Here is a 55,376-nt window from a genome sequence, read left to right on the forward strand (position 1 = left end):
GGGGTGGTCGGGGGCGGAGTGGTGTCCCGGGGTGGGAAGCGCAGGATCCGGTCGTCGCTGCCCGCCGGGGTGCCCCGGCCGTCGCGGTTGCTGGTGGTGACCCAGAGCCAGCCGTCCGGGCCGTACTCGACGGTGCGCAGCCGGCCGTACGTGCCGACCAGTTCCGCGGTCGGGGTGCCCACCGATCCGGTTCCGGTCAGCGGCACGTTCCACAGGCGGTTGCCGCGCAGGGCAGCCACGAAGAGCCGGTCTCCGGCGATGGTGGCGCCGCTCGGTGACGCCTCGGCGGGCGTCCAGGTGATCAGCGGGTCCCGGAAGCGGGGGTCGCCGGCCCGGCCCTCGACGGTGGGCCAGCCGTAGTTGCCGCCCGCCACGATCAGGTTGACCTCGTCCCAGGTGTTCTGGCCGAACTCGGTGGCATACAGCCGACCCTGGGCGTCCCAGGCCAACCCCTGCACGTGCCGGTGGCCGAGGCTGTAGACGGGCGAGCCGGCGATCGGGTTGTCCGGCGGCACCGAGCCGTCCGGCCGGATCCGCAGGATCTTGCCGTTGCGGCTCTGCGGGTTCTGTGCGGTGGCGGTCTGTCCCGCGTCACCGACTCCGACGTAGAGCATGCCGTCGGGGCCGAAGGCGATCCGGCCGCCGTTGTGGATCGACGCTCGGGTCAGCCCGGTGAGGATCGGCTGCTGCGTCTGCGGGGCGGTGAGCCGGAAGCGGGAGATGCGGTTGTCGGTGGCGGTGGTGAAGTAGACGTAGATCCAGCCGTCCTGCGCGTATGTCGGGGAAACCGCGAGGCCGAGCAGGCCACCCTCACTTGTGGGGCTCACGTCGGAGATCTGCACGATCGACTCGGGTGGCTGGCCGGGCCGGACCCGGACGACCTGCCCGGTGGGACGCTGGGCCACCAGCGCACTGCCGTCGGGGAGGAAGTCCATCCCCCAGGGCACCTGCAGCCCGGTGGCGACCGTCTCCGGGCGGGTGAAGTCGAAGTCACCGACGGCGAGCGCTGCGGGTGCCGCATCCGCCACGGCACCGGACGGACGTTCCGCGCTCGGCACCGCGCCGGCCAGCCCGCCGAGGCCGACGCTGCCGGCGACCAGGCCGGCGGTGAGTGCGGTTCCGACTGCGAGTCGGATTCTCATGCCACCCCCTCTGATATCGACATTGATCAATGCATATTACGTGATGTCCAGGCACCCGGCGACCGGGGCGGCATGATCATCGGATTACGGGGCGACGCGGCGACCCCACTGCTGGTCGCCGGACAAGAGCCCAGGTCCGACAACCCGTCCGACACTGAACGTCACCATCGACCTCGCATTATGTTATTCTCCGGCGTCGATTTCTCAGCGCGTACCCGGATCGGGTCGTTTGTCGCGAAGGACGCTCTTACCCGATGCCGGCCCTGGCCACCCTGACCGCGCCACCCAGCGCAGTCGACTCACCGGCGACCGGGGCCTTCGCGTTCATCTTCACCCGCCTGCCGGCGCTGCTGCGGCTCTCCTGCGGCCTGGTCTGCGCGGCGGTGGCGCTCGCCGTGCGCACCCCGCCGGTCCGCACCGACCTGCTCGTGCCCGCCGTGGCCGTACTGGCCGTCTGGTCGATCTGGTACGCGACGCGGGCCTGGCACCACGGCATCGACGCACCCCTGGTCGTCGGCGACCTGACGCTCACCGTCGCCGCCTGCCTGGCGATCCCGGTGCTCGTCGCACCGGAGGTGCTGCCCGGCGAGGCGAGCTGGATCGCGGTGCTGGCCAGCACCACGGTGATCAACACGCAGGCCACCGCCCCGGCCCGCTGGTCCATCCCGGCGGGGTTGCTGGTCGCCGCCGCCTACGCGACCGGCGCGCACGCGGCCGGCAACACCACCGAGGCACGCGCCCACGCGGTCACCCTGCTGACCCAGGTCGCCTGCACGGCGATGCTGACCGCGGTGATGCGCCGCCGGGTGGCGCGGGCCGACGCCGACTTCGTGGCCGAGCAGCGCGCCTCCCGGGCGGCGCTTGTCGCCCGCACCGCGCGGGAGGCGGAACGCCAGCAGAACCGCGATCTGCACGACACCGTCCTGGCCACGTTGACCATGGTCGGGCAGGGCGTGGTCACCGGCTCGTCGGCGGCGCTGCGGGACCGGTGCGCCGCCGATCTGCGTACCCTCGCCACCCTGGCCGAGGCGCGGTCGGTTCCGGCGGACGCGACCCGGCGGCTGGACGAACGCCTGCGGGAGATGCTCGCCCGCCTGCCCGGCCTGCCGGTCAACGCGGACCTGCCGCCGTGCACGATCCCGGCCGCGGTGGCCGAGGTGATCGCGGAGAGCGCACACGCGGCACTGTCCAACGTGGCCCGCCACGCGCCCGGTGCCGCCACCATGCTGCGCCTGCGCACCCGTGCCGGCCGCGTCACGGTCGAGGTACGCGACGAAGGCCCCGGCTTCGACCCGGCCACCGTCCCCGCCCACCGGTACGGGCTACGCGAGTCCATCGTGGGACGGATGACCAGCATCGACGGCCGGGCCGAGGTGGACTCCGCGCCCGGGCAGGGCACCCGGATCCGGCTGGAGTGGTCGGATGTCAGCTGACCCGGAGGCGATCCGCCTGACCCCGGCGGTCATCCCCGTGACCGGCGGGTACGACGGCCGGGCGGCGACGACAGCGGTGAAGGTCGGCGTCGGCCAGGCGGCGGCTGCGGTGGCCCGGGTCTCCGACCGGGGAGCCCGGATCGTGGCGGTCACCATCGCGCTGGTCTGGCACCTGGCGATCGCGCTACCCGCCGTGCTCGCCGCCCGTACCCAACTGGCCGTGCCGCAGGTGGTGCTCGGCGCCTGGCTGCTGGTGGCGGCCGTCGGGCTGCTCGCCGGGGTCCGGCTGCTGCGGGACGCTCCGCTGCCCACGCCTCCGTTGGTCGGGCTCCTGCTCGCGGTCGACGTGGCGGTGTTCGCCTCGGTGGGACGCGCGCAGTTGTTCAGCCCGGCCAACTGGGTCTGGGGCACCCTCGCCTGGTTCTTCCTGGTGGTGCTCTGGGGCCGTCCGGTCCGGTGGCTGCTCGCCCTGCTGGCCGCACACGCGGCCACCGCGCTGACCGCCGTCACGCTCTACGACGCCACCGGGGCGGCCGACCTGGCCCGCGCCGCGATGGCCCTCTACGGCACCTCGTCGCTGCCGGTGGCGGTCTTCGCCGGGGCGCTGATGCTCGGGTTGCTCCTGCGCGACCGGGCGGCCAGCGCCGCCGCCAGCAACGTGATGCTCGCCGAACGCGAGGCCGCCGAGCGAGCCCGTGGCGAGCGGCGCGATCGGCTCGCCGTGGTCAGCGACGCCGCTACCGAGGTGTTGACCGAGTTGGCGCAGGGCCGGGCCGATCCGTCCGATCCGGACGTACAGCGCCGGTGCGTACGCGCTGCGGCACGGCTGCGGCGGCTGATCGCCGAATCCGACGACGTGCCCCATCCACTGCTGCACGAGTTGCGGGCGGCCGCCGATCTCGCCGAGCGGGACGGCCTCTCCATCGACCTTGTCACAATCGGTACACCACCACCACTGTCGGTGCAGGTCCGTCGCCAACTGGTCGAACCGCTCACCGCCACGCTCGCCGACGAGCGGGACTGGGCGCGGCTGACCATCGTCGCCAATCCGGACGAGGTGGTGGTCAGCCTGGTCGTCCCGGACCGGGCCGGACCGGACGCCACCGGCGGGCAGCCCGATCAGGGCGACGGACAGGTGGAGTACCTCTACGAGCGGGACGGTGAGATCAGATGGACGCAGACGCGCTGGCGTCGATGACGCCGGGGCGGCCTGTCGGGGTGGCGATCGTGGACGATCACCCGGTGGTCGTCGACGGGGTGCGCGCCTGGCTGGCGACCGAGCCACGGTTGACCGTGCTGGCCACCGGTGACGATCCCGACGAGGTGCTGCGCGCCGCGCCCGAGGCCGACGTCGTCCTGCTCGACCTGCGGCTGCACGGCCGGCTCGTGCTGGACAAGCTGGCCGAGTTGAGCGCGGCCGGCCGACGCGTGGTGGTCTACTCGGAACACTCGGATCCGCCGACGATCCTCGCCGCGCTGGACGCCGGGGCGGTGGCCTTCCTCGCCAAGCACGAGGGGCGGGAACACTGCGTGGCGACCGTACTGGACGCGGCGAGTGACCGCCCGTACGTGGCACCCGCGTTGGCCGGCGCGATGGTCGGTGACTCGCGGCCGGACCGCCCGATGCTGTCGGACAAGGAACGCGAGGCGCTGCTGCTGTGGTTCCAGTCGATGTCCAAGGCGTCGGTCGCGCGCCGGATGCGGATCAGCGAGCACACCGTCAAGCAGTACGTCGACCGAGCGCGAATCAAGTACAGCCGGGTGGGCAGGCCGGCCGCCACGAAAGCGGCTCTGCTGGCCCGGGCGATCGAGGACGGCCTCGTCCGACCGGAGGAGATCGGCATCTACCGGTCGCAGGCATCAGCCGAGTGGCCGACCCCCTAACAGGCGTCATGACACCGCAGCACGGGTTGGGCGAGGCTCATGCACAGATGCCGTCTGCACCGGAGGTTCGTCAGGATGCACGATGACGCGTCCCCATTCTTCATCGCTCCGCATCGCTTCGACGCGGCGGACGACACCGGCCCAACCCTGGATCGGCGCCACGAGCTGGTGCCGGCCAGCGACGAATGGATTCTCGGCCGGTGGCAGGTAAACGTGGCAGGCCATCTGCTCGGTCCCACCGAGTCCCGGCGCACCTGGGCGCTGCCGCACGCGGTCACGGTGACCGTCACCGACCACCGGCTGGTGTACGTCGGCACCGGCCCGCAACTCGCCGTGGTCGGCGGCCGGCACCGGCGGGGCAACTCGGGCCTGGTCAGCGGGCAGATCCGCTGGCAGTGGCCGTCCCGACTGGAGCTTCCGCCGTGCGGCCTGGACTCGCCTGCGCGCCTGCTGGTGGTCTGCGACGCACTGCGTACGATCCAGCAGCCGGCGCTCGCCCTGATCGGGCCGGACGCGCAGATCGCGCAGTTGAGCCAGGAGATCCGCCGCGCGGTGGCCACCTTCCGGCTGACCCGGCCCGAGCTGATGGACCTGTCCCCACCGGAACGGGACGCCCTGTCCCGGCTCGCCCTCGTCGCGCCCTGCCCCGGTCCGGCCCGGGTGATCCTGCCCGGGTCGCTGCCGGTCGAGTTCCGCTCCCGGGACGACTACTACCGCCCGCGCACCGCCGTGCAGATGCCGTACGGCGCGGCCTCGGGCCAACGGTAGGGCCCCGGTTCAGCCCCGGCTGGACCGCCGGTCGGCAGCGTCCAGCGCGACGGCCTGTTCCGGGGTCGGCGCGGTGCCGCCCAGGTGCGCCGGCAGCCACCACCTGTCGGCGTCGTCGGCGGGCTGGTCCGGGTACTCCCGCTGGGCCCGGTCGACCAGGTCCTGCAACCGCGTCTTCAGGTCGGCGCTCATCGCGACGGCGTCCGGATAGGCGGCCGGATGCAGGGGCTCGCCGACCAGGATGGTGATCGGGGTGTGTCGGCGGGTCAGCGTGCGGGGGCGACCCTTGGTCCACAGCCGCTGGGTGCCCCAGAGCGCCACCGGCAGCACCGGGACGGCGGCTTCGCAGGCCATCCGGGTGGCGCCGCTCTTGAGTTCCTTGACGGTGAAGGACCGGCTGATCGTCGCTTCCGGGAAGACGCCGACGACCTCGCCTGCGCGCAGGGCGGCGAGCGCGGCGGCGTACGATTCGGCGCCCGCCCCCCGGTCCACCGGGATGTGCCGCATGCCGCGCATCAGCGGGCCCGACACCCGGTGCCGGAACACCGACTCCTTCGCCATGAAACGGACCAGTCGCCTGGACTCCAGCGCACCGAGGCCGCAGAAGATGAAGTCCAGGTAGCTGACGTGGTTGCTGGCCATGACCGCCCCACCGGTACGCGGCACGTGGTGCGAGCCCTGCACGGTGAGCCGCAGGTCGAGCACCCGGAACATGGTCTTGGCGGCGGCGATCACGGGCGGGTACACGAGTTCCGGCATTCGCCAACTTTACCGTGAGTAGGTTACGCGTCGGTAGGGACGGTGGCCGGACGCACGCCGCGCCCGACCACCGGCACCGTCGGCCGACAGCGGGTCAGCCTGCAAGTTTGTGCAGGTCGAGACGGCCACGGGCGAAGGCGTCCACCCGCCCCCAGCGCCCCGGGATGTCCAGCACCTCGATCCGGCCCATGCCCACCGGCAGGCGCGGCTCCACCGCCAGGTGCCCCTCGTGCGGCTCCAGGCCGAGCATCGTCCGCAGCAACAGCAGCGGCGCCCCGGTCGACCAGGCCTGCGGGCTGCACGCCGTCGGGTACTCCACCGGGAACTTCGTCTGCTCGCGCCGGTAACCACCGAACGCCTCCGGCAACCGACCGTCGAAGTAGCGTGCGGCGTCCAGGATCCCGCTGGCGATGGTGGCGGCCTCCTCGGCGAACCCGTAGCGACGCAGACCCCAGGCACAGAACGAGGTGTCGAAGGGCCAGACCGTGCCGTTGTGGTAGCCGATGGGGTTGTAGCGCACCTCACCCTCGGCCAGCGTCCGCACCCCCCAGCCGGAGAAGAGCCGGTCGCCGACCAGGTGCGCGGCGACCTGCTCGGCCCGGTCCTCGGCGACGATGCCGCTCCACAGCAGGTGGCCGATGTTGGAGCTGAGCACGTCACACTGCCGCCCGTCCGGGTCGAGGGCGAGGGCGTAGTAACCGCCGTCGGCCACCCACCAGTCCCGGTTGAACCGCTCCTTGAGCTGCGCCGCCTCCCGCTCCAACTGCTCGGCGTACGCCGGGTCGTCCCAGAACCTGCGGGCCAGCCGGGCCGCGCGGATCTTCGCGTCGTACGCGTACCCCTGCACCTCGCAGGTGGCCCGGGGAAACGGTGGCAGGCTGCCGTCGGCGTACGAGATGGAGTCCCAGGAGTCCTTCCAGCACTGGTTCTCCAGGCCGTTGTCGGTGTTCCGCCGCTCGTACCAGATGTAGCCGTTGCCGACCAGGTCGGCACAGTCGTCGATCCAGTGCAACGCCCGACGGCACTCCTGCTCCAACTCCTTGACCAGCTCGGCGTCACCACTCCACCGCTCGTACTCGTCGAGCAGGATCACGAACAGCGGGGTGGCGTCCACCGAGCCGTAGTAGGGCGAGTGCGGCTGCTCCTCGAACGCGGCGCTCTCGCCGTAGCGCATCTCGTGCAGGATCCGGCCCGGGTCCTCCTCGCGGAAGTCGTCGAACCGGGTGCCCTGCAACGCGGCCAGGATGCGCAGGGTGGTCGCGCTCAGCTCCGGCGTGAACGGCAGCGTCTGCAGGCAGGTCAGGATGCTGTCCCGGCCGAACATGGTCATGAACCAGGGCAGGCCCGCGGCGGGCAGCGTCTGACCGCCGAGCGACAGCGGCGCGAACCGCAACGCGGCCAGGTCCACCAGGCAACGCCGGTACGTCGAGCAGAGCTCACCGTGCTCGCTGTTCACCTTGGGGGCCTTGGCGATCCACTCCTCCAGGTCGTGCTGAAGGGCGAGCCGTTCGGTGCCGTGCACCCGCAGCCCGATGCGCAGGTCCCGGCCGCCGGGGCCGAGCGCGTGTGTGCGTACGTGGATGTCGGTGTCCCACTGCTCGTTCGGTTCGAGGTGGACCTGGTAGGAGAAGCCGTTGCGGTCGTAGCTCGCCGGCTCGGAGGACGAGATGAGCGTCTCGCGCCGGAAGTTGCCCCGCCGGTAGCCCAGCCGCAGCTGGTCCGGCTCCGCCTCGGCGTACGACTCGCCCTTCTTGTTCAGGATCTCGTCCTTGACCTCGAACAGGTCGGCGAAGTCGGCGGCGGCGTCCATCCGGATCTCCAGATCGACGGCCTTCTCGTCGTGGTTGAGGATGGTGATGCTCTCCCGGAAGCTGCCGCCGACGGCCCGCTCCCGGATGATGGACAGCTTCGCGTCGACGTAGTGGGTGGCCAACCCCGGCACCAGGAAGAAGCGCGACTCGAAGTACTGCAGGTCGTCGTAGGAGAGGGCGTTGAGCCGCTCACCGTTGATGGTGAGCACCCACTTCGACAGGAAACGGGTGTCGATGGAGAACAGCCCGGTCGGCTCGGTCGGCGTCGCCTCGATGTCCCCGGTCGCCTCCGAGACGACGAAGGTGTTGCCATCCAGGATCCGTACGGTGTGGCTCGGCGCCATCAGCGCACCCCCTTGCGGTAGCGATGCGGTCCGACGCTGTGCGGCGGCCCAGGGAAGATCCGATCCAGTTGCACGATCAGGCGCGCGTCACCGGTGATGGTCATGTCGCCCCGCAACAGCGCAGCCAGCCCGTTCTCCCGGCCGGTGACCAGGTCCTCGAACAGCCCCGGGCTGGAACCCACGACCGCGTCCGCCTCCATGTCCTCCCGACTGACCCGGATCTGACCCCTGTCGATCCGGACCAGCCAGTGCATGGTCTGCGGCCCCTCGTGCAGGTCGAAGCGCAGAGTTCCGGAGAGCTTCGCCAGCAGCGGTTCGTACCCCTGCTGGTCGAGATCCTCGAAGAACCGCACGGTCGCTTCCGCCATCGCCGCCTCTCCTCCCCGTCGGTCGGTCCCGGCCGGATCGGGTATCCCTCCACGCTCCGACCCCGCCCTCGGCGTGCAGAGCAGGGTCCCCGGCCGGTACGCGGTCAACCTCGCCCGAATCGGGTGAGGCCACCGGAAGGCCGGCGCAGACCGGAACACCGACGCAGCACAGCCGAAAGCCGGCTCCCCGGAGATCGGGAAGCCGGCAGGCGGGGCGTACGGGTCAGTTGTTCGGGTCGTCGGCGCTGATGTCGGCAAGCACCGACTGCGGCTCCCGCTCGACAGCCAGGTCACCCATCGACACGAGACCGATCAACCGGCCGTCCTCGACCACCGGCAGCCGCCGTACGGCGTACGTGCGCATCAGGTCGGCGGCGGAGACCGCGTCGTCGTACTGGCTGACCGTGATCACGTCCTTGGTGGTGAGCTGGTTGAGCCGGGTGGTGTTCGGGTCCAGACTCTCGGCCACCCCGCGGACCGTTATGTCCCGGTCCGTGATGATGCCGACCACGTTGTCGCCATCGGTCACCACCACGTCGCCGATCGCGGAGTCCCGCATCTCCTGGGCTGCCGCGACGAGTGTGTCGTTGCCGTCCATGGTCACCAACCGGGTCGTCATGAACTCTCCGACGGTAGTCATGGCGCCTCCCTCTCGGTGTCGGCCAACCATGGGTCTACCCGCGGGCCCCGACCAGTAACGCCTGGTCGGGGCCGAGAGGTCAGCGCTCGGCGGCCACCAGTTCGGCGATCTGCACGGCGTTGAGGGCGGCACCCTTGCGCAGGTTGTCGTTGGAGCAGAACAGCGCCAACCCGTGCTCGACGGTCTCGTCGGCCCGGATCCGGCCCACGAACGTCGGATCCTGCCCGGCCGCCTGCAACGGGGTGGGCACCTCGCTGAGCGCCACACCGGGCGCGCCGTCGAGCAGCTCGGTGGCGCGCTGCGGACTGATCGGCCGGGCGAAGCGGGCGTTGATCTGCAGCGAGTGCCCGGTGAAGACCGGCACCCGGACGCAGGTGCCGGAGACCTTCAGGCCGGGGATCTCCAGGATCCGGCGGCTCTCGTTGCGCAGCTTCTGTTCCTCGTCGGTCTCCGCCGACCCGTCGTCGACGATCGAACCGGCCAGCGGCAGCACGTTGAACGCGATCGGTCGGGCGAACGAGCGGGGCGCCGGGAACTCCACCGCCGCACCGTCGTAGGCCAGGCCGGTGGCGCCCTCGGCCACCTTGCGGACCTGCTCGTCGAGCTCGGCGACGCCGGCCAGGCCGGCACCGGAAACCGCCTGGTACGTCGAGACGACCAGGCTGACCAGCTCCGCCTCCTCGTGCAGCGGCCGCAGCACCGGCATCGCGGCCATCGTGGTGCAGTTCGGGTTGGCGATGATGCCCTTGGGGCGTACGGCGGCGGCGTGCGGGTTGACCTCGGCGACGACCAGCGGCACCTGCGGGTCCGTCCGGAAGGCCGACGAGTTGTCGATGACCACGGCACCGGCGGCGGCGACCCGGGGAGCCAGCTCCTTGGCGGTGCCCTTCCCGGCGGAGAAGAGCACGATGTCCAGCCCCGAGTAATCGGCGGTGGCCGCGTCCTCGATCGTGACCTCCTCGCCGCGCCACGGCAGGGTGCGCCCCGCCGAGCGTGCCGAGGCGAAAAGCCGCACCTGCTCCGCCGGGAACTCCCGGTCCGCCAACACCTGCCGCATGACGCCACCGACCTGGCCGGTGGCCCCCACAATGCCGATCCTCATGCCCGCGAGGCTACCCAGCCCGGCCCGTCGACCGGGAACGCTTTCCCACCCCTCGGCGACCGACATCACACCGGGTCGGCCGGTACGTGGTCGATCACCTCCCCCAGACCGGCGGCGACCAGTTCGTCGCGGATGAGCGCGGCGTCCCCCTCCACCACCAGGGTCAGCGAATCCGGGTGGAGGTGGGTGGCGGCGGCGGCCGACACCTGCGCCACGTCGGCGGCGAGCAGCGCCTCCCGCAGCTGGGCGTGGTAGTCGTCGGGCAGGTCGTGCACCACGAGCGTGGTCAGCGCCGCAGCGATCGCCCGTGGGCTCTGCAGCTCCACCGAGAGCTGCCCGGCCCGCCAGGACCGGGCCACCGCCAGCTCGTCCTCGGTCACCCCGCCGGCCTGGGTACGGGCGATCTCCCCGACCGACTCGACAAGGGCCGGTGCGGTCACCGCCGTCTGCACCCCGGAGCTGACCGCGAACCGGCCGAAGCGGCGGGACGAGGCGAAGTCGCCCCGGATGCCGTACGTGTAGCCGCGCACCTCGCGGATCAGGTGGTTCAGCCGGGAGGTGAAGGCGCCGCCGAGCACCGTGCCGGCCAGCGCCAGCGGCACATGGTCCGGGTGGGCGCGGTGCGGCGCGATGTGACCGAGGCGCAGCGTCGACTGCACCGAGCCGGGCCGGTCCACCAGGATGACCCGGCGACCGGTACGCAGCGGGACGTCGATCGGCCCACCGCGGTCCACCGGCCCGCCGCCCGTACCGGCGAAGGCCGTTGCGGCGAGCGCGTCCAGGTCGATCCGCTCCAGGTCGCCGGCGACCACCAGGGTGCCCGGCCGGATGAACCACTCGGAGTGGAAGACGGTGACGTCCTCGGCGTCCAGCGCGGCCACCGAGTCCGGGTCGCCGTACAGCGGACGGCCCCACCGGTTGTCGGCACCGAACAGGTCGGCACGCAGCACCGCGTCGGCGCGCGGGCCGGGATTGGCCCAGTCCATCCGCAGCGCCGTCGCCTCGTCGTCGCGTACCCGGCGCACGTCGTCCGGGTCCAACTTCGGGGTACGCACCGCCTCGGCGAGCAGTTCCACGGCCGCGCCCAACCGCTCGACCGGCACCTGCACGCTGGCCTGGAAGGTGTCCCAGTCCAGCCCGGTCACCAGCTCGGTGCCGAGCGCCTCGATGGCCAGCGCGTACGCGGTCGCGTCCCGCTGGCTGGTGCCCTCCTCCAGGGCCTTGGCGAGCACCCCGCCGAGCCCCTCCTTGCCCACCGGCTCCCGGCCGGCTCCGGCGTCGAGCAGCAGCAGCGCCACGGCGAGGTTCTGGCCGGGCAGATGCGCGGCGACCACCTGGCCGCCCGCCACAGCCCGGCGCACCACCTGCGGGAACCGGTACGGACGAGCCGCACCCGGCCCCGGACGCTCGGCGATCAAAGTCACTGGGCCAACCTTTCGTTCGCGACTGCGGGGCTCGCTGCTGCCAGGTCGCGGCGCCCCACCGGGCCGCGCCGCTCACTCCTCGCGCTCACAGCTTCTCCTCGGGGCGGTAGGTCAGGGTCACCCGGTCGTCGGCACCGAGCACCTCGGCGGCCACCTCGGCGATCTGCTCGGCGGTCACCGCCTGCCAGGCCGGCAGCCGCTCGGCCACCGTGGCCGGGTCGCCGAACTGGGTGGCGTAGCGACCCAGCACGTCCGCCCGACCGTCTACCGTGGACATCTGTCGCCACCAGGCGGTGGTCAGCAGAGCCTTGGCGCGGTCCAGTTCGCTCGGGGTCACCGGCACCGTGGCCAACTCGTCGACCACTTCGGACAGCCCTTCGGCCAGCCGCTCGCCGCTGACTCCGGGACGGGCGGTGGCGGTGGCGATGAGCGGCGCGGGGGCGTGCGCCAGATCCACCCCGTACGCCCCGACGAGGTCGGGCTGGGCGATCCGTTCGCCGTCGGCGAGGCGCTGGTAGAGCCGGCTGCCTCGGCCGCTGCCGAGCACGGTGGCCAGCACGGTCACCACGTCGTAGCCCGGGGTGCCGAAGGGGTAGGTCCGGTGTGCCACGTACACCCGGGGTGCTGGCACGTCGGTGACCACCGTCTCCACGGCCGGTACGCCGGTGGCCGGCACGGTGCGCCCGTCGGGTGCCGACGGGATCTCCGCCCGGGGCTCGATGCCCCCGAAGTACTTCTCGGCCAGCGTGACGACCTCGTCGACGGTGGTGTCACCGACCACGGTGAGCACCGCGTTGTTCGGTGCGTAGTAGGTCTGGTGGAACGCCTGGAAGGTGGCCAGGTCGGCGGCGTTCAGGTCGGCCATCGAGCCGATGGTGGCGTGGTGGTACGGATGCCCCGGTGGGTAGAGCAGCGGCAGCAGCCGCAGCCACGCGTCGCCGTACGGCACGTTCTCGTAGCGTTGCCGCCGCTCGTTCTTGACCACGTCGCGCTGGTTGTCAAGCGTCTCCTGGGTCAGCGCCGGCACCAGGCCGCCCATCCGGTCGGCCTCCAGCCAGAGCGCCAACTCCAGGTGCTCGGCCGGGACCGTCTCGAAGTAGTTCGTCCGATCCGGATTCGTGGTGGCGTTGAGCGACCCGCCCGCCCCCTGCACCAGTTTCATGTGCTCGGTCTTCGCGACGTTCACCGAGCCTTCGAACATCAGGTGCTCGAACAGGTGCGCGAAGCCGGTCTGTCCGGCCGGCTCGTGGCGGGAGCCGACGTCGTACCAGAGGTTGACCGCGACCGCCGGGGCGGTGCGGTCCTCGCTGACCACCACGCGCAGGCCGTTGTCGAGTCGAGTCGTGGAGATGGGCCAGGGGTAACCGCTGTCGGGCATGACTCCGACGCTATCCGATCTCCGCTGCCCGACGCGGTCGGGACGCGGGCGTGCCGCGTCCCACCCCGCCGGGGACGCGGCCCGCCGCACCCGTCGCTCAGTCAGGCGGCTCGATCGGGGTAACCGTCTGTTCCGAGGTACGCCGCTCCAGGATCGTGTCCGGCGCGGCGTTGGGGTTGTCCTCCCGGATGTCGGACTCGGTCAGGATCGCCTCGGCCTGGGCCTCGGGGTCCTCGCTGCCGGCCGCGGCCTCCTCGGGCAGCAGGTGGGCTCGGGACTCGACCCGCTCCTGGTCGCTCTTCGCGTCACTCATGACTGCCCCCATACCCCCCAGCCCCACCCCGCACTCGTGAAAGGAAGGGCACCTTCTTAACGCCTCAGGTAGTAGCCGGGCCCCTTATTAACAGTTCGATGCGGCGACTAACAGTTCGATGCGGCGACCTGGTCAGGAGCGGAACGGGCCGCGTACCTCGTAGGTGATGCCACCGGAGGACGATCCCGAGGTGCCCCGCTGTGAGGAGAAGTAGAAGCGGGTGCCGTCCGGTGAGAAGGCCGGCCCGCAGATCTCCGACGACGACTGACCGGTGATCCGCAGGAACGGCGCCACGATCTCGTCCGGCGTGATCACGCAGATCTCCATGTTGCCGCCGTCCTCGGCCACGAACAGATCGCCGGAGCGGGCGCCGGTGATGTTGTCCACGCCGGTCAGCGGCGCGCTGCCGGAGACCCGGGCGGCGTCGTACGCCAGGTCGATGCGCTGGTTGACCGCGTCGTACGCCCAGACCCGGTTGTCGCCCTTGGTGGTGAACCAGCAGGTGCCGTCGGCGTACCAGCAGCCCTCGCCACCGTTGAAGCGCTTGGCCCCGGACACCTGGTTGCGGGTCAGCGTGTCGACCCCCGACGGGTCGGGCACCCGCGCCCAGGTCACCGGGCCGCTGGTGGCGCTGCCGGCGACCAGCACCTCCAGCGTGCCGCCGGCCAGGCTGCCCCAGTTCGTCGGACGGAACCGGTACAGGCAGCCGTTGCTCTCGTCCTCGGTGAGGTAGATGACCCGGCGGTCCGGATCACAGGCGGCGGCCTCGTGCTTGAACCGCCCCATCGCGTCCCGGCGCACCGCGGCGGTGCCACCCTGCGGGTACGTCTCGTAGACGTACCCGCGGCTGACCTCCTCGCAGGAGAGCCAGGTGCCCCAGGGCGTGGCACCGCCGGCGCAGTTCTGGTTGGTGCCGGAGAGGATCCGGTACGCCGAGGCAATAGTGCCGTCGGCGTTGAAGCGGACCGCCGAGGCGCCACCGCCCGGGGTGATCTCGGAGTTCGAGACGTAGATCCATCCGGTTCCGGCGGTGAAGCAGGCACCACCGTCGGGCGCGTCGTGCCAGACGTACGAGGTGCCGGTGACCGTCCGGCGGGACCGGGCGATCACCCGGCTGGTGAAGCCGGCAGGCAGCTGGATCCCGTTGGCATCTGCGCTGCGCAGCGCCCCGTACGGGCTGGGACCGGGTTGCGCCGGTGCGGCCACTGCGGCTCCCGCCCACAGGCTGCCGGAGAAGGCGGCAGCGCCGCCGGCGACGGTGGCGCGCAGGACGGTACGACGATCCATCGAATACCTCCGGTACTCACAGCGTTCGGTGTCGCTGAAATTACCGACCGATTCATCGATGAGGGTGAACGCAAGGAGAGGCTTTGCCGACCACGGGGTGAGCAGTTGCCCACCGTCGGGTACTCTTGGCGCCGTGACGCGGTCGTATCGATGGTTTAGGCAGCCGGCTCGTAAGCCGGTGACCTCACCATGATCTGACGTCACCGTTTTCGAGCCGGCCGGGCAGGAATGAATTTCCTGCCCTTTTGCCTACGAGCAGCCGGCTCGTCCCGGGCACCGGCCCCGGGGTGCGGTCGGCGAAAGGATGCCCACCGTGACGACCCCGGACAACCGTCGCGTCATCGATCAGCGGATCGACCGTGTCGTACCGCTGACCACCCCGGCGCTGCTGCACCACGAGCTACCCCTGGACGACGACCTGGCCTCGGCCGTGGTCGCCGGGCGGCGCGCCGCCGCGCAGGTCCTCGACCGCGTCGACGACCGCCTGCTGGTGGTGGTCGGCCCGTGCTCGGTGCACGACCCCGCCGCCGCCCTGGAATACGCCCACCGGCTGCGCGAGGCCGCCGACCGGGTCGCCGACGACCTGCTGGTGGTGATGCGGGTCTACTTCGAGAAGCCGCGCTCCACCGTCGGGTGGAAGGGTCTGATCAACGATCCCCGGCTGGACGGTTCCGGTGACGTCAACGCCGGTCTCCGGCTGGCCCGGGCGCTGCTGCTCGACGTGTTACGCCTCGGGCTGCCGGTCGGCTGCGAGTTCCTCGACCCGATCACCCCGCAGTACATCGCGGACACGGTGGCCTGGGGGGCCATCGGCGCCCGTACGGTGGAGAGCCAGGTGCACCGCCAGCTCGCCTCCGGCCTGTCCATGCCGATCGGCATGAAGAACCGCCCGGACGGCAGCATCGCCACCGCCGTGGACGCGATCCGGGCGGCCGGCGTACCGCACGTCTTCCCCGGCATCGACGTCTCCGGCACCCCGGCGATCATGCACACCCGGGGCAACGCCGACGGCCACCTGGTGCTGCGTGGTGGCGGCGGCCTGCCGAACTACGACGCCGCGTCGGTGGCGGGTGCGCTGGAACTGCTGCGCGCCGCCGGGCTGCCGGAGCGGCTGGTGGTGGACGCCAGCCACGCCAACAGCGGCAAGGACCACCGCAACCAGCCCGCCGTGGTCGCCGACGTGGCCGGGCAGATCGCCGCCGGTCAGCGCGGCATCGTCGGGATCATGCTGGAGAGCTTCCTCGTCCCCGGTCGTCAGGACCTCGACCCGACCCGGGAGCTGACCTACGGCCAGTCGATCACCGACGCCTGCATCGGCTGGGACACCACCGACGAGGTGCTCACCGAACTGGCCACCGCTGTACGCGCCCGCCGGGCCACCCGCTCCAGCGCAGACCCGCACTCGCTGCCCGCCCCCGCCTGAGCGACGACCTCCGCCGGCCCGTCCCCGCTCGGTCGGTCAGGAAGTTGTCCGCTCACGACAACTTCCTGACCGACGGAGCTGGGGCGGGGCCGGACGGGGTGGGTGTTTGGGTGCAGAGGGCGCGGGTAGCTGACGGGCGTGACCGACGACGTACCCGTGACCGGGGCACCCGCGCCGACGACGCAGGCCCGCCTGCCGGAAGCCGTGCTGGCCGACGTGCCGGTGGTCGACACCGCCGCGATCGACCCACCCGTGACCGACCTGCCCGGCACTGTCGCCGCCGTACCGGACGAGATCGAGGTCGAGGCGGTGGACACCCGGCCGTTGGACGAGCTGCTCGACGATCTCTACCGCGGCCAGGAGCGGATCAGCCAGGTCGACATCTACCGCCGCGCGGTCGCGGCGGAGCTGCCCGCGCAGCTGCTCGCCCGGCTGAACGCGCTGCCCCAGGGCGAGTACGCGGTCGACGAGGTGACCGACCTGCTGGGCGGCTCGGTGGGCTGACCCCCTCACCAGCCGATCCAGCGGCGACCAGGAGAGGACCGTGATGTCGCAGCCCACCGAGGACCACGACCAGACGCCCGCGCTCGCCCAACCCCCGGAGGGCAGGGACACCCTGCCCGAGCCGGACTTCGCGAACGAACACGAGACCACCGCCGTCGACGACGACATCCTTACCGGCGCCGACCAGGACGAGCGGGAGCCGGAGTCACCACGCGGCTGGTCGGGCATGCAGCGCTGAACCCGCATCCGTCGTACGCGCAAACCGCCGGCCCGGAACACCGGGCCGGCGGTTTCCCCTGCTCGTACGCTCGCTCAGTCCTCGGAGCGGTGGTCTCCTTCCGCGCCCTGCTGGGCCATCGCGTACGCCATCTGGAGGAAGTCGGAGGCGGCCACCGCGGTCAGGGCGGTGGCGACCAGGCGGGTCAGCCGTGGTGCCAGCACCAGTCCCCCGGTCATGCCGGTGGCCACCCAGACCGCCAGGCAGAACGGGCAGCTGAGCAGTTCACCTATCGCGTGCCGGGTGGGGCTGCCGGAGTCGCGTACCTGCTCCATCACCTCGCCGCTGCCGATCGGCCGGTCGTAGCGGGTGAACGGCGCGCGCAGCGGGCTGGTCACCGCATCCTTGGACAGCAGCCGGCTGAGCTTGTGGGTCGCGATCGACAGCAGCACCACGTCGGCGGTGGCCGGCCGCTGCGGCACGGTACGTCCGGTCGCCTTGACCAGGGCGGCGATGGCACCCGCCACCCCGGCGTAGGTGCCCATGGCCACCAGGTAACCGCCGAGGGGGCGGTGCTCGTGCGGGGCGTACGCCTGGCGCAGCCTGGTCACCTTCTGCTTCAGCAAGCTCACCCGGGACTCCTTCTGATCACGCTTTCCCGGCCGGGCGGTCAGCCGGCCTGGAGGTTGTCGGCCACTTCGCGGGCCAGGTTGGTCAGCGCCTCGTCGGCCAGCCGGTCGGGTTGACCGTCGCCGACCAGGTCGAGCCGCGCCCGGGTGCCACCCGAGTCCTCCGCTGCCACCCGCAGCTCGGCCGTCCAGTCCGTGTCCCGCGCACGCCAGCGGGCCCACAGTGCGTCGGAGTCCCCGTCGGGGATGGCGGACAGCAGCGGCTCGGGCAGCCAGGCGGAGTTCCGGTCGGGGTCGGTCGCGGTGTTGAAGACGACCTCGGGCGGTGCGGAGATGCCCCGTTCCGCGTACGCCATCACGCGTCCCGCAGCCGGCTCGGGTCGACCTCCCGACCGGGGTGGCGGGCCAGGTACTCGGTCTCCAGTTCGGCGGTACGCCGCAGGTGGGTGGCGAGCGCGGAGTCGGTCGCGTGCCGCAACGTGTCCAGCCGGGTCCGGTGCAGGCTCTCCATCTCGCGGATGAGGTCCTCCTCGGCCAACTCCGCCGGGTCGATGCCGGGCAGGTCGGCGTCGAGGATCGGCGCGGCCACCCGGTCGTCACCCCATTCCGGGATCCGCTGCTCGGGGCTCACCTCGGTGCCGCCGGGAGGAAATCCGTCCTGTGCCCTCATCTCGCGCCCCCTAGTCGGTCGTGGGCCTGGCGTCTGTACGGTTGCCCACCGCCCGCACAGCCAAACCACCGCCGCCACTACGACACGGTGTCGGAGAGCAGCGGCGTTCCCGGTACCCTCGGTGCCATGAAGCGGCTCTGGACCCCGGCGTGGATCGCCCGCCACGTGGCCATGGTCGTACTGGTGACGGCCTTCCTGGCGCTGGGCTGGTGGCAGGTCAGCCGCGCCGCCGCCGGCAACGCCATCAGCTGGGGCTACGCGGTGGAGTGGCCGATCTTCGCCGGGTTCGTGGTCTTCGTCTGGTGGCGTGAGGTCCGCCACGCGCTGCGGGACGCCGAGGCAGGCAAGACCGCAGCCGTCGGCGAGACACCCGCGGCCGGTGACCCCACGGTCGTCGAGAGGGCCGAGGCCGTCGAGGCGGCGGGCGTACGGCCGCGGCCCGGCATCGGCCGGCCGGTACGCGTCACCCGTACCGTCGGCGGTCACGGCGAGGAGGACGCCGAACTGGCCGCGTACAACCGCTACCTGTCATGGTTGAACGCCAATCCGGGCGCGAAGCCCGGCGACTATCCCGGCTGAGCCGGCCCGGAAGGACACGAGAAGTGCGCGCTGCCCTCACCCGTTACCGCGTGATCGCCTGGATCGTCGGTGTGGTGCTGATCCTGCTGGTCGTCATCGGCATGCCGTTGAAGTACGGCTTCGACGAGCCGATCGTGGTGGAGACCGTCGGCCAGGCGCACGGCTTCCTCTACATGCTCTACCTGGTCGCCACGTTCGACCTGTCCCGCCGGGTCGACTGGCCGCTCAAGCGGATGATCCTGGTGATGCTGGCCGGGACGGTGCCGTTCCTCTCCTTCTGGGCCGAGCGCCGGGTGAGCACCCTCGTCCTCGCCGCGCACACTGAGCCGGCCCCGCAGCCGGTCGCCGGCTGATCCGACCCCTTCGTATCCGACCCCTTCGTCGCCGGCGGGCTCAGCGCCGGGGGCGCCACAGGTCGGCGTTCGCGAGCGGATCCTCCCAGCCGCCGTGGCGGTGTATCTCGAAGGCTCGGCGCAGCGCCCGGGTCACCTGCCCGAACTGGCGCTCGTCGTCGCTGCTGAACAGCAACTCCGGCACCCCACCGCGCTGCCCCCACAGCTCGTACGCCCGCGGCCGCCACCGGTCACCGGCCGCCGCGACCAGGATCGGCACCAGGAACACCACCCCGAGCAGGAGGTACGCCCCGGCGGTGAGCCGGTGCAGCCCTCCGGTGAAGCCGAGCGCCAGCCCGATCCCACCGATCACCGCGGCGGAGACCAGGGCGGCTCGCACGGCCACCCGGTCGTGTGGCCCCCGGGTGGTGTGCAGGTGGGTCAGTTCGGCGACCCGCCAACTGGTGCTGCCGACGGTGAACCGGTCGGCCGTGACGATGATCCCGGGTCGGGCGTAGAGCAAGGTCGGTCTTCCACCTGCGGTACCGCCCTGCGACCAGGGCGGTCGTGTCGTCGCACCTTCGCGCTCCACGGCCCCTCCTCCACTGCCGGTGTGGGGGCGGCCCGCTTGCCGGCCCCATCGATGCAGATGTGCGGGAATCCCGGCTGTGGGCTTCATTGTGTGCCCGTCTCGCCACCCTGGCCTGCTGGTTTGCGGTGCTCAGCGGGGTTCGGACGGACCGGCGCCGCCGGAAACACCACCCCGAGTCCGGCTTGTCGGATATACCGCTGAGTCATCCGACGTCATGTGCCGAGAGCGACCCCTTTCGCATCTCCGGTATAACGGACTATTGCCACGAAGCAAGAATGTGATTCAAGCTCAGCATCCTCATTGGTCCCGGCTTTCACTGTCACCGACTCCTGTCGCGTACTACCTTGAGCGAGTCGGCCCGGTCGGCCGCCGTCCAGCCGGACGGCAACGGGCTGATGCCGCCGCGGAGCTTCAGCAGGCCCGCGCCGGCCATGGGAGAGGAGCATCGAGCTCTTGTCGCCCCTGTTACACACGCTGCGCGCCCTGACCGTCACCGCGTTCGCACTGGTGCTCATCGCACCCGCGACGGTGGCCCGGGCCGAACCGTCCCCCGCCGAACTGACCCGGCGGATCGACAAGGCGTCCACCGAGTTGGAAAACGTGGTGGAGGCGCACAACGAGTTACGCGAGAAGATCAAGAAGAATCAGGCCGCCGTAGCCCGGCTCCAGGAACGGATCGGTCCACTGGAGCAGCAGGCCGCACAGAGCCGCGCGGATGTCAGCGAGTTGGCCGCCACCGCGTACAAGACCGGCAACCTCGGCGCGGTCGACGCGTTGCTGCACGGTGGCGACTCGGCGTCGGTGCTGGACCGGCTCGGCACGCTGGACCACCTGACCCGGCAACGCCAGGCGACAATCGCCGGCTACACCGCCGACCAGCGGCGACTGCTCGACGAGAAAACCCGACTGGACGTGACGCTGACCCAGCAGGCGGCCCGCTCGCGGGAGCTGAGCACCGCGAAGCGCCGGATCGAACGGGATCTGGCCAAGCTGTACGAACTGCGCCGGCAGGCGTACGGCCGAGCCGCCGAGCGTCCGAACAACCGGCCGGACAGCGCCAAGGACGCGCCGGCCGTCTCCGGCCAGGCCGGCGTGGCCGTCCGGTACGCCTACGGCGCGCTCGGCAAGCCGTACGCCTGGGGCCAGGACGGGCCGAACGGCTACGACTGTTCGGGTCTGACCTCTGCCGCCTGGCGGGCGGCGGGCAGGTCGCTGCCGCACAACACCCGGATGCAGTGGGGGGTGGTCGCCCACATCAGCCGCAGCGAACTGCGCCCGGGCGACCTGGTCTTCTACCGCAGCCTCGGGCACGTGGCGATCTACGTAGGCGGCGGGCAGGTCATCCACGCACCCACCTTCGGGCGGAACGTGGAGAAGCGTGCCGTCGATCTGATGACGCCGTACGGCTACGGCCGGGTGCGCTGAGTTCGCCGCCACCAGCGCGACGAGACGGCCGGGCGAGAGGCGGCAGGCACGACGAAGGGCCGGCGTCCCCCTATCGGACGCCGGCCCTTCGTCGTCATTACTACCAGGTCAGGCCGCCTGCAGACCCTCCGCGCGAGCCAGCTCACGGAGCCGGCCGAGCGCCTGGATCTCCAGCTGCCGGATCCGCTCCCGCGACAACGAGAACCGCGAGGCGACCTCGGTCAACGAGTGCTCCCGGCCGTCCTCGAGCCCGTAGCGAGCCCGCATGATGCCGGCGGAGCGGTCGTCCAGGTGGTTGAGCAGGCCCTCGATGCGCTGCCGCTCCAGGCCGGTGAGCACGATCTCCTCCGGCGAGGGCGCGTCGCTGTCGGCGACCAGATCACCGAGGTTGGTGTCGCCGTCGTCACCGACCGGCGTGTCCAACGACACGGTGTCCTGCGACCAGCGGACCAGCTCGTTGACCCGCTCGACGGTCACGCCCAGCGCCGCCGCGATCTGCTCCGGCTCCGGGTCGCTGCCCAGCTCACGGGTGAGCTGCCGGGCCACGTTGCGCATCCGGTTGACGTCCTCCACCAGGTGCACCGGCAGCCGCACGGTGCGCTCCTGCTGGGCGATCGCCCGGCTGATCGCCTGGCGGATCCACCACGTCGCGTAGGTGGAGAACTTGTAGCCGCGCTCGTAGTCGAACTTCTCGACCGCCCGGACCAGACCGGTGTTGCCCTCCTGGATGAGATCCAGCATGGGCATCCCGGAACGGACGTAACGTCGGGCGATCGACACGACCAGGCGCAGGTTGGCGCGGATGAACAGGTCCTTGGCCCGCTCACCCTCGGCGACCAGCCGCGTCAGCTCATCCCGGGTGACACCGTCGGGTACGCGGTCCTCGCCGAGCAGGTGCTCGGCGTACAGGCCCGCCTCGATGGCCTTGGAGAGATCGACCTCCTTGGCGGCGTCCAGCAGTGGCGTCCGGGAGATCTCGTGCAGGTAGACTCCGACCAGGTCGCGCTCCTCGGCAACCTCGTCGGTTCGCATCCCGATGTTCTTGTCCACGTTGCCCACGGTCCCCTCAATCGCGCCGGTTACCCGGTTGCTTGCCATCCCCACGCCCATCAGCCCCTCCCCCGTAACCTCCGCTGTGCCCATCGGTGCTGACATCTACACAACAGATGAGACGTGTCGGGGAATTCCATGTCGTGGGTCGAAAGTGTCACGAATGCCTGATAATCAGCTGAGAGCACGGTCCATGTTTGCTGTCAGCACCCTGTCGGTGGTTGAGTCGACAGGGACCTGCTGAGGTCGACGGATCGACGAATCACTGACCGTACCGGCCTATGGCAACACCGCCTGGCCGTCGTACACAGCGACCCGGGTCACCACCGTGCTGCGATCCTGGTCACTGCCAAACACGCGTACGCGGACCGATTGGTTCATCCACGCCGGTGGTATTACCCCACGCCCTGATGAACAATCCGCACCCCGGTTCTATGCCCGGGTTTGCCCTGCTGCTGGCGCTGATGGCTCGTCCGATGCCATCGCGCCGACGATCATGCCCGCCGCCGGCCGGATTCGACCCGGCGGGAGCGGACCGCCTCGGTGCCGGCCTCCAGTGCTTTTCGCGCCCGGGGGCGGTTACGGGCAGCAACGCCGACGTAAAGGCAATCGACCACGGTGAGCTGAGCAATTCGGCTCGCCATCGCCCCCGAACGATAGGTGGTTTCGCGGGCCGCGGTGGTGAGCACGTGGTCGGCGAGTGCGGCGAGCGGTGACCGCGGGAAATTGGTGAGTGCCACGGTCGTCGCTGCTCTCGACCGTGCCTGCGCCAGCACCTCGATCACGTCGGAGGTGGCACCGGTGTGCGACACACCGACGGCGACGTCACCGCGCCCCAGCAGGGCCGCCGAGGTCAGGGCGGTGTGTACGTCGGGGAAGCAGAAGGCGGCGCGGCCGATGCGGTGCAGCTTCTGTTGGAAGTCCATCGCCACGAGGCCGCTGGCACTCACGCCGAAGATGACGATCCGGCCGGCGCCCACGATCGCCTCCACCACCTGATCGCAGACCGCCGGGTCGAGTTGCTCGGTGGTCTGTTCGACGGCGCGCGCGTCGTTGAAGCCGATCGTCGCGATGATCTGGGCCAGGTCGGCGCCGGGTGGGATGTTCCCGCCGGCGATTCGCCCGTCGGACGGTTCGATGCGCCGGGCCGCCTCGGCGGCGAGCCGGATCCGCAACTGCGGGTAGCCTTCGACGCCCACGGACCGACAGAACCGGATCACCGTCGCCTCGGAGGTCTCGGCGGCGGTGGCGAGGTCGGTGATGGTCCGTCGGGCCGCCTCGGCGGGGTCGGCGACCACCAGCCGGGCCACCCGCTGCTCCGCCGGCGACAGGGACGGGAGCATGCCACCGATGTGGACGATCAATCCGCTCGGCTCGTCGCTAGCAGAAATTTTCAGATCCTTCGCCACCAATGAAACTTACTTTCATCATGCCCGGGGTGCAATCGCACCGCCGGGCTCGGGACGGGCGCACCGGCGAGACCGGCGAGACCGGCGACCATGCCGGACAGCCTGGCATCCGCGGCGCGTACGGCGCTTCCCCCGCAGGGCCGGGCACCGCCGGTCGGGTGGGCCCGGTGCACCCGCCGACCGGTCGGCGGCAGTAGCGTGAGGACCATGGCGGGACGCAGCGTGTTGATCACCGGAGGCACCGGCGGGCTCGGCACCGCGGTGACCGCGACTTTCGTCGACGCGGGCTGGCGGGTGGTAGCTCCACAACGGAACCAACCGACGCCGCACCCCGAGCCGGACGCCAACGCGCCGGTGCGACTGGTCGCGGACCTGACCGACGCGGCCGACGCGGCGCGGGTCGCGGAGGTGGCCGCCGGGGACCCCGAGGCACCGCTGCGGGCGGTGATCAACCTCGTCGGCGGGTACGCCGGCACCGGCCTGGTGCACGAGACTCCGGTCGAGGAGTTCGACCGGATGCTCACCCTCAACCTGCGCCCGACTCATCTGGTCACCCGGGCGGCGCTGCCGCACCTGATCAGGGCGGGCGGCGGCGCGGTGGTGTGCGTGGCGTCCCGCGCGGCGGTCGCTCCCTTCCCCGGCGTGGCAGGTTACGTGACCGCCAAGGCCGCCGTGCTCGCCTTCGCCTCGGCCGTCGCGGTGGAGTACAAGACCGCCGGGGTGCGCTGCAACACGGTACTGCCGAGCGTCATCGACACGCCGAGCAACCGGGCGTCCATGCCGGACGCGGATCACTCCCGGTGGGTGGCACCAGCCGAGATCGCCTCGGTGATCCATTTCCTGGCCTCCGACGAGTCCGCGCCGACAAGTGGGGCGACCGTGCCGGTCTACGGCCGGGCCTGAACCGGCACCACGGCAGCGGTGCCCGCGGCGCGTACGCCACACCAGAGTGGGTCGGTTCCGGTCGGAGAGTTCTCCTCCGCCAACCATCCGGCCAGGTGTCCCCGGATCTCCCGGGCCACCTCCTGGGCGGGCCGGGCCGCGTCGATGACGACGAACGTCGGGTACTCCGGCAGGGTGCGGTAGGCGTGGTCGGCGGCGGCCAGGTAGGTCGGGCTCTCCTGGTCGGTGCCACGTCGCTCGATCCGCCGGTACGCCTCGGCCGGGTCGATCGCCATCAGGAACGTCACCTGCGGTTGCGGGAAGATCCGGTAGGCGGCTCGGACGAGAGGCTCCCAGCGTCGCCCACCGTGCGCCCGGAGGCTGGCGTACTGGCAGACGGCGTAGCGGTCCATGATCGCCGTCCGGCGCGTCGCCCAGCAGGCGAGCAGAGCCGCCGCGATGGCCAGCCAGCGCAGGACGGACTCCACCAGGAGCATCCCGTCGCGCCCGACGAGCCGTTGCGCGTCCGGCCGGCCCAGCCGGTGGGCCGCCCGACCCAACCATCGTCGACCGCCCGCATTGCGGTGATATGTGGCATAGTGACCGACTTCGGTGAGTGTGTCGGCGAGTAACTGCGCCTGAGTGGTTTTACCGGAACCGTCGATGCCGACCAGCGCCACGGCACGCAGCCGCGCCGCGCGTCTGCTGCTGGATGTCGGTGCCGAACAGGCCGGCCGAGAAGCTCGCGTCGAACTCACCACTCTCGACAGATTATCCGACCGGCGCCCACGGCCTGCGTGGTACCTCCCGGTTAGGGCAGGTTCACGGTGTTCCGCAAGCAGGACAGGTGTGGGCGGGCGGAATGCCGGGTACGGACCCTGAACCCCCCAGGGTGCACCCCCAACGAGTCGACGGGAGAGTCGAAATGGCCGAGCGCGACGACGAAACTCTTCTCCACACTCTGAAGAAGGTCGCCGCCGTGCTCAAGCAGGCCGACATTCCGTTCGCCCTCGGCGGGAGCTTCGCCGTCTACGCCCACGGCGGGCACTCCAGCGAGCACGACGTCGACTTCCTGATCCGTCAGGGCGACGTCGACGCCGCTCTGGAGGCGCTCGTGGCCGCCGGGTTCACCGCCGAGCGGCCACCGGAGGACTGGCTGGTCAAGGTCTACGACGGCGGCCGGATGGTGGACCTGATCCACCGCCCGATCGAGACCCCGGTGACCGAGGAGACCTTCACCGACACGGTGGTGCGTCCGGTCGACGCCATCCACATGCCGGTGCTGTCGGCGACCCAGCTGATGGTGCACAAGCTGCTCAGCTTCTCCCAGCACTACTGCGACTTCGCCCGGGGTCTGCCGTTGGCGCGGTCGCTGCGGGAGCAGATCGACTGGGAACGGGTACGTAAGGACACGCAGCACTCGCCGTACGCGGAGGCGTTCCTGGTGCTGCTGGACAGGCTGGACGTCGTGCCGGACGCCGGCACGGCCGACGGGAGGGGAACACCGTGACCGTGCACGACCCCGGCGCCGGACCACCCGACGAGTACGTCGAGGCGGAGATCCACCGGCTGCTCACCGAGGATCCGGCCGTGGCCGAACAGGGAATCACCGTGGTCCGTACGGAACGCGGCCTCGTGCTGTACGGCGAGGTGGAGAGCGCGAACCGGCGGAACGAGATCCTGCGCCGGGTGGCGGGACGCTTCCCGGACGTGCCGATCACCAGCGACATCGGGGTGACTCGCACGCAGGCGCCCACGGAGATCGAGCAACTGCCCTGAGGGAGGTTCCATGGTTATCCGGATCGCTGCCGTGGGTGACGTGCATCTGGACGAGGACGTGGTCGGCCGGTTCCGGCCGGCGCTGGAGGAGCTGCCCGGCCGCGCCGACGTCCTGCTGCTCGCCGGTGATCTGACCCGGCACGGCACCGAGGCCGAGGCGCGCTGTGTGGCCCAGGAGTTCGGGGGTCTGGGCGTACCGGTGATCGCCGTGCTCGGCAACCACGACCACCAGTGCGACCAGGTACCGCAGGTGGTCGGGGCGCTGACGGAGGCGGGGATCACCGTGCTGGAGGGCGACGGGGTGGTGCTCGACTGTGCCGACGGGCGACTGGGCGTGGCCGGGGTCAAGGGCTTCGGTGGCGGATTCGCCGGCCGCTGCGCCAGCGACTTCGGCGAGCCGGAGATGAAGGCCTTCGTCCGCACCACGACCGAGAGCGCCGACCGGCTGTCGGCGGCACTCCAGTCGCTGGACTGCGACGTGCTGGTCGCGCTCACCCACTACTCGCCGGTGCCGGACACCCTCGCCGGTGAGCCGTTGGAGATCTACCCCTTCCTCGGCTGCTACCAGTTGGGCCAGTCGATCGACTCCGCGCCGACCGCGCTGGCCCTGCACGGGCACGCGCACCACGGCTCGGAGCGGGGTGTCACCCCCGGCGGGGTCCGGGTACGCAACGTCGCCCATCCGGTGATCAAGCAGGCGTACAGCATCTTCTATCTGGGTGATCACCTGGATCAGGCAGAGGTTTCCTCAGTCGGCACCGGGGGTATTCAGCAATCATGGAGCTGATTCTCTGGATTCTCGCAGTTGTACTGGTCGTCGCCGGCATCCTCGCGCTGTTCCGCCGGCAGATCCTGTGGGGCATCGTCCTCATCGTGGTCGGGCTGCTGGTCGGCCCGGGTGGTGTCAGCATCTTCAGTTGACGTGGCGACAAAGGCGTCGCCCGCAAAAGGACCCGCCGGGGTCGTCGTGACCGGAACTCCGTCCTCCCGACCGGAGCCACCGGGCACGGCGACCCCGGCGTGCTGTCCGCACCGTTCGATGTGTTCACAGATCGGCACGCAGGTTTGCCGACCCCCTGACGCGGAGAAGCTGCCATCATGCGGATGACTACGGCACGTACCCGACAGCCCACCCGCGGCGCGCGACAGTGGTGGGCGCTGGCCGGTTTCGCGGTGGCCGTGTTCGCCGCGGCGGCCCTCGGCAGTCTGGCCGTCACCGGCACGTCGGCCGAGTACGCGAGCCTCGACCAACCCGGCTGGGCACCGCCCCCCTGGCTGTTCGGGCCGGTCTGGACCGTGCTCTACGCGATGATCGCGGTGGCCGGCTGGCTGGTCTGGCGTCGGGTCGGCTTCGGCCCGGCCCTGATCGCCTGGGTGGTGCAGCTCGTGCTCAACGCCGCCTGGACGCCGTTGTTCTTCGGCGCCGGCCAGTACGGTCTGGCGTTCGTCGAGATCGTGGTGCTGTGGCTGGCGATCGGCGTCACCGTGCTGCTGTTCCGGCGGGTCAGCACACTGGCGACGGGGTTGCTGCTGCCCTACTGGGCCTGGGTCACCTTCGCCGCCGCGCTCAACTACTCGATCTGGCAGCTGAACGGGTGACCTCCCCCGGGCACGGCACTTGTGGCGCCGTGCCCAGGGTGTCGTCGAGGTGCCGTCAGCAGCGCGGGACGTTCGGGATGAACCCGTCGTGACCGGTATAGACGTACGCGTCCGCGATGAACCTGCCCGCGCCGATGCGGTTCCAGATCGAACTGGTGCCGTACGTGCCGGTGACCGTGGTGCCCCGGGTCTGGCAGTGGATCGTGACTGAAGCGCCGTTGGCGAGCGAGCCGACGGCCGAGTAGCCGGTGCCCGGACCGGACCGTACGGTCAGGTTGGCACCTGCGGTGCGTACGGTGCCGGAGCCGGTGTTCGACGAGCAGCCGTTGCCGCTGGTGTAGGTCTTGGTGCCCCAGTACAACGCGAGCGTGCCGCTGAACCGGATCTTGATGTCGGCCCCGTTGAGCCGCTGCTCGTAGTGCAGGTGGGCGCCGCTCGAATTACCGGTGCTGCCGACCCAGCCGATCACCTTGCCGTAGCCCACCGACTGGCCGACGGAGACGTTGAAGCCGCTCAGGTGGGCGTAGTAGGTGTGGTAGCCGTTGCCGTGGTTGATCCGGACGTACTTTCCGTAGCTGGTACCGCCCAGGTCGGTCACCCGGTCGACGGTGCCGGGCGCGCTGGCCACCACCGGGTCGCCGGCGTCGTTCGTGCGATTGAAATCGATGGCGTTGGCAGGGCTGTGGCCGCTGCGGGTCTGCCCGGACCACGACTGGCCGCAGGGGAACGGCACCTTGAAGGTCGGCGCGGCCATCGCGGGCGCCGCCGGCACCAGCACACCGACGACGAACAGCACCAGGGCTCCCGCGGCGACCAGCCGGGCCACGACAGGATTCAGCCACCGATCAGGCATCTGACACCTCCGACGTTGAAACTGCTCAATGGGTGACAACCAGGGTGACAGGAATCCTTCCGTGTCGATAGATGCAGCATCCGGCGGGAGCGCGACCAGCGGCGGTGAGCCGATTTCGGGATTGTTACTCGTCCGTGTCGTCCCAGGGGTGGACCGCGCCCGATGCAAGCGCTTACATGTGAAAACGCCCCATCGGACCGGCGCCAGGATGACCGGATGCGACCCGGCCAGCGCCGGCTAGAAAGGAGGACGGCATGGCGGTCTTTGCCAGGCCACGCCAGGCCCTCGCGATCGCTGGCGTGCTCGGGCTGACGCTCGGCGTCACCGCGTGCGGCACCGGAAGCAGCGACAACAGCGGCGGCAACAACAACGCCGATTCCGCCGAGTGCGCCCCGTACGAGAAGTACCAGGGTCACAGCGGCAAGAAGGTGAGCATCTACTCCTCCATCCGCGATATCGAGGCCGACCGCCTCGACCAGTCGTGGAAGGAATTCGAGGACTGCACCGGCATCGACATCAGCCACGAGGGCAGTGGTGACTTCGAGGCGCAGCTGCCCGTACGCGCCGACGGCGGCAACGCGCCCGACATCGCGTTCATCCCGCAGCCCGGTCTGCTCCAGCGGTTCGCCGAGCGGGGCCAGATCAAGGCCGCCAGCGCCGACACCAAGGCGATGGCCGAGCAGAACTACCCGGCCGACTGGCTGAAGTACAGCACCGTCGGCGGCACCTTCTACGGCGCGCCGCTCGGCTCGAACGTCAAGTCGTTCGTCTGGTACTCGCCGAAGATGTTCCAGGAGAAGGGTTGGACCGTTCCGACCACCTGGGAAGAAATGATCAAGCTCAGCGACACCATCGCTGACAGCGGCACGAAGCCGTGGTGCGCGGGCATCGAGTCCGGTGACGCCACCGGCTGGCCGGCCACCGACTGGATCGAAGACGTCATGCTGCGTACGCAGACCCCCGAGGTCTACGACCAGTGGACGACGCACGAGATCCCGTTCAACGACCCGCGGGTCGTCGAGGCGGTCGACCGCGCCGGCACCATCCTGAAGAACGAGAAGTACGTCAACGGCGGCTTCGGCGGGGTGCGCAGCATCGCCACCACCGCGTTCCAGGAGGGTGGCATCCCGATCACGGCCGGCAAGTGCGCCCTGCACCGGCAGGCGTCGTTCTACGCCAACCAGTGGCCGGAGAACACCAAGGTGGCCGAGGACGGCGACGTGTTCGCGTTCTACTTCCCGGCCATCGACCCGTCGCGGGGCAAGCCGGTGCTGGGTGGCGGCGAGTTCGTGGTCGCCTTCGCCGACCGTCCCGAGGTGCAGGCGGTGCAGACCTACCTGGCCTCCGGTGAGCACGCCAACAGCCGCGCGAAGATCGGCGACTGGGTCTCGGCGAACAACAAGCTCGACCTGGCCAACGTGAGCAACCCGATCGACAAGCTCTCCGTGGAGATCCTCCAGGACGACAGCTCGGTCTTCCGGTTCGACGGTTCCGACCTGATGCCCGCCGCCGTCGGCGCCGGGACCTTCTGGAAGGGCATGGTCGACTGGATCAACGGTAAGGACACCGCCAGCGTCCTCCAGGGCATCGAGAGCAGCTGGAAGTAATTCCGGTGGTGGGCCGGTCCGCGTTCGCGGGCCGGCCCACCGGCTCCGTGGAGTAACCCCTGGGAGGGTTGATGAACTTCGACTTCGCCGACCAGGCGCCGAAGATGATGATGTTGCTGTGGGGGCTCGTCGCCTTCGCAGTGGTGGTCGGCGGCCTGCTCTTCGTGCTCGACGCGGTGCCGTCCTACTTCGCCCGGCGCCGCGAGGCGCAACTCGTCGCCGCCTCCGCCAGCGGGGCTCCGCTGCCTCGGCGGACCAAGCCCCGCGAGGGGTTCTTCGCGCTGTTCTTCCTGCTGCCGACGGTGTTGCTGCTGCTGATCGGTCTGGTGGTTCCGGCGCTGCGGACCACCCTGCTGTCGTTCATGGACGGCGGCAGTCAGAACTGGGTCGGCCTGGACAACTACCGCTGGATGTTCGCCGATGACGCGATCGTCCGGGTGCTGCTCAACACCCTGGTCTGGGTGACGCTGGTGCCGCTGGCCGCCACCGCCATCGGCCTGATCTACGCCGTGCTGGTGGACAAGGCCCGGCTGGAATCCGTCGCCAAGTCACTGATCTTCATGCCGATGGCGATCTCGTTCGTCGGCGCCAGCATCATCTGGCGGTTCGTGTACGCCTACCGGGGCGAGGACCAGGACCAGATCGGTCTGCTCAATCAGATCGTGGTCAGCCTCGGCGGCGAGCCCCGGCAGTGGCTGCTCGACTCGCCACTGAACACGCTGCTGCTCATCGTGATCATGGTGTGGATCCAGGCCGGTTTCGCCATGGTGGTGCTCTCCGCGGCGATCAAGTCCATCCCGGCCGACATCGTGGAGGCGGCCCGCCTCGACGGCGTCAATCCGTGGCAGATGTTCTGGCAGATCACCATGCCGAGCATCCGGCCCGCGCTGATCGTCGTGGTCGTCACCATCTCGATCGCCACGCTGAAGGTCTTCGACATCGTGCGGACCACGACCAACGGCAACTACGACACCAGCGTGATCGCCAATGAGATGTACAACCAGGCGTTCCGGTACGGCCAGAACGGGCAGGGCTCCGCGCTCGCGGTGTTCCTGTTCATCCTGGTGGTGCCGATCGTGATCTTCCAGATCCGGAACCTGCGTCAGCAGCGACGGGAGGGCTGAGATGACCACCACCACTCCCCCGGCCGCGGTCGGCGCCCAGCAGAACGACGGTTCCACCCGGGCCTCGCGGGTGCGCAAGCGACTCAACAGCCGTACGGCGACAGTGGTCGCGATCGTCATCGCGGTGGTCTGGACGATCCCCACCTTCGGCCTGTTCATCTCCTCGTTCCGGCCAGAGGCGGAACTGAAGACCACCGGCTGGTGGACGGCCTTCACCGATCCCCAGTTCACCCTCAAGAACTACCAGGACGTGTTGTTCGGGCAGTCCGCCTCGTCGGGGCAGCTCGCCAACTACTTCGTCAACTCGCTGGTGATCACCCTGCCGTCGGTGTTGTTCCCACTGGCCTTCGCGGCACTGGCCGCGTACGCGCTGGCCTGGATCAACTTCCGCGGCCGGGACTGGCTCTACATCGGCATCTTCGCGCTCCAGATCGTGCCGTTGCAGATGGCCCTGGTGCCGCTGCTCAGCTTCTTCTCGCGCGGAGTCAGCCTGGGCGGGATCACCCTGATGCCCGCCTGGAACCTCGACGGCGCACAGAACTTCGCCCAGGTGTGGTTCGCACACACCTGCTTCGCGCTGCCGTTCGCCGTGTTCCTGCTGCACAACTTCATCTCACAACTACCCAAGGATCTGATGGAGGCGGCCCGGGTCGACGGGGCCACCCACCCCAAGATCTTCCGCACCATCGTGCTGCCGTTGGTCGCACCCGCCCTGGCCGCGTTCGCCATCTTCCAGTTCCTCTGGGTCTGGAACGACCTGCTGGTCGCGCTGATCTTCGCCGGTGGCAGCGAGGTCACCGCACCACTGACCGTGCGGCTGGCCGAACTGGCCGGTACCCGGGGCAACGAATGGCAACGGTTGACCGCCGGGGCGTTCGTCTCGATCGTCGTACCGCTGATCGTGTTCCTGTCGTTGCAGCGCTACTTCGTTCGAGGGCTGCTCGCCGGCAGCGTCAAGGGCTGACCCACCGGTGGTGCCGCCGTAGCGGCGGCACCACCGCAGGTCGTGAGTGGGGTTACCGTGACGAGGATCGACGATGTCGCCCGGTTGGCCGGAGTCTCCACCGCCACCGTCTCCCGGGCGCTGCGGGGACTGCCCACCGTGTCGGCGGCGACCCGCCGACGGGTGCTGGCCGCCGCCGAGCAGTTGCAGTACGCCGTCTCACCGAGCGCATCGCGCCTGGCCGGTGGCCGTACCGGTGCCATCGCCGTGGTGGTTCCCCGGATCACCCGCTGGTTCTTCGGGGTGGTCGTCGAGGCGGTCGAGGACTTCCTCCACCAGTGCGGCTACGACCTGTTGCTGCACAACCTGGGCGGGCGGGAACAGAACCGTCAGCGCCTGCTGCACCCCGCCAACCTGCACAAACGGGTCGACGGCGTGATGCTGGTCGCCACCCCGTTGCGGCCCGCCGACCTGACCGCCCTGACCACGCTGGACCTGCCCGGGGTGACCGTCAGCTCCGGCACCGGCGTGCCCGGCTGGCCCTGCGTACGCATCGACGACGTGGCCGCCGCGCGGATCGCCACCCGGCACCTGCTGGACCTCGGTCACCGGCGGATCGCGCACATCTCCGGCGACCCCGACGACGAGTTGGCCTTCACCGCGCACCTGGACCGGCGGCGTGGCTACCAGGAGGCGCTGCGCGCGGCCGGGCTGTGGCCGGACCCGACCCTCGACGTGGAGTCCGGGTTCGACATCGCCGGCGGCACCCGGGCCACCGAGGAACTCCTGCGCCGAGGTGACCCGCCGACGGCCATCTTCGCCGCCTGCGACGAGATGGCGATGGGCGCGTTGACCGCCCTGCGCGACGCCGGCCTGCGCGTACCGCAGGACGTCAGCCTGATCGGCATCGACGACCATGCGCTCTCCGGCGTGCTCGGCCTGAGCACCATCGCCCAACCGGCGGCCGAGCAGGGGCGGCTGGCCGCCGAGATGCTGATCGACCCGCTTCGCGGGCGGACCCGCGCCTCCGACTGCGGCGCGGACGAGCTGCCGGTGATCCTGCCCACTCGGCTGGTCGTACGGGACTCGACCGCCCCACCACGGGCAAACTGATTCGACGGGTCACCGTCGCCCGCCGCCGCAACCCGCTCGGACCATGGGAGTACGCCCTGAACGACAACCCGACCCCCCAGCCCGTGCCCGCCGTGACGACCACCGGATGGTGGACCGAGGCGGTGATCTACCAGATCTACCCGCGCTCGTTCAGTGACTCCGACGGCGACGGTATCGGTGACCTGCCCGGCATCACCGCCCGCCTGGATCATCTGCGCCAGCTGGGGGTCGACGCGATCTGGCTCTCCCCGTTCTACCCGTCGCCGCAGGCCGACGCCGGGTACGACGTGGCCGACTACCGGGACGTCGAGCCGCTGTTCGGCACGCTGGCCGACGCCGACGACCTGATCGCCCAGGCACACGCCCGCGGGCTGCGGGTGATCGTCGACCTGGTGCCCAACCACACCTCGTCGGCCCACGAGTGGTTCCAGCAGGCCCTGGCCGCCGGGCCGGGCAGCCCCGAACGGCAGCGCTACATCTTCCGCGACGGGCGGGGACCCGACGGTGCCGAACCGCCGAACGACTGGCAGAGCGTCTTCGGCGGGCCGGCCTGGACCCGCGTCGCCGACGGCCAGTGGTACCTGCACCTGTTCGACACCGCCCAGCCCGACCTGAACTGGGACGAGCCGCAGGTACGCGCGGAGTTCCTGGACGTGCTGCGGTTCTGGCTGGACCGTGGGGTGGACGGCTTCCGGGTGGACGTGGCACACGGCCTGATCAAGCAGGCCGACCTGGCGGACTGGCACGAGCCGCAGGAGATCCTCTCCGGGCAGGAGGTGGACAAGCCACGCCCGCCGATGTGGGACCAGGACGGCGTACACGAGATCTACCGGGACTGGCGGCGGCTGCTGGACGGTTACCCCGACGAACGTGTCCTGGTGGCCGAGGCGTGGGTGGAGCCGGCCGAGCGGCTGGCCCGCTACGTCCGCCCCGACGAGATGCACCAGGCGTTCAACTTCGAGTACCTGCTCGCCGCGTGGACCGCCCCGGCCCAGTACGCGGTCATCACCCGTTCGCTGGAGGCCACCGACGCGGTCGGCGCGCCCACCACCTGGGTGCTGTCCAATCACGACGTGGTGCGCCACGCCTCCCGGCTCGGCCTGCCGATCGGCACCCCGCGACCCAACGGCATCGGCATCGGCGACCCGCAGCCGGATGCCGCGGTCGGTCTTCGCCGGGCCCGTGCGGCCACCCTGCTGATGCTCGCCCTGCCCGGCTCGGCCTACCTCTACCAGGGTGAGGAACTGGGCCTGCCGGAACACACGTTGATGCCCGACGAGGCCCGCCAGGACCCGACCTGGGAACGCAGCGGGCACACCCAACGCGGCCGGGACGGCTGCCGGGTGCCGATCCCCTGGGAGGCGGACGCGCCGTCGTACGGCTTCGGGCCGACCGACGCGAGTTGGCTGCCCCAGCCCGGTGTGTGGGCCGAGTACGCGCTGGACCGCCAGCGTGACGTGCCCGGCTCGACCTACGAGATGTACCGCACGGCGCTGCGCCTGCGGCGTAGCCACGCCTTGGGTCGGGGCACCGTGCAGTGGCTCTCCTCCGGCGACGAGGTGCTGACCTTCCGCAACGGCGACGTGGTTGTGCTCACCAACTTCGGCACCGCCGGCGTACCGCTGCCCGCCGGCGAACTGCTGCACAGCAGCGCGCCACTGGACGAGGACGGCTCCGTCCCCACCGACGTCACCGTCTGGGTGCGGGTGTAAGGAAGGGCACCTTCCTTACAGCTTCTCCGCGCGGGTGTGCAGGAGGTGCGCGACGTCAGAGATGTCCTTGGGTGAGGTGCGGGCGGCGAGCCAGTACATGATGCCGGTGGGGATGAAGAAGAGCTGGAAGGCGGCCAGCCCGACCGCGTAGTTCAACGGTGGCGGGAACGCCGCCCGCAGGGCGTGGAAGGCCACCCCGACCAGCCCGTTCCCGGCCGCCCGCCCCACCCCGTTGACCAGGTTGCCCAGGCTGTAGACAGTGCCCCGGTGCTCCGGCGGGTTCGCGTCGGCGATCAGGGCGAACCAGTTCGGCGAGTTCGCCGAGGTCAGCGCCAGCGCGAGCAGCGCGGTGAGCAGGCTCAGCCCGACGGTGGGCTCGGTGACGACGCTGGCCAGCACGGCCCGTACCACCGCGCCGGTGCCGGCGCCGTCGGGCACGTCGATGCGGATCGGCACGAAGAAGAGCACCAGATAGAACGGCACCGCGGCGAGCACGCCGACTGCGGCGACCATGGCCCGACCGGACGGCGTACGCCGTTGCAGCGCGTCGCCGACCAGACCACCGACGATGGAGAGCACCCCGCCGAGCTGGAACAGGGTGGCGAAGACGCTGCCCACCACGATCGCGGTAGCCATCGAGTAGCCCTGGTCCTGGGCCCGCTCGGCGAACAGCACCGGCAACCAGACAAGCGAACCGAAGGCGGCCTGCGCGGTGAGGCCCTGGAGGATGAGCCAGCGGTTGGTCCGGCGGCCGAGAATGACGGGCAGGTCACGGCGGCTGATCCGGTAGTCGTAGTCCGCGCCGCCGGCCAACGCGTCGGCCAGTTCCGGTTCGCTCTGGCCGCGCCGGATGTCGTACGTGAGCAGGTAGGCCGCCGTGGCGACCAGGCCGACGACGGCGAGCAGCAGGAACGGGCGACGCCAGTCGACCGCACCGAGCAGCCCACCGACGAGGGTGCCGGCCAGCGTGCCAGCGCCCTGGGACAGCCCCCAGAAGCTCATCACCAGGCCCCGCCGACGCGGCGAGATCAGGTCGGTGACCACCGAGAAGCCGACCGAGCCGACCGCGCCCAGCCCCACCGCGGCGAGCAGTTGCGCGGCCAGAAAGGTCGGATAGCTCCCGGCCAGAGCACTGCCACCGGTCCCGACGGCCCAGATCAGGGTGCCGATCATCAGCAGCGGTTTGCGGTTGGTGCGGTCGCCGAAATAGGCCCAGCCGACCGCCGCGACCGCGCTGACCAGGAAGCTGACCGCGGTGACCAGGCCGAGCAGGCGCTGCGGCACCGCGAACGACTCCGCGATCGCGCCGTACAGCGGTGGCACCAGCCCGATCGCCACGTTGTCCAGCGAGGCGAGCAGCACGAACACGACGACGCTGTAGAGGCGGTGCGCCGCGCCACCACCCCACACCCGTGGGGCCCGGCCCGTGGTCGACGTCATGCGGGCAGCCAACCAGGACGCGACGACGGACCGATCACCGGCCCACCCCATCGTGCGCAACGAAATCCCCGGACCGAGTGGCTCCACCCCCGTGGAAGCCACTCGATCCGGGGATCAAGGGGTGGATCACCCCTGGGCCAGGCGGTCCAGGTGGTGATCGCGGGCCAGCGCGTAACGCTCCCGGATGGCCGGGACCGGTTCGGCGGCGTACTCCCGGGTGCCGGCAGGCGTCCAGGAGGGCGCCTCCGCCGTGCCGAGCGCCAACCAGGCGGCCTGGCGGGCGGCGCCGTCGGCGACGTACTCGCCGGGCGGCGGGACGACCACCGGGCAGCCGAAGACCTGCGCGGCGATGCGTCGTACGGCGGCGGAGCGGGCCCCGCCACCGACCAGGAGCACCCGGCGGGGCTGCGCGCCCTGGGCGGCCAGCGCGTCGAGACCGTCGGCGAGCGCGCAGAGCATGCCCTCCACGGCTGCCCGCGCCAGGTGCGCCGGGGTCGAGGTCCGCAGGGTCAATCCGTGCACCGCCCCGGTGGCCAGCGGCCGGTTCGGGGTGCGCTCACCCTCCAGGTACGGCACCAGCACCAGCCCGTCCGCCCCGGGCGGGGCGGACAGCGCGAGGTCGGCCAACTCGTCCAGCCCGACCCGGAGCATCCCGGCGGCGGCGTCCAGCACCCGGGCCGCGTTGAGCGTGGCGACCAGCGGCAGGAACCGGCCGGTCACGTCGGCGAACCCGGCGACGGTGCCGCCGGCGTCGGCGGCCGGGGTCTCCGCGATGCTGAAGACGGTGCCGGACGTACCGATCGAGACCAGCACGTCACCGGAACCGGCACCCACCCCGAAGCCGGCAGCGGCGTTGTCGCCGGCACCGGGAGCGAGCAGCGCCGGCGCGGCACCGGGCACGGCTGCCGGGTCGAGGTGACCGGCGGACTCGGCCGGGCCGAGCACGGTGGGTACCCGTACCACCCGGCCGAGTGCGCGTTCCAGCAGGTCGGGACGGTACTCCCCGGTGGCCGGCGACCAGTAGCCGGTGCCGCTGGCGTCGCTGCGGTCGGTACGCAACGCGTCCAGCCCGGGTGCACCGGCCAGCCGCCAGGTCAGCCAGTCGTGGGGCAGGCAGACGGCAGCCACCCGCTCGGCGTTGGCCGGCTCGTGTCGGGCCAACCAGCGCAGCTTGGTGACGGTGAAGCTGGCCACCGGCACGCTGCCCACGGCGTCGGCCCAGAAGCGCCCACCGCCGGCCTCCGCCACCAGTTCGGCGGCGGCGTCGGCCGAGCGGGTGTCGTTCCACAGCAGGGCCGGCCGGATCACCTGCCCGGCGTCGTCCAGGCAGACCATGCCGTGCTGCTGACCGGCGACGGAGACCGCGGCGACGTCGGCCAGTCCGCCGGCGGCCTCGATCGCCGTCTGGAGGGCCGACCACCAGGCCTCCGGGTCGACCTCGGTGCCATCGGGGTGCGGTGCCCGGCCCTGGCGTACCAGGGTGCCGGTCTCCGCATCCCGGACGACCACCTTGCAGGACTGGGTGGAGGAGTCCACCCCCGCGACGAGCGGCATGCCGTCCGCCTCAGCGTGCGCCGAGCAGGTGCTCGACGGCGAGCTGGTTGAGCCGGACGAAGCCGAAGCCACGGGCGGCGACGGCGTCGACGTCGAACTCCTCGAACGCGCTGGTGTCGGCGAGCAGTTCGGCGTACCCCTCGCCCTCGCCCAGCGTCGGCACGCCCAGCTCGGCGACCTTGCTGGCAGCGAGCGCCTCGGCCACCTCCGGGTCGGCCCGGAACGCCGCGGCCCGCTCCTTGAGCAGCAGGTAGGTGCGCATGTTCGCCTCAGCGGAGGCCCACACGCCGTCGAGGTCCTCGGTGCGGGAGGGCTTGTAGTCGAAGTGCCGCGGCCCCTCGTAGGCCGGCGCGCCGGCCGGGCCGCCGTGCTCCAGCAGGTCGACCAGGGCGAAGGAGTTGAGCAGGTCACCGTGGCCGAAGACCAGGTCCTGGTCGTACTTGACGCCGCGCTGGCCGTTGAGGTCGATGTGGAACAGCTTGCCCTGCCAGAGCGCCTGGGCGATGCCGTGGGCGAAGTTGAGCCCGGCCATCTGCTCGTGGCCGACCTCCGGGTTCAGGCCGACCCGCTCCGGGTGGGCGAGGGTGGAGATGAACGCCAGGGCGTGCCCGACGGTGGGCAGCAGGATGTCGCCGCGCGGCTCGTTCGGCTTGGGCTCCAGCGCGAACCGCAGGTCGTAGCCGCGGTCGATGACGTACTGGCAGAGCAGGTCGACGGCCTCCCGGTAGCGCTCCAGCGCCGCCTGGACGTCCTTGGCGACGTCGTACTCGGCGCCTTCCCGGCCACCCCACATGACGAACGTCTTGGCACCCAGCTCGGCGGCGAGGTCGACGTTGCGCAGCACCTTGCGCAGCGCGAAGCGCCGCACGTCACGGTCGTTGCTGGTGAAGCCGCCGTCCTTGAAGACGGGCTGCTGGAACAGGTCGGTGGTGACCATCGGCACCACCAGGCCGGTCTCGTCGAGCGCCTTGCGGAACCGGGCGATCTGCGCGTCACGGGTGGCGGCGTCCGACCCGAAGGGGATGAGGTCGTCGTCGTGGAAGGTCACCCCGTACGCGCCCAGTTCGGCGAGTCGGTGCACCGACTCCACCGGGTCGATGGCGGTACGGGTGGCGTGGCCGAACGGGTCTCGACCCTGCCAGCCGACCGTCCAGAGCCCGAAGGAGAACTTGTCGGCGGGGGTGGGACGGGGTGCCATGGCAGACCTCCGGTGATGTCGTCCGCTATTTGTTCAGTGGTTGAATTAAATGGCGGTGATGTGGCAGTGTCAAGAGGTGATCCCAACCGCAGCCCCGGCCGGCGCGGTGCGCCAGGGCAGCCTCCGCGAACTGAACCTCGCCCTCGTGCTCGGCCGGATCGCCGCCGCCCCCCGACCCCCCTCACGGGCCGCGCTGGCGGCCGAGACCGGCCTGACCCGGGCCACGGTCTCCGCCGTGGTGGAAGACCTCGTCGCCGGACGGCTGGTCACCGAGGCGGAGCCGCAGCCGCGCTCCGGTGCCGGCCGACCGGCCCGTGGTCTGGTGCTCGCCGGTGACGGCCCGGCCGGGCTGGGCCTGGAGGTCAACGTCGACTACCTGGCCGCCTGCGTCGTCGATCTCGCCGGTGAGGTCCGGCACCACTGCGTGCACCGTGCCGACCTGCGGCCGGTCTCCCCCGCCGACGCGCTGGGCCGGCTGGTGCGGCTGGCCGCCGAGGCCCGCGCCGCCGCCGACGCACAGGGCCTCATCCTGGCCGGCGCCGCCCTGGGGGTGCCCGGCCTGGTCGACGACGTCGGTCTGGTCCGGCTCGCACCGAACCTCGGCTGGCGCGACGTGCCGGTCCCCGAGCTGCTGGCCGAACATCCACCGCTGACCGAGGTGATCGATGGCGTGCCGGCGCTGGTGGTGGACAACGAGGCCAACCTGGCCGCGCTGAGCGAGTTGCACGCGGGTGCCGGTCCGGGCAGCTTCCTGCACATCTCCGGCGAGGTCGGCATCGGTGCCGGCATCGTGCTCGACAACGCCCTGTACCGAGGCGCCCGAGGCTGGAGCGGGGAGATCGGCCACATCCCGGTACGACCGGACGGCCCGCCCTGCCGGTGCGGCGGTCGGGGCTGCCTGGAGCGCTACGCCGGACAGGAGTCGATCCTCGCCGCGGCCGGCCTGGCCGGGGCGGATCTGCCCGCCGACACCGCGCCGAACCGGTTGGCCGAGCTTGCCGGGGCCGGCGACGCGACAGTGCTGCACGCCCTGCACGAGGCCGGCGTGGCGCTCGGGGTGACCGTGTCCAGCGTGATCAACCTGCTGGATCTCGACACGGTGGTGCTCGGCGGCGGCTACGCGCCACTGGCACCCTGGCTGCGGCCACCGATGCTCGCGGAGATCGAGCGTCGGGTGCTGACCGCGGCCTGGTCGCCGGTGACCGTCCGTCCGGCGGTCCTCGGGGCGACCGCCGCCGCCGTCGGCGCGGCCGGATCGGTGGTACGCCGGATCATCGCCCGACCCGTCGCCTGGTTGGCCCGGCTGTAGCGGGCAGCGCGTCGCGCATCTCGGCATGTCGGTGTGTCGGGGGTACTCGGTACCCTTGCTCCACAACAACAATCACCGTGACCGCAGGAGCGACACCACCGGCATGCGCACCTCTCGACAGCGCAGGACGCGCGGCGAGCATCGATGACCAGCACCCGCGAGGGCCGGGTCGCCGGCTCCGGACGCAGCAAGGGGGCCGGCAGGTCCGGCCGACAAGCGGTGGCTGCGCGCGTCGATCTGGCCGGTGAGCTCCTCGACGGGCTCACCGACGCGGTGCTGACCACCGACGACCACGGGTCGGTCGAGCTGGTCAACGCGGCCGCCGCCCGGCTGCTCCCCGAACTGCGTCCCGGCACCGACCTGGCCGGCTGCGCGGTGCCGGCCCTGGCGGCGGCGACCGTCGCCGGGCACACCCGCTTCGAGGCCGAGCACCACCACCGGCAGCTTCGCGGCGTACGGCGGGCCCTGGCCGGGGGCAGATCCGTCTGGTACGTCCGCGACGTCACCGAGGAACAGGCCCGCAGCGAGGCCCTGCTGACCGAACGCGGCCGTACCGCCTTCCTGGCCGACGCGGGCCGCCGGCTGGGGTTGGCACTGCACCGTGACCAGGCCCTGCGGGCCGCCGCCGCCCTGCCCGTGCCCTACCTGGCCGACCTGGCCCTGGTGATGCACCTGCCGGCGGTGCCCGCCGAGCAACGGCCGCACTGGGTCCGGCACACCGAGCGCCAGTCCGGTCCGGTGGCCGGAACGGCCGACTGGAGCCTCACCACTGCCCTGCCGGAGATCGAGGAAGCGCTCGACGGTGGGTTCCCGCCACCCCGGGTGTGGGCGGCCGGCCACCTGGACCCGATCGTTGCTGCCGACGTCGAACCAGGCGCGACCCTGCTGGTCAGCCCGATGCCCGGGGCCGGTCGGACGGCCGGGGCGCTGGTGCTGCTGCGGCACGCCCGACGGGGCGGCTTCGACCCGCGGGACGTCGACCTGGCCCGCGAGTTCGCCGCCCGCGCCGGTGCCGCCCTCACCATGGCCGAGTTGTACGACGAACAGGCCCACCTGGCGCGGGTGCTGCAGAACAGCCTGTTGCCGCCGGAGCTGCCCGGGATCGTCGGGATGGACGTCGCCGGGGGCTACCGTGCCGCCGGGGACAGCCTGCGTATCGGTGGCGATTTCTACGACGTCCTGCCCACCGACGGCGGCGCGTTGTTCGCCCTCGGCGACGTCTGCGGCAAGGGGGTCGGCGCGGCCGTGCTCACCGGCCGGGTACGGCAGTCGTTGCAGACGCTGCGCCTGGTCGAACAGCGGCCACTGGCGCTGCTGCGGCTGCTCGACCAGGCGCTGCTCGACATGTCCGACGCGGCCCGGCGCGGCCAGTTCACCACCCTGCTGCTCGGTACGCTGCGCCGCGAGCCCGAGGGCGGCCTACGGATCCGGGTCGCGGGCGGCGGGCATCCGGCCCCGCTGGTGGTCGACGCCGACGGCACGGTGACCTCGGTACGGGTGGGCGGGATGCCCGTCGGCGCCCTGCCCGACGCCCGGTTCACCGAGGTCGACCTGCGGCTGCCGCCCGGTTCGGTGCTGTTCGCCCACACCGACGGGGTCACCGAGGCTCGGGGCGGCCGACACGGTGCGGAGATGTTCGGCGAGCGACGGCTCCGTCAGGCGCTCTCCTCGGGGGCCGGCCTGCCTCCCGCCGCGCTCGTCGACCGGGTGTTGCGGCTGGTCGACGAGTGGTCCGCCGGGCAGCGGCACGACGACGTCGCGATGCTGGCGGTGACCCCGTCCGGCTGAACCGGTCAGGCCGTCCGGAAGACCGCGGTCTCCCCGTTCGACCAGCTCAGCGGGGCGTCGACGACGTCGCGGACCTCCGACAGATGACCGGTGTCCGGTTCGTCGGGCTGGGGCACCAGCGGCGACACCGGCCGGACGACCCGGGCCCGGGCGGCCTCGTCGAACTCCCGCAGACCACGCAGCAGCGCCGCGCGGCCCTCCGGTGTCATGTCGGCCAGGATCGTCGCCAGGTGCTGACGACGATCCTCGCGCAACTCGGCGAGGAGGCTGCGGGCCTCGGCGGTCAGGTGCAGGGAGATCTCCCGCCGGTCCGCCCGGCCGGGCTCACGTTCCAGCATGCCGGCGGCGACGAGCCGGTCGCAGAGCCGACTGGCCGAGGAGAGCAGCATGTCGAGCCCGGCGGCCAGCCTGCGCAGGTTGATTCCGTCCTGCCGTTCCACCAGCATGACGGCACGGAGCTGGGCGGTGGAGATCCGGTTCGCTGTGCGCTCCCGGGCACCGTCCCAGACAGTCAGCAGGGCACCCGCCGCGACATCCACCTCGGCAGCCATACTCATCTCGGGTCCTGGAAAACCATGCTGTTCCGCCATCGTGCGCCTGAGCGTACTCCGATTCTGTCGATCGATGCGCTTGTGATCAAGGAGATACCCATGAGTGAGCCGGTCGAGCAAGCCCGCACCGTGCTCACCACCGCCCCGGCGGACCTCCTGCTGAGCCGGATCAGAGGGCTGCTCGACCAGGAGTTCGGCATCGCGGACGTCGAACTCCTCCAGGTCGACTACCGGCTGGCCGCGCTGCTTCCGCTCACCCCCGGGGAGGCGGTGAGCGAACCGGGACACCCGGCCTGGCGGTGCTTCGACCACCAGAGCCCGGTGTACGTCGACAGCACGGCCTACCTACCGGTGAGCATGCGCGGCGAGCGACGCGGGGTGCTCCGGGTGCACCCGGTCACGGACGAGAGCCTGCTGGCCGACCTCGCCGAGATCGGCACCGCCCTGGCCCACGAACTGACCGCGGTCGACCCGGGAACGGACGTCTACCGCACCGCCCGGCGGGCCCGGCGGCTCACGCTCGCCGCCGAGATGCAGTGGGAGCTGCTGCCGGGGCGCAGCCGGATTCGACCCTCCTTCAGCCTGGCCGGGCAGCTGGAGCCGGCGTACGCGGTACGTGGCGACAGCTTCGACTGGTCCGACGACGGTGACCGGGTGTGGACCGCCACCATCAACGGCATGGGTGCCGGCGTCGCCGCGTCGATGCTCACCACGTTGGCCACCTGCGCGCTGCGCAACGCCCGCCGGGCCGGCATCTCCCTGGCCGACCAGGCCGCGCTGGCCGACCAGGCGATCTACGCCCTGCACCGGGGCGAGCAGTACCTCGCCACGCTGCTGCTCGAGGTCGACCTGCACAGCGGGTTGCTCACCGCCGTCGACGCGGGCTCGCCCCGGCTCGTCCTGCTTCGCGACGGCGAGGTCAGCGTGCAACCGCTGGAGGCGCAGTTTCCCCTCGGCATGTTCGAGGGGTCGCACTATCGCGAGCAGCACATCCAACTCCGGCCCGCCGACCGCCTCTTCATGATCAGCGACGGGGTGCTCGACGCGACCGGGCAGGACGTCCGCTACGGAGAGAGCGCGTTGGACCGGATGCTGCGCCGTACTGCGCCGATGAGCCCGCTGGACGCGGTCCGGTCCCTGCTGGGCGATCTGCGGGCGTTCGTCGCCGGCGATCTCACCGACGACGCGGTGGTGGTCTGCCTGGACTGGTACGGACCGCAGCCGTGACCGGTCGGGTCAGTACGCGCCCCGGCTGTTGACCACCGCGCCGAAGGTCTTCCAGAGAATCGTCAGGTCGGCTGCCAGTGACCAGTTCTCCACGTAGTAGAGATCCAGCCGGATGCCGTCCTCCCAGCTCAGGTCCGACCGGCCGCTGACCTGCCAGAGGCCGGTCATGCCCGGCTTGACCAACAGCCGGCGGGCCACGTCGCCGTCGTAGCGGGCCACCTCGGAGGGCAGCGGCGGGCGGGGGCCGACCAGGCTCATCTGCCCCAGCAGCACGTTCACCAGTTGTGGCAGCTCGTCCAGCGACCACTTGCGCAGCAGCCGCCCGACCCGGGTGACCCGCGGGTCGTCGCGCATCTTGAACATCAGGCCGTCGGTCTCGTTGCGCGCGGCCAACTCGGCAAGCAGGGCATCGGCGTTGACCACCATGGTGCGGAACTTGAAGACGCCGAACTCCCGACCGCCCTGCCCGACCCGGATCTGCCGGAACAACACCGGGCCGCGGCTGTTCAGCTTGATGGCCAACGCGATGACCACGAGCAACGGCAGCAGCAGCGCCAACGCCACGAGCGAGATCGACCGGTCGACGAAGCCCTTCACCAGCTTGCGGATGCCCCGGAACTCGGGCGCCTCCACGTGGATCAACGGCAGGCCGGCCACCGGGCGGGTGTGGATGCGCGGGCCGGCGACATCCGTCAGCGCCGGGGCGAGCACCAGGTCGATCCCGGTGCCCTCCAGTTGCCACCCGAGCCGGCGCAGGCGGGCGGCGGTGAGTTCACCGCTGGCGGTGACGGCCACGGTGTCCGCGCCGATGGCGGCGGCGGCCTCCGGGATGCCCCGGAACGAGCCGACCACCGGCACGTCGCCGAGCCGCTGGGCCACCGGGGCCAGCAGGGCGTCCGGGATGCACGCGCCCACCACCTGGTAGCCCGCGTACGGCTCGCGTCGCAGGGTGTGCACCAGTTCCAGCACGTGCGCGGTGTCGCCGACCACCAGCACCCGCCGGGACCAGCCGGTCCCCGCCGAGCGTGCCCGGTGCAGGCGCTTGCGCGCGGCGAACCGGGCGAGTTCGAGCCCGACCAGGCCGACGGCGAACGAGATCGCCAGGAATCCCCGGGACACGCCGACGTCGGCGATGTAACCGGCGATGGCCACCGCACCGGCCAGGCGGAGGCTGGCCATGCTGACCCGCCGGTACTCGTCCGCGCCGTAGCCGATCACCCGGTCGTCGTAGCAGCGCATCGCCTTGAGCGACAGCAGCCAGGCCAGCACCAGCCCGGGAGCGACCACGACGTACGGCACGTGGGTGCCGCGCGGCGCGGCCTCACCGAAGCGGGCCGCGTAGCCGGCGAGCACCGCCAGGGTCAGGACGGTGGCGTCCAGCACCACCAGGGTTCGCACGTAGGCCCGCTGGGCACCGCGTATCGAACTGCTCGATGACGCCGTGCCGTCGGGTCTTGTTGAAGATCTGGCGGGGGTCAACAGCGTCGCCGAGGTCACCAGCCCTCCCACTTCGCTCGCCGACGGCACGGGTCCGGCTCGACGGAGAGCCGGAGCTGCCGATGCACGTCGACATCCTCCCTTGAAAACTATGACGGCCAATTGCTTCCGACGTATTGCCGTCACTTTCCGTGCCGGGTAACCAGCCGGAAGCTGGCCTGTGGTAAGGGTTTCCCCGATACCGCAGGGCTCGCCCTTGAGGCACCGATCAGGCCGGCGCCTTCCGCAGGGCGATCGCTCGCAGGAAGATGTCACCGATCTTAGTCGGGTCGGCGGCGACGAACGCACCCCCACCGGCGCTCTGTGCGATGGTGTCCAGCTCCGCCTTGCTGACCTCGGTGCCGATGCCGATGATGATCACCTGGATCGGCTGGTCCGGGTCCTTGATCCGCTTCAGCTCGGCGAGCAGCTGCCGCTGCGAGATGCCGTCGGCGTCCTCGTTCTTGCCGTCGGTGAAGAGCACGATCGAGTTGACCTTGCCCGGTTCCCAGTTCTCCTGCACGTCCTTGTACGCCGCCAGCAGCGTGTCGTACAGACCGGTGTCGCCGCTCGACGAGGTGATCGTGTCCAGGCTCCGCTCCAGGTTGCTGCGCTGCCGCGACAGCGGGCCGGTCGGCACCACCTGACGGTAGTCACGCGCGCCGTCCAGCCTGGTGGAGAAGACCCACAGGCCGATCGACCAGGAATCGTCGAACAGGTTCAGACCCCGCCGGGCCGCTTCCGCGGTGACCTGCTGCCGGGTCGCCCCGTTGGCGGTCGGCACCGCCTTCTTCATCGAGCCGGACACGTCGATGATGCAGAGCATCCGACCGGAGAGGGTGGCGATGGACCAGCTGGAGACGGCCCGCTCCACCGCGTCCGGCGCGAGGCCACCGGCGGCGATGCCGCCCTGCGGCGGTGGCGCCGCGGAGGGGTCGCCGCCGGCCGGGCTCGGTGCGCCCTGCGGCGGCTCGAAGCCGCTACCCCAGTTGCCGTCCGGCCCACGCAGCGCCTGGGCCGCCAGCTTGTCCTTGAACGAAGGTGTGGTGAGCACCTCGAACAGCACCCGGGCGGCGGAGTCCTTGGCCGGCTCGATGCCCGGCAGCACCGCGTACGGGTAGTCCAACGGCAGCGGCGACGGCTTCAGGTAGAGCGCCGCCAGCGGCACCGGCGGCTTCTTCGCGTTGTACTGGATGACGTCCTCTTCGGACAGCGCCGCCGCGCCCAGTGAGCTGGCCAACGTGGTGCCGTCCGACGCGGTGGGGAACTTGGCGAGCAGGTCCTGGCGCAGCGCCGAGGCACCCGAGGCCAGCGCCCGCAGCGCGCCGATGCGGTCCTGCTCGGCGGTGGCACCGCCGGACGAGGCCGCGGCGGTCATCAGCGACAGCAGCCCGGACAGGCCGGCGGCGTCGCGGGTCGGCTCGACGATGCCGGTCTTCAACGGCCGGTCGCTGTTGACCCGGGCCAGCAGCTCGGTCCAGCCGATCTCCTTCTGCGGCCAGCCCATCAGCCGTCCGGCGATGGGTTCGGGCATGGCGACGACCACCGGACTGCTCGCGATCGACGCGCCGTTGCCCGGCGCGAAGGCCGCCGCACCGCCGGTCTGCAACCGCAACAGCCAGGTCGAGGAGTCCGGGATCCAGACGTCGGGGCTCACCGCCGTGCCGCTGGCCTGGCCTACGCCGGCGAGGCTCGCCCCGTGCTTGGCCGCCACCACCGCTGCCACCTCGACCGCGTCGGCAGCCGCTACGGTCACGTCGATGCAGGTGCCGTCGACCGCGGCACCTTTTTCCTCCCACTCGGAGGCCGCCGCGTCGACCGCCGGCGCGAGTTCGGTCGCGACCGCGACCGACAACTCGATCTTGCCAGAGCAGTCCGGGCCGGCGAGCTGGCGATAACCCACCCACCCACCGGCGGTGACGACGAGCACGCCGACCGCGGCTGCGGCGGCGGCACCGTGAATACCTGAACGCATGCGATGGCGGCCTGCTGACACGCTGACCATCTTGCGGACCTGGCCATGGGACTGCCATGGCCGTTCGGACGAAAGTTACAGAGGAGAAACAGTTTACCGTGATTTAGTAACTTTGAGTGACGACTCAGCGGCGCAATGTGGATGGATCGCTGCCCACCACCACGATCAGGGCAGAACGCAAGTGGGGCTGGGAATCGGCAACGGCTCACCGATCGCCATCGGCACCCCGGTCTCCCGATCTACCCGGAAGGTGCGCACCATGTCCGCCCGTTCGTCCGCGACGTAGAGATGCTCTCCGAGCAGCACGAAATGGCGGGGCCATTCACCGCCGGTCTCCACTTCATCGACCAGTTCCGGTAGACCTGCCCCGATCGAGTAGACGGAAATCGTGCCGACCCCCCGGTTGGCCAGGTAGAGATGGCGACCGTCCGCATCGACGGCGATCTCCGACGGCTGGACGTGCCCGGCCCGGTCGCTGGCGTCGACCCGCCCTCGCTGGTGCAGCACGCCGTCCTCGTCCGCCTCGTAGACCAGCACCGACCGGTCCAACTCCCCGGAGACGTAACAGCGGCGTCCGTCCGGATGCCGGGCCAGGTGTCGGGGGCCGGCTCCCGCGGGCGTACGCACCCGGGGTGGCCGGGGCACCAACCGTCCGGAGGCGGCGTCGAGGTCGTACCGGTAGATCGAGTCCGTGCCGAGATCGACCGCGAGCAGCGGCTCACCACCGACCCCGGGCACGACCATGTGCGCGTGGGCCCGCTCCTGGCGCTCCGGATCCGGCCCGTGACCGGAATGCTCCACCACGTCGCTGCGCTCGCCCGGCACCCCGTCGGCGTCGAGCGGGAAGACCGTCACGCTCCCGCCACCGTAGTTGGCCACGAACAGGAACCGGCCGTCCGGCGCGACGGCCAGGTGGCAGGGCTCGGCCCCGCCGGTCGCCCACGAGCCGATCTCCGTCAGTTCGCCCTCGGGCCCCACCTGCCAGGCACTGACCTGCCCGTCGGGCAGCTCGTTCACCGCGTAGAGCACGGGCCGGTGGGGATGACGGGCGAGGAACGACGGCGACGCGGCGACCGCGACGGTGCCCAACGAGGTCAGTTCGCCGGAGTCCGGATCACGTCGGGCGGCGACGATCCCCGTGCCCCGGCCGCCGCTGTGCGCCGTGTATCCGCCGATGTAAACGATCTCGCCTCGACCTGCCACCAGGTGTCACCTCTCCGCTGGACACTGCCTCGCCACCAGAAACCTTCCCCCGACACCGCCGGGTTAGACCTGCCGGTCCGGGCCCGCGGTGGTCACGCCGCCGGCACCGGCTCGCCCCGCTGCCGGGCCACGTGCTCGACCAGGGAGATCAGCACCGCCTTGCCGGACTGCCGGTCCCGGGCGTCGCAGAGCACCATCGGCACGTCCGGGTCGAGGTCCAGGGCCCGGCGTACGGCCTCCAGGCTGAACCGTTGCGAGCCGTCGAAGCAGTTGACCCCGACCACGAACGGCACACCCCGCTGCTCGAAGTAGTCGATCGAGGGGAAGCAGTCGGCCAGCCGGCGGGTGTCGGCGAGCACCACCGCGCCCAGCGCCCCGAAGGCCAACTCGTCCCAGAGGAACCAGAAACGGTCCTGTCCCGGCGTACCGAACAGGTACAGCTGAAGATCGTCGTTGATGGTGATTCGTCCGAAGTCCATCGCCACCGTGGTCGTCGACTTGCCCTCGACGCCGGAGAGGTCGTCGGTGTCGGCGCCTGCCCCGGTGAGGATCTCCTCGGTCTGCAGCGGCCGTACCTCACTCAACGCGCTCACCAGAGTCGTCTTGCCGGCGCCGAAGCCACCGGCGATAAGGATCTTCAGCGCGATCGGAATCCGAGAACCCTGACGCTCGGCGTCATAACGCACGGAGTCCATCCACCACCGCCTTGAGGATGTCGTTGTCGGGCAGGTACGTGGCGCGCGGCGGTTGTTGCACGGCGACAAGTCCCCGGGTGAGCAGATCACCAAGTAGCACTCGGACGACACCCACCGCCAGGTCCAAATCGGCGGCGAGTTCCACCACCGGCGTGCCCTGGCCCGCCAGTTCCACAAGCAGCCGGTGCTCGGGATGCAGTTCCGGGTACGCGCCGAGATCCGGGTTCGGGCTGGCCAACACGTACGCGACCAGGTCGAATCCGTCCGCGCAGGAGCGCACCCGGCCACCGGTCAGGGTGTACGGCCGCACCACCGGCCCGGCGTCGTCGTCGAGCCACTCGTGTCGGTGCCCCGGTAAGTCAGACCGCATCGGCGCCACCCAGCGACGCGCGGACCGGTGCCTGCAGGTTCTCACCCACCCGGGTCACCAGCATGGCCATCTCGTACGCGACAAGCCCGATGTCGGCGTCCGTGTCGCACGCCACGGCCAGGCAGGCGCCCTGCCCGGCCGCCGTCACGAACAGGTACGCGGACTCCATCTCCACCACCGTCTGCCGGACCGGTCCACCCGCCAGGTGCCGGCTGGCGCCACGCGCCAGGCTGGCGAGACCGGAGGCCAGGGCACACAGATGCTCAGCGTCGGCACGGTCCAGTTCGGCGGAGGAACCGAGCAGCAGGCCATCCGCCGACAGCACCACCGCCCGCCGGGCGGCGGGCAGGCGCTCCACCAGATCGTCGAGCAACCAGTCGAGATTGGCACTCTGCCTCGTCGATTGCATCAGGCGTCCCTCTCAGTAACGGTCGGGGATTCCACGGTGACCGGTCCGCCGGGTGGCGGTCCAGCCTCGTCGGTGCTCGTTTCCCGGTTCGCTGCGGCGGTCTCGTCCGACGGATGCCCGGTGGGCGGGTCGCCCTGCCCCTCCCGGCCGGTGGAGCCGACCTCCGTGGGGCGACCGTCGGTCGACTGCGTACGCGCGGCAGCCAGCCGGCCCTGCGCGGTGCCGGACTGCAACGCCGACATGAACCGACGTGCCTCCTCCGGGCTGCGCGGCGTCGGCTCGGCCAGCCGCCCGGCGCTGCTTGCGGGGATCGCCAGGGGCCGCCGCAGGGTGGGCCCGTCTAGTGCCCCCGAACCGGTCGACCGGCGGGTCAACGCGGGCAGCGGGACGGTCGGGCTGTCCACCACTCCACCGCGGTCCGTCGCGGCCGGTACCGTCCGCCCCTGGTCCCGCTCGCCGCCCGCAGGCACGGCTTCCTCGGTCCCGGCCGGCCCGACGCTCGACCGGGCCGACTCGACGTCCGAACCAGCCGGCTCAACGCTGGAGGTGGTTCCGAGGGCGACCTCAGCGGTCGGTCCCCCCGCCTCGGTGGTGGCGCTGGAGGCGGTCGGGTCGGCGGTGGAGCCGGCCGGGCGCCGTCGGATGCGTCGAGGCAGACCGTCGGATTCGGCCGCACCGACGGTCGAGGCCTGGCTCGGGCCGCCCAGCTTCGCAGATGGGCGGGAGGACTGCGGACGCTCGGACGTCCCGGCGCGGGTGCGTGGTCGGGGGACGGTCGTGAGTCGGGTGGCGCGGACCAGCCGCCGCTGCTCCAGGCTGGCGTCGTCGCCATCCTCCATCGCGTCGAGCGGGGGCAGCGCCGACGGCTCGGCGGTGATCAACTCGGTGGGAATCAGCACCACCGCGGTCAGCCCCGCCCCGTCCGACCGGCGCAGGCGCACCCGGATGCCGTGCCGGCCGGCGAGTCGCGCCACCACGAACAGTCCGAGTCGGGCGGTCTCCGCCGGATCGAACTCCGGTGCCCGGGCCAGCTTGCGGTTGGCCTCCTCGATCGCCGCCGCGGTCATGCCGAGGCCGTGGTCGGAGACGGAGAGCGCGTACCCGTGGGGAACGTGCTCACCGGAGACCTGCACCCGTGACTCGGGCGGTGAGAAGGCGGTCGCGTTCTCGATCAGCTCGGCGAGCAGGTGGATGATGTCGCCGACCGCCCGGCCCACCATGCCGGCGGGCTGCAGGTCCGTGATGTCGACCCGGTCGTACGACTCGACCTCGGAGATCGCCCCCCGGATCAGATCCACCATGGCGACCGGTTCACGCCAGCCGCGCCCTGGCGTGGCCCCGGCCAGGATGACCAGATCCTCCGCGTGCCGGCGCAGCCGGGTCGCGAGGTGGTCGACCCGGAACAGTTCGGCCAGATGGTCCGGATCCTCCGCGTCGCGTTCCAGCCGGTCGAGCAGGGCGAGTTGACGGTGCACCAGGCCCTGGCTGCGACGCGCGATGTTCAGGAAGACCTCGTTGAGCCCACGGCGCAGGGTGACCTCGACCTGGGCCGCGCGGATGGCGACCTTCTGCACCTCGGTGAAGGCCTGGGCCACCTGGCCGATCTCGTCGGTGCCCTGGTCGGCCACCGGTGTCTCGCGGGCGACGTCCACCTGTTCACCCCGGCGCAGCCGCTCCACCACGTCGGGCAGGCCCTGCTCCGCGGTCTCCTTCAGCCGCCCGCGCATCAGCGTGAGCCGCTGTGCCAGGGACCGGCCGATCCGCAACGCCACCACCAACGACGCCACCACGGCGAGCAGGCCGAGCAGCCCGGCGCCGGCCAGTCGGGCCAGGATGCTGACCGCCATCGGCACCGAGCGGTCGGCCAGTCCGTCCGCCTGGGTCAGCTCGAAGTCGCGCAACGACTGCTGGACGGTGTCGTACCCGGACTGCCAGGCGCGGGCGTCCACGGTGACCCGGCCCGACGGCCCGGCGGCGATCAGCTCGTCCTGCATCGTGCGCAGCCGCGTGAACCCGTCCTGCTCGGCCAGGCGCTGGTAGGCGGCCTGCTCGGGGGCGGGCAGGTCGGCCACCGCCGACGCGATGAGGAACCGCTGGTTACCGATGCTCTGCACGAGCAATGTGTGCTCGCCCTTGGCGAACCCGCCGGCGGTCAGCGCCCCGGCCAGCAGCGCATCGGTCTGCCCGAGCAGTTCCCGGGAGTGACCGAGGTCGGTCAGCGCCCGCGCCTCGCGGTTGAGATCGTGGTCGGGCAGGTTGGCCAGGGCCTCGAAGGTGTGGAACGCGGCCGAGACCAGGTCGCTGTAGAGACCGACGGCGCCGATCCGGTCCAGTTCCCGGCGGTCGATCGCCGCCCGTCCCGCCGGCAACGCCTCCAGTTTGCCGAGCAGCCGGTCCAGCCGCGCTTCGAGCAGCTCACCGGCGGCGTCCCGGAACTTCTCCCCGGATACCCGCAGGCGCAGCTGCGTCACTGCCGCGTCGGTCCGCTCCCGCTGCTCGCGCAACTCCGACAGGTTGGTCCGGGGCGAGGCGAGCTGCACCACCGAGAGCCGCCGCTCGCGCTGCAACTCGGCCACCACCGTCTCGCCGGGCCGGCCCAGGTCGTACAGGAGGGTACGGGCGGCCAGCAGGTCGAGCGCCGGGCCGAAGGTGAGCGTGGTCGCGAATATCCAGAGCGCCAGCAGTGCGGTCACCGGCACGACGACCAGGGCGGTCAGCTTGGAGCGGATCGGCCAGTCGCGGGTATTCAATCGGACCTCGCCCGGAAGGGTGGCTGGAGGGGCTCCGGCACGGCCGGGCAGCACCGTTGCCGCGAACGCCCCAGTTGTCCGCCGGGACGCCGGCTCGGGCGCCTTGGGCAGGATACGTAATCCGCGCTCGCCGCACTACCGTCCGTCGAGACTACCGGTACGTTGACGAACGTTCGGTTGACGCACATCCCGTCCGAATCCATCCCGAACCGGTCGTTTCCGCCGCAATAGGCGAACCTGCGACGGCATCGGGGCCGCCAGAGGTCGACGTGGGCGAGGAAAGTGCTCCGGAACGGGATTGGCGATCAGTGGACGGAGGGAATACCTGCAGGCGAAGGAGGAGCCATGTCGCCCACGCAGATAGTCGTCACCGTCCTCGTCATCCTGATCGTCGCCGCCGTCGCCGCGGCCCTGGTGGTCGCCGGCCGCCGCCGGGCACTGCGGCAGCGCTTCGGCCCGGAGTACGACCACGTCATCGCCGAACAGGACAGCCGTAGCGCCGCCGAGCGGGAGTTGCGCGAACGCGAGCGCCGGCACGCCGAACTCGAACTGATCCCCCTCGACCCGACCGCCCGGGCCCGGTACGCCGAGGCCTGGGAGGAACTTCAGGTCCGCTTCGTCGACTCCCCCGCCGAAACCGTCGGGCAGGCCGACGAACTGGTCACCCGGCTGATCGCCGAACGCGGCTACCCCACCGGTGACTTCACCGACCAGATCGCGCACCTGTCGGTGGAGCACGCCCGCACGCTCAGCCACTACCGGGACGCGCACGAGATCCACCTGCGCAACAGCCGTGGCGAGGCCAGCACGGAGGACCTCCGCCAGGCCGTCGTCCACTACCGCGCCCTCTTCGCCGACCTGCTCGGGGAGGAGCCTGCGGCACGGACGACCCCGGAACAGCGCCAGCCCGACGCCGCCCACGACGCCACCAACCGCTGAGGAGACCACCATGCGGCAGCAAGAGCAGCTCAACAACGACCACCCCGAGACCGTACGGTCGACCCCCGTGCCGGTCACCGACGACGACCACGTGACGGACGAGTTCGACGGCACCGACGAGTTCGACGGCACCGAGCGGGCGGCCCACACGGAGTCCGGTGCGGACCGGAGCCGGCCGTGGGACGGCCGACCGGGCGACGACGACGAGCGGGCCGAGTTCCACGACCCGGGACCGGTGCCGACGGCCTTCGGCGCCACCTCGGTCGGCGGCGCGGTGGCAGCTTCCGCGCTGGCGAACCCCCGGCCGGAGGACAAGCCCGACCCGCGTGCGGAGCGCACCGCCCGGCCCGGCGACGGTGCCGTCGACGGCGAGCGCGAAGGGCTGCGTGCCGACCCCACGGCCGAGTTCGGTGGACGGCACGACGAGATCGACCCGGCCGAGGTGACGGAGGCGGACGATGTCGCCCGTGACGCGGGGACGCATCGGGCCGACCGCTCCGACGAGGTCGACGGGGACCGGTTCGACGAGGACGACGAGGACCGTGCCGCGCTGACCGACACCCTCGACGACGACCGGACGGCGGGACCGGGGACCGACACCGCGGCTGCGGCGGCCGGCGGGGCCGGCTACGGCAGCGCCACGCCGGCGATGGTCGACCCGGACGCGCAGCCGGCGACCGGTGTCGCGGACACCGCCAACGGGTCCAGCGCCGCCGTACCGGCCGGAGCGGCGACGCTCTTCGACGACACGACGGCCCAGGGTTTCCGGGACCGCTGGCGCGACGTCCAGCTGCGTTTCGTCGACGACCCCCGGGCCGCGGCCGGTGAGGCCCAGACCCTGGTCGACGAGGCCATGCAGGCGTTGTCGACCGCGTTGACCCAGCACAAGGAGAAGCTCGGCAGCTGGCAGGAGGCCGGTGCCACGGACACCGAGCAGTTGCGGGTGGCCGTACGCGAGTACCGCGACTTCCTGGACCGGGTTCTCGGTCGCTGACCACCACGAGCGGCGGGCGTCCTGCGGAAGCAGGCGTCCGCCGTTTGCTGTGCCACCCCGGCGGCGCGCTGTGCGCGCCGCCCACGGCTGTCCCGTGCCCCGAGCCGGCCCGGTGGTGAGGCATGTCGTCCCACCTGGCGGGTACCCCGATGGGGGCCAGGTTGATGTGGCTGCGGACAGGAGGGCGGCAACGATGACCGAGCGTGGGCGGGAACGGCCGCTGGAGGAGCGCCCCGAGGTGGCCGCGGCGGTCGACGACGACTCCGGGGTGCCCCAGCTGATGACCGGGGGCGGTCCCGACTCGGACACCCCGGTGTTCACCGAACCGGGCGAGCAGGCCGACCGGGGCGAATCGACCGACGAGATCATCGGTGATCCGTACGCCGCCGGAACGGGTGCCACC

At 71.3% G+C, this 55,376-nt stretch carries 57 protein-coding genes (1 of these 57 running past the window's edge); 28 read left to right on the top strand and 29 right to left on the bottom strand.

Annotation, left to right across the window (positions count from 1 at the left end; all coding sequences use genetic code 11):
• Positions 1-1,142, bottom strand: a 1,142-nt coding sequence (locus C1A38_RS15585; RefSeq protein WP_102658547.1) for a PQQ-dependent sugar dehydrogenase, incomplete at its 3' end; no start/stop codon positions are given.
• A 254-nt stretch (positions 1,143-1,396) separates the two neighbouring features.
• Here C1A38_RS15585 and C1A38_RS15590 point away from each other — a divergent pair.
• The 4 genes from C1A38_RS15590 to C1A38_RS15605 all read left to right on the top strand — a co-directional run bounded on the left by C1A38_RS15590 (position 1,397) and on the right by C1A38_RS15605 (position 5,227).
• Positions 1,397-2,575, top strand: a complete 1,179-nt coding sequence (locus tag C1A38_RS15590) for a sensor histidine kinase (RefSeq protein ID WP_102658548.1) — start codon at positions 1,397-1,399, stop codon at positions 2,573-2,575.
• Positions 2,565-3,773, top strand: a complete 1,209-nt coding sequence (locus C1A38_RS15595) for a hypothetical protein (protein ID WP_102658549.1) — start codon at positions 2,565-2,567, stop codon at positions 3,771-3,773. The genes C1A38_RS15590 and C1A38_RS15595 overlap by 11 nt, the downstream gene beginning before the upstream one ends.
• Positions 3,746-4,459 (top strand): response regulator transcription factor, encoded by a 714-nt coding sequence (locus tag C1A38_RS15600; protein WP_013735540.1) that lies wholly within the window; start codon positions 3,746-3,748, stop codon positions 4,457-4,459. The genes C1A38_RS15595 and C1A38_RS15600 overlap by 28 nt, the downstream gene beginning before the upstream one ends.
• Before the next feature lie 75 nt (positions 4,460-4,534).
• Positions 4,535-5,227 carry a hypothetical protein gene (locus tag C1A38_RS15605; protein WP_102658550.1) on the top strand — a complete coding sequence of 231 codons (693 nt, stop codon included), beginning with the start codon at positions 4,535-4,537 and terminating at the stop codon, positions 5,225-5,227.
• Positions 5,228-5,236: 9 nt separating this feature from the next.
• On the opposite strand, the gene C1A38_RS15610 is transcribed toward C1A38_RS15605, so the two are convergent.
• The 9 genes from C1A38_RS15610 to C1A38_RS15650 form a co-directional block, all read right to left on the bottom strand.
• Positions 5,237-5,986, bottom strand: coding sequence for a lysophospholipid acyltransferase family protein (locus tag C1A38_RS15610; protein WP_102658551.1), 750 nt, complete (start codon positions 5,984-5,986; stop codon positions 5,237-5,239).
• A 94-nt stretch (positions 5,987-6,080) separates the two neighbouring features.
• Positions 6,081-8,141 (bottom strand): amylo-alpha-1,6-glucosidase, encoded by a 2,061-nt coding sequence (locus C1A38_RS15615; protein WP_102658552.1) that lies wholly within the window; start codon positions 8,139-8,141, stop codon positions 6,081-6,083.
• Positions 8,141-8,509 (bottom strand): SCP2 sterol-binding domain-containing protein, encoded by a 369-nt coding sequence (locus C1A38_RS15620; protein ID WP_102658553.1) that lies wholly within the window; start codon positions 8,507-8,509, stop codon positions 8,141-8,143. Before C1A38_RS15620 ends, C1A38_RS15615 begins: the two co-directional genes overlap by 1 nt.
• Before the next feature lie 223 nt (positions 8,510-8,732).
• The gene (locus tag C1A38_RS15625; protein WP_013735545.1) at positions 8,733-9,149 is read right to left on the bottom strand and encodes a CBS domain-containing protein; all 417 of its coding nucleotides are present in this window, start codon (positions 9,147-9,149) and stop codon (positions 8,733-8,735) included.
• Positions 9,150-9,228: 79 nt separating this feature from the next.
• The gene (locus tag C1A38_RS15630; RefSeq protein WP_102658599.1) at positions 9,229-10,251 is read right to left on the bottom strand and encodes an aspartate-semialdehyde dehydrogenase; all 1,023 of its coding nucleotides are present in this window, start codon (positions 10,249-10,251) and stop codon (positions 9,229-9,231) included.
• A gap of 65 nt (positions 10,252-10,316) precedes the next feature.
• A complete protein-coding gene (locus tag C1A38_RS15635; protein ID WP_102658554.1) occupies positions 10,317-11,675 on the bottom strand; it encodes a M16 family metallopeptidase in 1,359 nt (452 codons plus the stop codon).
• Positions 11,676-11,760: 85 nt separating this feature from the next.
• Positions 11,761-13,053 (bottom strand): M16 family metallopeptidase, encoded by a 1,293-nt coding sequence (locus C1A38_RS15640; protein WP_102658555.1) that lies wholly within the window; start codon positions 13,051-13,053, stop codon positions 11,761-11,763.
• A gap of 97 nt (positions 13,054-13,150) precedes the next feature.
• The gene (locus tag C1A38_RS15645; protein WP_102658556.1) at positions 13,151-13,366 is read right to left on the bottom strand and encodes a hypothetical protein; all 216 of its coding nucleotides are present in this window, start codon (positions 13,364-13,366) and stop codon (positions 13,151-13,153) included.
• Positions 13,367-13,498: 132 nt separating this feature from the next.
• On the bottom strand, positions 13,499-14,653 hold the full coding sequence (locus C1A38_RS15650; protein WP_102658557.1) for an alkaline phosphatase PhoX: 1,155 nt from the start codon (positions 14,651-14,653) through the stop codon (positions 13,499-13,501).
• Positions 14,654-14,957: 304 nt separating this feature from the next.
• Here C1A38_RS15650 and C1A38_RS15655 point away from each other — a divergent pair, with 304 nt between their 5' ends.
• The 3 genes from C1A38_RS15655 to C1A38_RS15665 all read left to right on the top strand — a co-directional run bounded on the left by C1A38_RS15655 (position 14,958) and on the right by C1A38_RS15665 (position 16,818).
• Positions 14,958-16,076 carry a 3-deoxy-7-phosphoheptulonate synthase gene (locus C1A38_RS15655; protein WP_102658558.1) on the top strand — a complete coding sequence of 373 codons (1,119 nt, stop codon included), beginning with the start codon at positions 14,958-14,960 and terminating at the stop codon, positions 16,074-16,076.
• A 252-nt stretch (positions 16,077-16,328) separates the two neighbouring features.
• Positions 16,329-16,580 carry a hypothetical protein gene (locus C1A38_RS15660; RefSeq protein WP_102658600.1) on the top strand — a complete coding sequence of 84 codons (252 nt, stop codon included), beginning with the start codon at positions 16,329-16,331 and terminating at the stop codon, positions 16,578-16,580.
• Between the two features lie 43 nt (positions 16,581-16,623).
• Entirely contained in the window at positions 16,624-16,818 is a 195-nt protein-coding gene (locus C1A38_RS15665) for a hypothetical protein (RefSeq protein ID WP_013735553.1), read from the top strand.
• Between the two features lie 74 nt (positions 16,819-16,892).
• Here C1A38_RS15665 and C1A38_RS15670 read toward each other — a convergent pair whose 3' ends face one another.
• The 3 genes from C1A38_RS15670 to C1A38_RS15680 are packed head-to-tail and all read right to left on the bottom strand — an operon-like array spanning position 16,893 to position 18,096.
• Entirely contained in the window at positions 16,893-17,429 is a 537-nt protein-coding gene (locus C1A38_RS15670; protein ID WP_102658559.1) for a DUF1360 domain-containing protein, read from the bottom strand.
• A gap of 38 nt (positions 17,430-17,467) precedes the next feature.
• Positions 17,468-17,782 carry an SRPBCC family protein gene (locus C1A38_RS15675; RefSeq protein ID WP_102658560.1) on the bottom strand — a complete coding sequence of 105 codons (315 nt, stop codon included), beginning with the start codon at positions 17,780-17,782 and terminating at the stop codon, positions 17,468-17,470.
• Positions 17,782-18,096: a DUF6158 family protein gene (locus C1A38_RS15680; protein WP_050814650.1), complete on the bottom strand. Its 315-nt coding sequence runs from the start codon at positions 18,094-18,096 to the stop codon at positions 17,782-17,784. The genes C1A38_RS15675 and C1A38_RS15680 overlap by 1 nt, the downstream gene beginning before the upstream one ends.
• Before the next feature lie 126 nt (positions 18,097-18,222).
• On the opposite strand from C1A38_RS15680, the gene C1A38_RS15685 reads away from it, so the two are divergent.
• Complete coding sequence (locus C1A38_RS15685) at positions 18,223-18,675, top strand: hypothetical protein (protein WP_199180215.1); 453 nt, start codon at positions 18,223-18,225, stop codon at positions 18,673-18,675.
• 23 nt (positions 18,676-18,698) lie between these two features.
• Entirely contained in the window at positions 18,699-19,028 is a 330-nt protein-coding gene (locus tag C1A38_RS15690) for a DUF3817 domain-containing protein (protein ID WP_102658562.1), read from the top strand.
• Positions 19,029-19,068: 40 nt separating this feature from the next.
• Here the strand turns inward: C1A38_RS15690 and C1A38_RS15695 are convergent, their stop codons facing one another.
• Entirely contained in the window at positions 19,069-19,599 is a 531-nt protein-coding gene (locus C1A38_RS15695; protein ID WP_199180216.1) for a DUF6232 family protein, read from the bottom strand.
• A gap of 453 nt (positions 19,600-20,052) precedes the next feature.
• Here C1A38_RS15695 and C1A38_RS15700 point away from each other — a divergent pair, with 453 nt between their 5' ends.
• Positions 20,053-21,024: a C40 family peptidase gene (locus C1A38_RS15700; protein WP_102658564.1), complete on the top strand. Its 972-nt coding sequence runs from the start codon at positions 20,053-20,055 to the stop codon at positions 21,022-21,024.
• 108 nt (positions 21,025-21,132) lie between these two features.
• Here the strand turns inward: C1A38_RS15700 and C1A38_RS15705 are convergent, their stop codons facing one another.
• Together C1A38_RS15705 and C1A38_RS15715 are read right to left on the bottom strand one after the other, a co-directional pair.
• On the bottom strand, positions 21,133-22,122 hold the full coding sequence (locus C1A38_RS15705; RefSeq protein WP_102658601.1) for a sigma-70 family RNA polymerase sigma factor: 990 nt from the start codon (positions 22,120-22,122) through the stop codon (positions 21,133-21,135).
• Positions 22,123-22,568: 446 nt separating this feature from the next.
• Entirely contained in the window at positions 22,569-23,417 is an 849-nt protein-coding gene (locus C1A38_RS15715) for a MurR/RpiR family transcriptional regulator (RefSeq protein ID WP_233196849.1), read from the bottom strand.
• A 95-nt stretch (positions 23,418-23,512) separates the two neighbouring features.
• On the opposite strand from C1A38_RS15715, the gene C1A38_RS31165 reads away from it, so the two are divergent.
• A complete protein-coding gene (locus tag C1A38_RS31165; RefSeq protein ID WP_158244904.1) occupies positions 23,513-23,680 on the top strand; it encodes a hypothetical protein in 168 nt (55 codons plus the stop codon).
• Between the two features lie 10 nt (positions 23,681-23,690).
• Positions 23,691-24,386 (top strand): SDR family NAD(P)-dependent oxidoreductase, encoded by a 696-nt coding sequence (locus tag C1A38_RS15720; RefSeq protein WP_102658567.1) that lies wholly within the window; start codon positions 23,691-23,693, stop codon positions 24,384-24,386.
• Here the strand turns inward: C1A38_RS15720 and C1A38_RS15725 are convergent.
• Entirely contained in the window at positions 24,371-25,123 is a 753-nt protein-coding gene (locus C1A38_RS15725) for a dTMP kinase (protein ID WP_502696938.1), read from the bottom strand. The genes C1A38_RS15720 and C1A38_RS15725 overlap by 16 nt on opposite strands.
• A 104-nt stretch (positions 25,124-25,227) precedes the next feature.
• Here C1A38_RS15725 and C1A38_RS15730 point away from each other — a divergent pair, with 104 nt between their 5' ends.
• The 5 genes from C1A38_RS15730 to C1A38_RS15745 all read left to right on the top strand — a co-directional run bounded on the left by C1A38_RS15730 (position 25,228) and on the right by C1A38_RS15745 (position 27,743).
• Complete coding sequence (locus tag C1A38_RS15730) at positions 25,228-25,875, top strand: nucleotidyltransferase family protein (protein WP_269764269.1); 648 nt, start codon at positions 25,228-25,230, stop codon at positions 25,873-25,875.
• Positions 25,872-26,144 (top strand): hypothetical protein, encoded by a 273-nt coding sequence (locus tag C1A38_RS15735; RefSeq protein ID WP_102658569.1) that lies wholly within the window; start codon positions 25,872-25,874, stop codon positions 26,142-26,144. Before C1A38_RS15730 ends, C1A38_RS15735 begins: the two co-directional genes overlap by 4 nt.
• A gap of 10 nt (positions 26,145-26,154) precedes the next feature.
• Positions 26,155-26,931 carry a metallophosphoesterase family protein gene (locus C1A38_RS15740; RefSeq protein ID WP_102658570.1) on the top strand — a complete coding sequence of 259 codons (777 nt, stop codon included), beginning with the start codon at positions 26,155-26,157 and terminating at the stop codon, positions 26,929-26,931.
• Entirely contained in the window at positions 26,922-27,065 is a 144-nt protein-coding gene (locus C1A38_RS31380; RefSeq protein WP_018786997.1) for a GPGG-motif small membrane protein, read from the top strand. The genes C1A38_RS15740 and C1A38_RS31380 overlap by 10 nt, the downstream gene beginning before the upstream one ends.
• 177 nt (positions 27,066-27,242) lie before the next feature.
• On the top strand, positions 27,243-27,743 hold the full coding sequence (locus C1A38_RS15745) for a TspO/MBR family protein (RefSeq protein WP_102658571.1): 501 nt from the start codon (positions 27,243-27,245) through the stop codon (positions 27,741-27,743).
• A 55-nt stretch (positions 27,744-27,798) separates the two neighbouring features.
• Here C1A38_RS15745 and C1A38_RS15750 read toward each other — a convergent pair whose 3' ends face one another.
• Complete coding sequence (locus C1A38_RS15750) at positions 27,799-28,596, bottom strand: peptidoglycan DD-metalloendopeptidase family protein (RefSeq protein WP_102658572.1); 798 nt, start codon at positions 28,594-28,596, stop codon at positions 27,799-27,801.
• Between the two features lie 254 nt (positions 28,597-28,850).
• Between C1A38_RS15750 and C1A38_RS15755 the strand changes: the two genes are divergently transcribed.
• The 5 genes from C1A38_RS15755 (at position 28,851) to C1A38_RS15775 (ending at position 35,095) form a co-directional block, all read left to right on the top strand.
• Positions 28,851-30,203 (top strand): ABC transporter substrate-binding protein, encoded by a 1,353-nt coding sequence (locus C1A38_RS15755; RefSeq protein ID WP_102658573.1) that lies wholly within the window; start codon positions 28,851-28,853, stop codon positions 30,201-30,203.
• A 71-nt stretch (positions 30,204-30,274) separates the two neighbouring features.
• Positions 30,275-31,327 (top strand): carbohydrate ABC transporter permease, encoded by a 1,053-nt coding sequence (locus C1A38_RS15760; protein ID WP_102658574.1) that lies wholly within the window; start codon positions 30,275-30,277, stop codon positions 31,325-31,327.
• Between the two features lies 1 nt (position 31,328).
• Positions 31,329-32,291 (top strand): carbohydrate ABC transporter permease, encoded by a 963-nt coding sequence (locus C1A38_RS15765; protein ID WP_102658575.1) that lies wholly within the window; start codon positions 31,329-31,331, stop codon positions 32,289-32,291.
• Positions 32,292-32,348: 57 nt separating this feature from the next.
• The gene (locus C1A38_RS15770) at positions 32,349-33,383 is read left to right on the top strand and encodes a LacI family DNA-binding transcriptional regulator (RefSeq protein WP_102658576.1); all 1,035 of its coding nucleotides are present in this window, start codon (positions 32,349-32,351) and stop codon (positions 33,381-33,383) included.
• 83 nt (positions 33,384-33,466) lie between these two features.
• Positions 33,467-35,095: a glycoside hydrolase family 13 protein gene (locus C1A38_RS15775; protein WP_102658577.1), complete on the top strand. Its 1,629-nt coding sequence runs from the start codon at positions 33,467-33,469 to the stop codon at positions 35,093-35,095.
• Positions 35,096-35,110: 15 nt separating this feature from the next.
• Here C1A38_RS15775 and C1A38_RS15780 read toward each other — a convergent pair whose 3' ends face one another.
• From C1A38_RS15780 to xylA, 3 genes are all read right to left on the bottom strand, one after another.
• Positions 35,111-36,535, bottom strand: coding sequence for an MFS transporter (locus C1A38_RS15780; RefSeq protein ID WP_102658578.1), 1,425 nt, complete (start codon positions 36,533-36,535; stop codon positions 35,111-35,113).
• A 126-nt stretch (positions 36,536-36,661) separates the two neighbouring features.
• Positions 36,662-38,089, bottom strand: a complete 1,428-nt coding sequence (gene xylB, locus C1A38_RS15785; RefSeq protein WP_102658579.1) for a xylulokinase — start codon at positions 38,087-38,089, stop codon at positions 36,662-36,664.
• 10 nt (positions 38,090-38,099) lie between these two features.
• Positions 38,100-39,287: a xylose isomerase gene (gene xylA / locus C1A38_RS15790; protein WP_013735577.1), complete on the bottom strand. Its 1,188-nt coding sequence runs from the start codon at positions 39,285-39,287 to the stop codon at positions 38,100-38,102.
• A 49-nt stretch (positions 39,288-39,336) separates the two neighbouring features.
• Between xylA and C1A38_RS15795 the strand changes: the two genes are divergently transcribed.
• Both C1A38_RS15795 and C1A38_RS15800 read left to right on the top strand, forming a co-directional pair.
• Positions 39,337-40,596, top strand: a complete 1,260-nt coding sequence (locus tag C1A38_RS15795) for an ROK family transcriptional regulator (RefSeq protein ID WP_102658580.1) — start codon at positions 39,337-39,339, stop codon at positions 40,594-40,596.
• 144 nt (positions 40,597-40,740) lie between these two features.
• A complete protein-coding gene (locus C1A38_RS15800; RefSeq protein WP_199180217.1) occupies positions 40,741-42,384 on the top strand; it encodes a SpoIIE family protein phosphatase in 1,644 nt (547 codons plus the stop codon).
• Positions 42,385-42,389: 5 nt separating this feature from the next.
• Here the strand turns inward: C1A38_RS15800 and C1A38_RS15805 are convergent, their stop codons facing one another.
• Entirely contained in the window at positions 42,390-42,941 is a 552-nt protein-coding gene (locus C1A38_RS15805; RefSeq protein ID WP_233196851.1) for a MarR family winged helix-turn-helix transcriptional regulator, read from the bottom strand.
• Positions 42,942-43,034: 93 nt separating this feature from the next.
• On the opposite strand from C1A38_RS15805, the gene C1A38_RS15810 reads away from it, so the two are divergent.
• On the top strand, positions 43,035-44,162 hold the full coding sequence (locus C1A38_RS15810; protein WP_102658582.1) for a PP2C family protein-serine/threonine phosphatase: 1,128 nt from the start codon (positions 43,035-43,037) through the stop codon (positions 44,160-44,162).
• Positions 44,163-44,171: 9 nt separating this feature from the next.
• Here the strand turns inward: C1A38_RS15810 and C1A38_RS15815 are convergent, their stop codons facing one another.
• The 7 genes from C1A38_RS15815 to C1A38_RS15845 all read right to left on the bottom strand — a co-directional run bounded on the left by C1A38_RS15815 (position 44,172) and on the right by C1A38_RS15845 (position 53,040).
• Positions 44,172-45,659, bottom strand: coding sequence for a sugar transferase (locus tag C1A38_RS15815; protein WP_102658583.1), 1,488 nt, complete (start codon positions 45,657-45,659; stop codon positions 44,172-44,174).
• 208 nt (positions 45,660-45,867) lie between these two features.
• Positions 45,868-47,634 carry a substrate-binding domain-containing protein gene (locus C1A38_RS15820; protein ID WP_102658603.1) on the bottom strand — a complete coding sequence of 589 codons (1,767 nt, stop codon included), beginning with the start codon at positions 47,632-47,634 and terminating at the stop codon, positions 45,868-45,870.
• 144 nt (positions 47,635-47,778) lie between these two features.
• On the bottom strand, positions 47,779-48,816 hold the full coding sequence (locus C1A38_RS15825; protein ID WP_102658584.1) for a lactonase family protein: 1,038 nt from the start codon (positions 48,814-48,816) through the stop codon (positions 47,779-47,781).
• 92 nt (positions 48,817-48,908) lie between these two features.
• The gene (locus tag C1A38_RS15830; RefSeq protein ID WP_102658585.1) at positions 48,909-49,511 is read right to left on the bottom strand and encodes a GTP-binding protein; all 603 of its coding nucleotides are present in this window, start codon (positions 49,509-49,511) and stop codon (positions 48,909-48,911) included.
• A complete protein-coding gene (locus C1A38_RS15835) occupies positions 49,492-49,881 on the bottom strand; it encodes a DUF742 domain-containing protein (protein WP_102658604.1) in 390 nt (129 codons plus the stop codon). The genes C1A38_RS15830 and C1A38_RS15835 overlap by 20 nt, the downstream gene beginning before the upstream one ends.
• Complete coding sequence (locus tag C1A38_RS15840) at positions 49,871-50,290, bottom strand: roadblock/LC7 domain-containing protein (protein WP_199180218.1); 420 nt, start codon at positions 50,288-50,290, stop codon at positions 49,871-49,873. Before C1A38_RS15840 ends, C1A38_RS15835 begins: the two co-directional genes overlap by 11 nt.
• Positions 50,290-53,040: a sensor histidine kinase gene (locus tag C1A38_RS15845; RefSeq protein ID WP_102658587.1), complete on the bottom strand. Its 2,751-nt coding sequence runs from the start codon at positions 53,038-53,040 to the stop codon at positions 50,290-50,292. The genes C1A38_RS15840 and C1A38_RS15845 overlap by 1 nt, the downstream gene beginning before the upstream one ends.
• Positions 53,041-53,385: 345 nt before the next feature.
• Between C1A38_RS15845 and C1A38_RS15850 the strand changes: the two genes are divergently transcribed.
• The 3 genes from C1A38_RS15850 to C1A38_RS15860 all read left to right on the top strand — a co-directional run.
• Positions 53,386-53,979: a hypothetical protein gene (locus C1A38_RS15850; protein WP_102658588.1), complete on the top strand. Its 594-nt coding sequence runs from the start codon at positions 53,386-53,388 to the stop codon at positions 53,977-53,979.
• A gap of 10 nt (positions 53,980-53,989) precedes the next feature.
• A complete protein-coding gene (locus C1A38_RS32615; RefSeq protein ID WP_102658589.1) occupies positions 53,990-54,973 on the top strand; it encodes a hypothetical protein in 984 nt (327 codons plus the stop codon).
• A gap of 193 nt (positions 54,974-55,166) precedes the next feature.
• Positions 55,167-55,376, top strand: partial view of a hypothetical protein gene (locus tag C1A38_RS15860; protein WP_102658590.1) — the 5' portion only. 174 nt of this gene lie beyond the right edge of the window; only the first 210 of its 384 coding nucleotides appear in the window; it begins with the start codon at positions 55,167-55,169; its stop codon lies beyond the right edge, outside the window.

The sequence above is a fragment of the Verrucosispora sp. ts21 genome (assembly GCF_002879555.1).
Lineage (GTDB): Bacteria > Actinomycetota > Actinomycetes > Mycobacteriales > Micromonosporaceae > Micromonospora > Micromonospora gifhornensis.

What these genes read in the sequence shown, in the direction of transcription:
- C1A38_RS15590 (WP_102658548.1), top strand. Translation starts at nt 1,397, where the DNA reads ATGCCGGCCCTGGCCACCCTGACCGCGCCACCCAGCGCAGTCGACTCA.
- C1A38_RS15595 (WP_102658549.1), top strand. Translation starts at nt 2,565, where the DNA reads ATGTCAGCTGACCCGGAGGCGATCCGCCTGACCCCGGCGGTCATCCCC.
- C1A38_RS15600 (WP_013735540.1), top strand. Translation starts at nt 3,746, where the DNA reads ATGGACGCAGACGCGCTGGCGTCGATGACGCCGGGGCGGCCTGTCGGG.
- C1A38_RS15605 (WP_102658550.1), top strand. Translation starts at nt 4,535, where the DNA reads ATGCACGATGACGCGTCCCCATTCTTCATCGCTCCGCATCGCTTCGAC.
- C1A38_RS15610 (WP_102658551.1), bottom strand. Translation starts at nt 5,986, where the DNA reads ATGCCGGAACTCGTGTACCCGCCCGTGATCGCCGCCGCCAAGACCATG.
- C1A38_RS15615 (WP_102658552.1), bottom strand. Translation starts at nt 8,141, where the DNA reads ATGGCGCCGAGCCACACCGTACGGATCCTGGATGGCAACACCTTCGTC.
- C1A38_RS15620 (WP_102658553.1), bottom strand. Translation starts at nt 8,509, where the DNA reads ATGGCGGAAGCGACCGTGCGGTTCTTCGAGGATCTCGACCAGCAGGGG.
- C1A38_RS15625 (WP_013735545.1), bottom strand. Translation starts at nt 9,149, where the DNA reads ATGACTACCGTCGGAGAGTTCATGACGACCCGGTTGGTGACCATGGAC.
- C1A38_RS15630 (WP_102658599.1), bottom strand. Translation starts at nt 10,251, where the DNA reads ATGAGGATCGGCATTGTGGGGGCCACCGGCCAGGTCGGTGGCGTCATG.
- C1A38_RS15640 (WP_102658555.1), bottom strand. Translation starts at nt 13,053, where the DNA reads ATGCCCGACAGCGGTTACCCCTGGCCCATCTCCACGACTCGACTCGAC.
- C1A38_RS15645 (WP_102658556.1), bottom strand. Translation starts at nt 13,366, where the DNA reads ATGAGTGACGCGAAGAGCGACCAGGAGCGGGTCGAGTCCCGAGCCCAC.
- C1A38_RS15650 (WP_102658557.1), bottom strand. Translation starts at nt 14,653, where the DNA reads ATGGATCGTCGTACCGTCCTGCGCGCCACCGTCGCCGGCGGCGCTGCC.
- C1A38_RS15655 (WP_102658558.1), top strand. Translation starts at nt 14,958, where the DNA reads ATGCCCACCGTGACGACCCCGGACAACCGTCGCGTCATCGATCAGCGG.
- C1A38_RS15665 (WP_013735553.1), top strand. Translation starts at nt 16,624, where the DNA reads ATGTCGCAGCCCACCGAGGACCACGACCAGACGCCCGCGCTCGCCCAA.
- C1A38_RS15675 (WP_102658560.1), bottom strand. Translation starts at nt 17,782, where the DNA reads ATGGCGTACGCGGAACGGGGCATCTCCGCACCGCCCGAGGTCGTCTTC.
- C1A38_RS15680 (WP_050814650.1), bottom strand. Translation starts at nt 18,096, where the DNA reads ATGAGGGCACAGGACGGATTTCCTCCCGGCGGCACCGAGGTGAGCCCC.
- C1A38_RS15685 (WP_199180215.1), top strand. Translation starts at nt 18,223, where the DNA reads ATGAAGCGGCTCTGGACCCCGGCGTGGATCGCCCGCCACGTGGCCATG.
- C1A38_RS15705 (WP_102658601.1), bottom strand. Translation starts at nt 22,122, where the DNA reads ATGGCAAGCAACCGGGTAACCGGCGCGATTGAGGGGACCGTGGGCAAC.
- C1A38_RS15715 (WP_233196849.1), bottom strand. Translation starts at nt 23,417, where the DNA reads ATGCTCCCGTCCCTGTCGCCGGCGGAGCAGCGGGTGGCCCGGCTGGTG.
- C1A38_RS15720 (WP_102658567.1), top strand. Translation starts at nt 23,691, where the DNA reads ATGGCGGGACGCAGCGTGTTGATCACCGGAGGCACCGGCGGGCTCGGC.
- C1A38_RS15730 (WP_269764269.1), top strand. Translation starts at nt 25,228, where the DNA reads ATGCCGGGTACGGACCCTGAACCCCCCAGGGTGCACCCCCAACGAGTC.
- C1A38_RS15740 (WP_102658570.1), top strand. Translation starts at nt 26,155, where the DNA reads ATGGTTATCCGGATCGCTGCCGTGGGTGACGTGCATCTGGACGAGGAC.
- C1A38_RS31380 (WP_018786997.1), top strand. Translation starts at nt 26,922, where the DNA reads ATGGAGCTGATTCTCTGGATTCTCGCAGTTGTACTGGTCGTCGCCGGC.
- C1A38_RS15745 (WP_102658571.1), top strand. Translation starts at nt 27,243, where the DNA reads ATGCGGATGACTACGGCACGTACCCGACAGCCCACCCGCGGCGCGCGA.
- C1A38_RS15750 (WP_102658572.1), bottom strand. Translation starts at nt 28,596, where the DNA reads ATGCCTGATCGGTGGCTGAATCCTGTCGTGGCCCGGCTGGTCGCCGCG.
- C1A38_RS15755 (WP_102658573.1), top strand. Translation starts at nt 28,851, where the DNA reads ATGGCGGTCTTTGCCAGGCCACGCCAGGCCCTCGCGATCGCTGGCGTG.
- C1A38_RS15760 (WP_102658574.1), top strand. Translation starts at nt 30,275, where the DNA reads ATGAACTTCGACTTCGCCGACCAGGCGCCGAAGATGATGATGTTGCTG.
- C1A38_RS15765 (WP_102658575.1), top strand. Translation starts at nt 31,329, where the DNA reads ATGACCACCACCACTCCCCCGGCCGCGGTCGGCGCCCAGCAGAACGAC.
- C1A38_RS15780 (WP_102658578.1), bottom strand. Translation starts at nt 36,535, where the DNA reads ATGACGTCGACCACGGGCCGGGCCCCACGGGTGTGGGGTGGTGGCGCG.
- xylB (WP_102658579.1), bottom strand. Translation starts at nt 38,089, where the DNA reads ATGCCGCTCGTCGCGGGGGTGGACTCCTCCACCCAGTCCTGCAAGGTG.
- xylA (WP_013735577.1), bottom strand. Translation starts at nt 39,287, where the DNA reads ATGGCACCCCGTCCCACCCCCGCCGACAAGTTCTCCTTCGGGCTCTGG.
- C1A38_RS15795 (WP_102658580.1), top strand. Translation starts at nt 39,337, where the DNA reads ATGGCGGTGATGTGGCAGTGTCAAGAGGTGATCCCAACCGCAGCCCCG.
- C1A38_RS15800 (WP_199180217.1), top strand. Translation starts at nt 40,741, where the DNA reads ATGACCAGCACCCGCGAGGGCCGGGTCGCCGGCTCCGGACGCAGCAAG.
- C1A38_RS15805 (WP_233196851.1), bottom strand. Translation starts at nt 42,941, where the DNA reads ATGAGTATGGCTGCCGAGGTGGATGTCGCGGCGGGTGCCCTGCTGACT.
- C1A38_RS15810 (WP_102658582.1), top strand. Translation starts at nt 43,035, where the DNA reads ATGAGTGAGCCGGTCGAGCAAGCCCGCACCGTGCTCACCACCGCCCCG.
- C1A38_RS15830 (WP_102658585.1), bottom strand. Translation starts at nt 49,511, where the DNA reads ATGGACTCCGTGCGTTATGACGCCGAGCGTCAGGGTTCTCGGATTCCG.
- C1A38_RS15835 (WP_102658604.1), bottom strand. Translation starts at nt 49,881, where the DNA reads ATGCGGTCTGACTTACCGGGGCACCGACACGAGTGGCTCGACGACGAC.
- C1A38_RS15840 (WP_199180218.1), bottom strand. Translation starts at nt 50,290, where the DNA reads ATGCAATCGACGAGGCAGAGTGCCAATCTCGACTGGTTGCTCGACGAT.
- C1A38_RS15850 (WP_102658588.1), top strand. Translation starts at nt 53,386, where the DNA reads ATGTCGCCCACGCAGATAGTCGTCACCGTCCTCGTCATCCTGATCGTC.
- C1A38_RS32615 (WP_102658589.1), top strand. Translation starts at nt 53,990, where the DNA reads ATGCGGCAGCAAGAGCAGCTCAACAACGACCACCCCGAGACCGTACGG.